Source organism: Streptomyces sp. NPDC096048 (genome assembly GCF_044763415.1).
Lineage (GTDB): Bacteria > Actinomycetota > Actinomycetes > Streptomycetales > Streptomycetaceae > Streptomyces.
Map to the genome: position 1 here is coordinate 1 of NZ_JBIWGG010000011.1, position 56,545 is coordinate 56,545.

At 72.5% G+C, this 56,545-nt stretch carries 48 protein-coding genes and 3 pseudogenes (1 of these 51 cut by a window edge); 26 read left to right on the top strand and 25 right to left on the bottom strand.

Annotated features, from left to right (window positions below):
• The 5 genes from ACIQ6R_RS28400 to ACIQ6R_RS28420 form a co-directional block, all read left to right on the top strand.
• The coding region (locus tag ACIQ6R_RS28400; protein WP_404224363.1) for a sulfate adenylyltransferase subunit 1 at positions 1–1,310 on the top strand (1,310 nt) is incomplete at its 5' end.
• 266 nt (positions 1,311–1,576) lie between these two features.
• Complete coding sequence (locus tag ACIQ6R_RS28405; protein ID WP_404224364.1) at positions 1,577–2,680, top strand: aliphatic sulfonate ABC transporter substrate-binding protein; 1,104 nt, start codon at positions 1,577–1,579, stop codon at positions 2,678–2,680.
• Positions 2,681–2,716: 36 nt separating this feature from the next.
• On the top strand, positions 2,717–3,511 hold the full coding sequence (locus ACIQ6R_RS28410) for an ABC transporter ATP-binding protein (RefSeq protein ID WP_404224366.1): 795 nt from the start codon (positions 2,717–2,719) through the stop codon (positions 3,509–3,511).
• Complete coding sequence (locus ACIQ6R_RS28415) at positions 3,498–4,409, top strand: ABC transporter permease (protein ID WP_404224367.1); 912 nt, start codon at positions 3,498–3,500, stop codon at positions 4,407–4,409. Before ACIQ6R_RS28410 ends, ACIQ6R_RS28415 begins: the two co-directional genes overlap by 14 nt.
• A gap of 5 nt (positions 4,410–4,414) precedes the next feature.
• Positions 4,415–5,158: a sirohydrochlorin chelatase gene (locus ACIQ6R_RS28420; protein ID WP_404182205.1), complete on the top strand. Its 744-nt coding sequence runs from the start codon at positions 4,415–4,417 to the stop codon at positions 5,156–5,158.
• 29 nt (positions 5,159–5,187) lie between these two features.
• Here ACIQ6R_RS28420 and ACIQ6R_RS28425 read toward each other — a convergent pair whose 3' ends face one another.
• Positions 5,188–5,736: a DUF1697 domain-containing protein gene (locus tag ACIQ6R_RS28425; RefSeq protein WP_404224368.1), complete on the bottom strand. Its 549-nt coding sequence runs from the start codon at positions 5,734–5,736 to the stop codon at positions 5,188–5,190.
• A gap of 358 nt (positions 5,737–6,094) precedes the next feature.
• On the opposite strand from ACIQ6R_RS28425, the gene ACIQ6R_RS28430 reads away from it, so the two are divergent.
• Positions 6,095–8,344, top strand: a complete 2,250-nt coding sequence (locus ACIQ6R_RS28430; protein WP_404182199.1) for an MMPL family transporter — start codon at positions 6,095–6,097, stop codon at positions 8,342–8,344.
• An 89-nt stretch (positions 8,345–8,433) separates the two neighbouring features.
• Here the strand turns inward: ACIQ6R_RS28430 and ACIQ6R_RS28435 are convergent, their stop codons facing one another.
• Complete coding sequence (locus ACIQ6R_RS28435; RefSeq protein WP_404224370.1) at positions 8,434–9,699, bottom strand: glycosyltransferase; 1,266 nt, start codon at positions 9,697–9,699, stop codon at positions 8,434–8,436.
• An 87-nt stretch (positions 9,700–9,786) separates the two neighbouring features.
• Here ACIQ6R_RS28435 and ACIQ6R_RS28440 point away from each other — a divergent pair.
• Positions 9,787–10,055: pseudogene (locus ACIQ6R_RS28440) on the top strand (ErmE/ErmH/ErmO/ErmR family 23S rRNA (adenine(2058)-N(6))-methyltransferase); the annotation flags it as partial.
• A gap of 194 nt (positions 10,056–10,249) precedes the next feature.
• Here the strand turns inward: ACIQ6R_RS28440 and ACIQ6R_RS28445 are convergent.
• The 3 genes from ACIQ6R_RS28445 to ACIQ6R_RS28455 are packed head-to-tail and all read right to left on the bottom strand — an operon-like array spanning position 10,250 to position 13,301.
• Complete coding sequence (locus ACIQ6R_RS28445; RefSeq protein ID WP_404224372.1) at positions 10,250–11,536, bottom strand: ABC transporter substrate-binding protein; 1,287 nt, start codon at positions 11,534–11,536, stop codon at positions 10,250–10,252.
• The gene (locus ACIQ6R_RS28450) at positions 11,536–12,369 is read right to left on the bottom strand and encodes a carbohydrate ABC transporter permease (protein ID WP_404224374.1); all 834 of its coding nucleotides are present in this window, start codon (positions 12,367–12,369) and stop codon (positions 11,536–11,538) included. Before ACIQ6R_RS28450 ends, ACIQ6R_RS28445 begins: the two co-directional genes overlap by 1 nt.
• Positions 12,366–13,301 carry a carbohydrate ABC transporter permease gene (locus tag ACIQ6R_RS28455; RefSeq protein WP_404224376.1) on the bottom strand — a complete coding sequence of 312 codons (936 nt, stop codon included), beginning with the start codon at positions 13,299–13,301 and terminating at the stop codon, positions 12,366–12,368. Before ACIQ6R_RS28455 ends, ACIQ6R_RS28450 begins: the two co-directional genes overlap by 4 nt.
• Before the next feature lie 196 nt (positions 13,302–13,497).
• Between ACIQ6R_RS28455 and ACIQ6R_RS28460 the strand changes: the two genes are divergently transcribed.
• Positions 13,498–14,361, top strand: coding sequence for a phosphotransferase enzyme family protein (locus tag ACIQ6R_RS28460; protein WP_404224377.1), 864 nt, complete (start codon positions 13,498–13,500; stop codon positions 14,359–14,361).
• A gap of 135 nt (positions 14,362–14,496) precedes the next feature.
• Here ACIQ6R_RS28460 and ACIQ6R_RS28465 read toward each other — a convergent pair whose 3' ends face one another.
• Positions 14,497–15,219: a 3'-5' exonuclease gene (locus ACIQ6R_RS28465; RefSeq protein WP_404182181.1), complete on the bottom strand. Its 723-nt coding sequence runs from the start codon at positions 15,217–15,219 to the stop codon at positions 14,497–14,499.
• Between the two features lie 115 nt (positions 15,220–15,334).
• Positions 15,335–16,582, bottom strand: a complete 1,248-nt coding sequence (locus ACIQ6R_RS28470) for an SAV2148 family HEPN domain-containing protein (protein ID WP_403557002.1) — start codon at positions 16,580–16,582, stop codon at positions 15,335–15,337.
• 367 nt (positions 16,583–16,949) lie between these two features.
• On the opposite strand from ACIQ6R_RS28470, the gene glgX reads away from it, so the two are divergent.
• From glgX to ACIQ6R_RS28485, 3 genes and pseudogenes are all read left to right on the top strand, one after another.
• On the top strand, positions 16,950–19,079 hold the full coding sequence (gene glgX, locus ACIQ6R_RS28475) for a glycogen debranching protein GlgX (protein WP_404182178.1): 2,130 nt from the start codon (positions 16,950–16,952) through the stop codon (positions 19,077–19,079).
• Positions 19,080–19,666: 587 nt separating this feature from the next.
• Positions 19,667–22,057, top strand: a complete 2,391-nt coding sequence (gene treY / locus ACIQ6R_RS28480; RefSeq protein ID WP_404224379.1) for a malto-oligosyltrehalose synthase — start codon at positions 19,667–19,669, stop codon at positions 22,055–22,057.
• 426 nt (positions 22,058–22,483) lie between these two features.
• Positions 22,484–22,594 (top strand): annotated as a pseudogene (locus ACIQ6R_RS28485) (FAD-binding protein); the annotation flags it as partial.
• A 66-nt stretch (positions 22,595–22,660) separates the two neighbouring features.
• Here ACIQ6R_RS28485 and ACIQ6R_RS28490 read toward each other — a convergent pair.
• The 3 genes from ACIQ6R_RS28490 to ACIQ6R_RS28500 all read right to left on the bottom strand — a co-directional run bounded on the left by ACIQ6R_RS28490 (position 22,661) and on the right by ACIQ6R_RS28500 (position 25,328).
• The gene (locus ACIQ6R_RS28490; RefSeq protein WP_404224381.1) at positions 22,661–23,170 is read right to left on the bottom strand and encodes an SSI family serine proteinase inhibitor; all 510 of its coding nucleotides are present in this window, start codon (positions 23,168–23,170) and stop codon (positions 22,661–22,663) included.
• Positions 23,167–24,492, bottom strand: a complete 1,326-nt coding sequence (locus ACIQ6R_RS28495; protein ID WP_404224382.1) for a M14 family zinc carboxypeptidase — start codon at positions 24,490–24,492, stop codon at positions 23,167–23,169. The genes ACIQ6R_RS28490 and ACIQ6R_RS28495 overlap by 4 nt, the downstream gene beginning before the upstream one ends.
• A 284-nt stretch (positions 24,493–24,776) precedes the next feature.
• The gene (locus tag ACIQ6R_RS28500; protein WP_404182164.1) at positions 24,777–25,328 is read right to left on the bottom strand and encodes an FHA domain-containing protein; all 552 of its coding nucleotides are present in this window, start codon (positions 25,326–25,328) and stop codon (positions 24,777–24,779) included.
• Positions 25,329–25,525: 197 nt separating this feature from the next.
• Here ACIQ6R_RS28500 and treZ point away from each other — a divergent pair, with 197 nt between their 5' ends.
• Positions 25,526–27,271, top strand: a complete 1,746-nt coding sequence (treZ, locus tag ACIQ6R_RS28505; RefSeq protein ID WP_404224384.1) for a malto-oligosyltrehalose trehalohydrolase — start codon at positions 25,526–25,528, stop codon at positions 27,269–27,271.
• Between the two features lie 7 nt (positions 27,272–27,278).
• Here the strand turns inward: treZ and ACIQ6R_RS28510 are convergent, their stop codons facing one another.
• Entirely contained in the window at positions 27,279–28,235 is a 957-nt protein-coding gene (locus ACIQ6R_RS28510) for a phosphotransferase family protein (protein WP_404224385.1), read from the bottom strand.
• Positions 28,236–28,287: 52 nt separating this feature from the next.
• Positions 28,288–29,418: an aminopeptidase P family protein gene (locus ACIQ6R_RS28515; RefSeq protein WP_404224387.1), complete on the bottom strand. Its 1,131-nt coding sequence runs from the start codon at positions 29,416–29,418 to the stop codon at positions 28,288–28,290.
• Positions 29,419–29,588: 170 nt separating this feature from the next.
• On the opposite strand from ACIQ6R_RS28515, the pseudogene ACIQ6R_RS28520 reads away from it, so the two are divergent.
• Positions 29,589–30,377, top strand: a pseudogene (locus ACIQ6R_RS28520) (phosphodiesterase).
• A gap of 79 nt (positions 30,378–30,456) precedes the next feature.
• On the opposite strand, the gene ACIQ6R_RS28525 reads toward ACIQ6R_RS28520, so the two are convergent.
• The 5 genes from ACIQ6R_RS28525 to ACIQ6R_RS28545 form a co-directional block, all read right to left on the bottom strand.
• Positions 30,457–31,053 carry a PDZ domain-containing protein gene (locus ACIQ6R_RS28525; RefSeq protein ID WP_404224388.1) on the bottom strand — a complete coding sequence of 199 codons (597 nt, stop codon included), beginning with the start codon at positions 31,051–31,053 and terminating at the stop codon, positions 30,457–30,459.
• A 75-nt stretch (positions 31,054–31,128) separates the two neighbouring features.
• The gene (cyc2, locus tag ACIQ6R_RS28530) at positions 31,129–33,312 is read right to left on the bottom strand and encodes a germacradienol/geosmin synthase Cyc2 (RefSeq protein WP_404182149.1); all 2,184 of its coding nucleotides are present in this window, start codon (positions 33,310–33,312) and stop codon (positions 31,129–31,131) included.
• A 122-nt stretch (positions 33,313–33,434) separates the two neighbouring features.
• A complete protein-coding gene (locus ACIQ6R_RS28535; RefSeq protein WP_404224390.1) occupies positions 33,435–34,640 on the bottom strand; it encodes a damage-control phosphatase ARMT1 family protein in 1,206 nt (401 codons plus the stop codon).
• Between the two features lie 336 nt (positions 34,641–34,976).
• Entirely contained in the window at positions 34,977–35,624 is a 648-nt protein-coding gene (locus ACIQ6R_RS28540) for a ScbR family autoregulator-binding transcription factor (protein WP_404182142.1), read from the bottom strand.
• A gap of 153 nt (positions 35,625–35,777) precedes the next feature.
• Positions 35,778–36,443, bottom strand: coding sequence for a Tat pathway signal sequence domain protein (locus ACIQ6R_RS28545; RefSeq protein WP_404224391.1), 666 nt, complete (start codon positions 36,441–36,443; stop codon positions 35,778–35,780).
• 612 nt (positions 36,444–37,055) lie between these two features.
• Between ACIQ6R_RS28545 and ACIQ6R_RS28550 the strand changes: the two genes are divergently transcribed.
• The 7 genes from ACIQ6R_RS28550 to ACIQ6R_RS28580 all read left to right on the top strand — a co-directional run bounded on the left by ACIQ6R_RS28550 (position 37,056) and on the right by ACIQ6R_RS28580 (position 43,481).
• A complete protein-coding gene (locus tag ACIQ6R_RS28550; protein ID WP_404224393.1) occupies positions 37,056–37,754 on the top strand; it encodes a DUF6230 family protein in 699 nt (232 codons plus the stop codon).
• Positions 37,754–38,212, top strand: a complete 459-nt coding sequence (locus ACIQ6R_RS28555) for a DUF6114 domain-containing protein (RefSeq protein ID WP_404224394.1) — start codon at positions 37,754–37,756, stop codon at positions 38,210–38,212. Before ACIQ6R_RS28550 ends, ACIQ6R_RS28555 begins: the two co-directional genes overlap by 1 nt.
• Positions 38,213–38,525: 313 nt before the next feature.
• Complete coding sequence (locus tag ACIQ6R_RS28560) at positions 38,526–39,539, top strand: substrate-binding domain-containing protein (protein ID WP_404224395.1); 1,014 nt, start codon at positions 38,526–38,528, stop codon at positions 39,537–39,539.
• A 68-nt stretch (positions 39,540–39,607) separates the two neighbouring features.
• The gene (locus ACIQ6R_RS28565; RefSeq protein WP_404224397.1) at positions 39,608–42,103 is read left to right on the top strand and encodes a nitrate- and nitrite sensing domain-containing protein; all 2,496 of its coding nucleotides are present in this window, start codon (positions 39,608–39,610) and stop codon (positions 42,101–42,103) included.
• Positions 42,100–42,519 carry a roadblock/LC7 domain-containing protein gene (locus ACIQ6R_RS28570; RefSeq protein WP_404182124.1) on the top strand — a complete coding sequence of 140 codons (420 nt, stop codon included), beginning with the start codon at positions 42,100–42,102 and terminating at the stop codon, positions 42,517–42,519. Before ACIQ6R_RS28565 ends, ACIQ6R_RS28570 begins: the two co-directional genes overlap by 4 nt.
• Position 42,520: 1 nt before the next feature.
• Positions 42,521–42,880 (top strand): DUF742 domain-containing protein, encoded by a 360-nt coding sequence (locus tag ACIQ6R_RS28575; protein WP_404182121.1) that lies wholly within the window; start codon positions 42,521–42,523, stop codon positions 42,878–42,880.
• The gene (locus ACIQ6R_RS28580; protein WP_386517692.1) at positions 42,867–43,481 is read left to right on the top strand and encodes an ATP/GTP-binding protein; all 615 of its coding nucleotides are present in this window, start codon (positions 42,867–42,869) and stop codon (positions 43,479–43,481) included. The genes ACIQ6R_RS28575 and ACIQ6R_RS28580 overlap by 14 nt, the downstream gene beginning before the upstream one ends.
• A 15-nt stretch (positions 43,482–43,496) precedes the next feature.
• Here ACIQ6R_RS28580 and ACIQ6R_RS28585 read toward each other — a convergent pair whose 3' ends face one another.
• The 4 genes from ACIQ6R_RS28585 to ACIQ6R_RS28600 all read right to left on the bottom strand — a co-directional run bounded on the left by ACIQ6R_RS28585 (position 43,497) and on the right by ACIQ6R_RS28600 (position 47,152).
• Positions 43,497–44,456: an ABC transporter substrate-binding protein gene (locus ACIQ6R_RS28585; RefSeq protein ID WP_404224399.1), complete on the bottom strand. Its 960-nt coding sequence runs from the start codon at positions 44,454–44,456 to the stop codon at positions 43,497–43,499.
• Positions 44,457–44,544: 88 nt separating this feature from the next.
• Positions 44,545–45,210, bottom strand: a complete 666-nt coding sequence (locus tag ACIQ6R_RS28590; protein ID WP_404224401.1) for an ABC transporter permease — start codon at positions 45,208–45,210, stop codon at positions 44,545–44,547.
• Positions 45,207–45,917 carry an ABC transporter permease gene (locus ACIQ6R_RS28595; RefSeq protein ID WP_404182111.1) on the bottom strand — a complete coding sequence of 237 codons (711 nt, stop codon included), beginning with the start codon at positions 45,915–45,917 and terminating at the stop codon, positions 45,207–45,209. Before ACIQ6R_RS28595 ends, ACIQ6R_RS28590 begins: the two co-directional genes overlap by 4 nt.
• Positions 45,914–47,152, bottom strand: a complete 1,239-nt coding sequence (locus tag ACIQ6R_RS28600; protein WP_404224403.1) for an ABC transporter ATP-binding protein — start codon at positions 47,150–47,152, stop codon at positions 45,914–45,916. Before ACIQ6R_RS28600 ends, ACIQ6R_RS28595 begins: the two co-directional genes overlap by 4 nt.
• A 221-nt stretch (positions 47,153–47,373) precedes the next feature.
• Between ACIQ6R_RS28600 and ACIQ6R_RS28605 the strand changes: the two genes are divergently transcribed.
• Positions 47,374–48,090, top strand: a complete 717-nt coding sequence (locus ACIQ6R_RS28605; RefSeq protein WP_404224405.1) for a response regulator transcription factor — start codon at positions 47,374–47,376, stop codon at positions 48,088–48,090.
• Positions 48,087–49,520 carry an ATP-binding protein gene (locus tag ACIQ6R_RS28610; RefSeq protein ID WP_404224406.1) on the top strand — a complete coding sequence of 478 codons (1,434 nt, stop codon included), beginning with the start codon at positions 48,087–48,089 and terminating at the stop codon, positions 49,518–49,520. The genes ACIQ6R_RS28605 and ACIQ6R_RS28610 overlap by 4 nt, the downstream gene beginning before the upstream one ends.
• Before the next feature lies 1 nt (position 49,521).
• Here the strand turns inward: ACIQ6R_RS28610 and msrB are convergent, their stop codons facing one another.
• The 4 genes from msrB to ACIQ6R_RS28630 form a co-directional block, all read right to left on the bottom strand.
• Positions 49,522–49,929 (bottom strand): peptide-methionine (R)-S-oxide reductase MsrB, encoded by a 408-nt coding sequence (gene msrB, locus ACIQ6R_RS28615; RefSeq protein WP_404182099.1) that lies wholly within the window; start codon positions 49,927–49,929, stop codon positions 49,522–49,524.
• A 14-nt stretch (positions 49,930–49,943) separates the two neighbouring features.
• Positions 49,944–51,341 (bottom strand): UDP-N-acetylmuramate--L-alanine ligase, encoded by a 1,398-nt coding sequence (gene murC, locus ACIQ6R_RS28620; RefSeq protein WP_404224409.1) that lies wholly within the window; start codon positions 51,339–51,341, stop codon positions 49,944–49,946.
• A gap of 124 nt (positions 51,342–51,465) precedes the next feature.
• Positions 51,466–51,939 (bottom strand): indole-3-glycerol phosphate synthase, encoded by a 474-nt coding sequence (locus ACIQ6R_RS28625; RefSeq protein WP_404182093.1) that lies wholly within the window; start codon positions 51,937–51,939, stop codon positions 51,466–51,468.
• A 156-nt stretch (positions 51,940–52,095) separates the two neighbouring features.
• Positions 52,096–52,890 (bottom strand): pyrimidine reductase family protein, encoded by a 795-nt coding sequence (locus tag ACIQ6R_RS28630; RefSeq protein WP_404224411.1) that lies wholly within the window; start codon positions 52,888–52,890, stop codon positions 52,096–52,098.
• A gap of 363 nt (positions 52,891–53,253) precedes the next feature.
• Between ACIQ6R_RS28630 and zapE the strand changes: the two genes are divergently transcribed.
• The 4 genes from zapE to ACIQ6R_RS28650 all read left to right on the top strand — a co-directional run.
• Positions 53,254–54,384, top strand: coding sequence for a cell division protein ZapE (gene zapE / locus ACIQ6R_RS28635; RefSeq protein WP_404224413.1), 1,131 nt, complete (start codon positions 53,254–53,256; stop codon positions 54,382–54,384).
• A gap of 359 nt (positions 54,385–54,743) precedes the next feature.
• Positions 54,744–54,992, top strand: a complete 249-nt coding sequence (locus ACIQ6R_RS28640) for a hypothetical protein (RefSeq protein ID WP_404224415.1) — start codon at positions 54,744–54,746, stop codon at positions 54,990–54,992.
• A 75-nt stretch (positions 54,993–55,067) separates the two neighbouring features.
• Positions 55,068–55,649 (top strand): carbonic anhydrase, encoded by a 582-nt coding sequence (locus ACIQ6R_RS28645; protein ID WP_404182081.1) that lies wholly within the window; start codon positions 55,068–55,070, stop codon positions 55,647–55,649.
• A gap of 8 nt (positions 55,650–55,657) precedes the next feature.
• A protein-coding gene (locus ACIQ6R_RS28650; protein ID WP_404224416.1) for a SulP family inorganic anion transporter crosses the window boundary here: on the top strand, positions 55,658–56,545 show its 5' portion. The gene runs 603 nt beyond the window's last position; the window shows 888 of its 1,491 coding nt (coding positions 1–888); it begins with the start codon at positions 55,658–55,660; the stop codon falls past the right edge of the window.

Sequence of the window (56,545 nt, forward strand, 5' to 3'; positions counted from 1 at the left end):
TGTCGGAGACCACCCTGCTGCGGTTCGCCACCGCCGGGTCCGTCGACGACGGCAAGTCCACCCTGGTCGGCCGTCTGCTGCACGACTCCAAGTCGATCCTCACCGATCAGCTGGAGGCGGTGGAGCGCGCCTCCGCGAGCCGCGGCCAGCAGGCCCCGGACCTCGCGCTGCTCACCGACGGCCTGCGGGCCGAACGCGAGCAGGGCATCACCATCGACGTGGCCTACCGCTACTTCGCCACCCCGCGCCGCCGGTTCATCCTGGCCGACACCCCCGGGCATGTGCAGTACACCCGGAACATGGTCACCGGCGCCTCCACGGCCGAGCTGACGGTGATCCTGGTCGACGCCCGCAACGGCGTCGTCGAGCAGACCCGCCGGCACGCCGCGATCGCCGCCCTGCTGCGGGTCCCGCACGTCGTCCTCGCCGTCAACAAGATGGACCTGGTCGACTACCGGGAGCCCGTGTTCGCCGCGATCGCCGAGGAGTTCACGGCGTACGCGACCGAGCTGGGCGTCCCGGAGGTCACCGCGATCCCGATCTCGGCGCTCGCCGGCGACAACGTGGTGGAACCGTCGGCGGTCATGGACTGGTACGGCGGACCGACCGTGCTCGAACACCTGGAGACCGTCCCGGTCAGCCACGACCTGGCACACTGCCACGCCCGGCTGCCCGTGCAGTACGTGATCCGGCCGCGCACCGCCGAGCACCCCGACTACCGCGGCTACGCGGGCCAGATCGCCGCCGGCACCTTCCGCGTCGGTGACGACGTCACCGTCCTGCCGTCGGGCCGCACCTCGAAGGTGTCCGGCATCGACCTGCTGGGCGAGCCCGTCGACGCGGCCTGGACACCGCAGTCGGTGACACTGCTCCTCGAGGACGACATCGACGTCTCACGCGGCGACCTGATCGTGCCCAGCAAGGACGCCCCGGCCACCACCCAGGACGTCGAGGCCACCGTCTGCCATGTCGCCGACGCGCCGCTCACCGTGGGCCACCGCGTGCTGCTCAAGCACGGCACGCGCACCGTCAAGGCGATCGTCAAGGACATCCCGGCCCGGCTCACGCTGGACGACCTGTCCCTGCACCCGCACCCCGGGCGGCTCGTCGCCAACGACATCGGCCGGGTGAAGATCCGGACGGCGGAACCGCTGCCCGCAGACTCCTACGCCGACTCCCGCCGCACCGGTTCGTTCATCCTGATCGACCCGAGCGACGGCACCACCCTCACCGCCGGCATGGCCGGCGAATCCTTCGCCACCCCGGAACCGGTCAAGGACGCGGCGGACAACGACGGGTGGGACTTCTAGGCATGGGCTCCCCCGACTCGTACTCCACGTTCGCGAAGGAGGGCGGCCGCGTCGGCTCGGGGTCCCCCCGGAGGAAGTCCGGAGGAGGCGCGACCGGCAGCGGGCAGGGCGGAGTGGCGCGATGTGCGTGCTGACGTACGCGCACCGCTCGCGCGCCCTCACCCCCCACCGCCGTAGACGCGAACCCGCCGATCCTCCGGCCACGACCTGACACCTCGGACCAACCGACAGGCGTGAGAGCCGGGCCGACGAGAGGAACACCTCCCGTGCCTGCCACCACCGCCCTGCGCCGCACTCTCGCGGCCCTGGCCGCCCTGCCGCTGCTCACCCTCGCCGGCTGCGGATACGGCTCCCAGGCCAAGGACGACGGAGGTGCCCGGATCGCCGCCGGGGCCGAGAAGATCGACGGTCTGGACTCCGTCCGGATCGGCTACTTCGGCAACGTCACCCACGCCACCGCGCTGGTCGGCAACCAGAAGGGCTTCTTCCAGAAGGAGCTGGGCGCCACCGAGGCCAAGTACGCGGCCTTCAACGCGGGCCCGTCCGAGATCGAGGCGCTGAACTCCGGCTCGATCGACATCGGCTGGATCGGCCCGTCCCCGGCGATCAACGGCTACGCCAAGTCGGAGGGCAGGAACCTGCGGATCATCGGCGGTTCGGCCTCCGGCGGGGTGAAGCTGGTGGTGAACCCCGACAAGATCAAGTCGTTGAAGGACGTCGAGGGCAAGCGCATCGCGACCCCGCAGCTGGGCAACACGCAGGACGTCGCCTTCCTCAACTGGGTCGCCGAGCAGGGCTGGAAGGTCGACGCGCAGAGCGGCAAGGGCGACGTGACGGTCGTCCGCAGCGACAACAAGGTGACTCCGGACGCCTTCGAGGCCGGTTCCGTCGACGGCGCGTGGGTGCCGGAGCCGACCGCGTCCCGGCTGGTCGCCCAGGGCGGCAAGGTGCTGCTGGACGAGTCGACGCTGTGGCCGGACGAGAAGTTCGTGATCACGAACATCATCGTGCGGCAGGAGTTCCTCGAACAGCATCCGAAGGTCGTCGAGGCGGTGCTGAAGGCCTCGGTGGACACCAACGAGTGGATCGAGGCCAACCCCGACGAGGCCAAGGCCGCGGCGAACAAGCAGCTGGAGAAGGACACCGGCAAGGCGCTGCCCGCCGACGTCCTGGACCCGGCGTGGGAGTCGATCCGGCTGACCGACGACCCGCTGGCCGCCACCCTCGACGCCCAGACGGACCACGCCGTCAAGGCGGGTCTGCTGGAACAGCCCGACCTCAAGGGCATCTACGACCTCACGCTGCTCAACAAGGTCCTCAAGGCCAAGGGCGAACCCGCGGTCGACGACGCCGGTCTCGGCGTCCAGTAGGCCCGGATCCCGACCATTTCCCAGGAGGTGACGACCATGGCCACGACCACGACCCTCGCCAAGGCCGACGAGGGCATCGAGGCGGCCTCGCACGCCGCGCGGATCGAGCACGTCTCGAAGTCGTTCGGGGGCCCCGCCGGACAGCAGCTCGTGCTGGACGACATCACCCTCGATGTCGCGCCCGGCGAGTTCGTCACCCTCCTGGGGGCATCCGGCTGCGGCAAGTCCACGCTGCTGAACCTGGTGGCGGGCCTGGACAAGCCGAGCGCCGGCGCGATCACCACGGACGGGCGGCCGGCCCTGATGTTCCAGGAGCACGCCCTGTTCCCGTGGCTGACCGCGGGCAAGAACATCGAACTCGCCCTGCGGCTGCGGGGCGTGCCCAAGTCCGAGCGCCGCGACAAGGCGGAGGAGCTGCTCGAACTCGTCCGGCTGAAGGGCGCGTACGGCAAGCGGGTGCACGAGCTGTCGGGCGGTATGCGCCAGCGGGTCGCGATGGCCCGTGCGCTCGCCCAGGAGAGCAGGCTGCTGCTGATGGACGAGCCGTTCGCGGCCCTGGACGCCATCACACGGGACGTACTGCACGACGAGCTGACCCGGATCTGGCGCGAGACGAAGCTGTCCGTCCTGTTCGTCACGCACAACGTCCGCGAGGCCGTCCGCCTCGCCGAGCGCGTGGTGCTGCTCTCCTCCCGCCCCGGACGCGTCGCCCGCCAGTGGACGGTCGGCATCCCGCATCCGCGCCGCATCGAGGACACCGCCGTGGCGGAACTGTCCGTCGAGATCACCGAAGAACTCCGTGGGGAGATCCGCCGCCATGGCCAGCACTGACACGACGCGTCCCGCCAAGGACGCGAGCGCCAAGGACGGCGGCGATCTCGCCGGACTGGAGGCGGGCCTGGACGCACTGGAGACGGTGCAGCAGGGCCGCACGCCCTTCCGGCAGACCTTCGTGGAGAAGATTCTGCCGCCGGCCGTCGCCGTCCTCCTGGTGATCGCGGTGTGGCAGGGACTCGTCTCCTTCGAGATCGTCGACGATCCGACCAAGCTGCCCGCCCCGTCCGACGTGTGGGACGTGGTGCACCAGGCCTGGCTCCAGGGCGAACTGCTCGGCTACATCTGGACCAGCGTCTCGCGCGGCCTGCTCGGCTTCTGCTTCGCCCTGCTGATCGGCACCCCGCTGGGGCTGCTGGTGGCGCGGGTGAAGTTCGTGCGCGCGGCGATCGGCCCGATCCTGTCCGGCCTCCAGTCGCTGCCGTCGGTGGCCTGGGTGCCGCCGGCCGTGATCTGGCTGGGCCTGAACAACTCGATGATGTACGCGGTCATCCTGCTCGGTGCGGTGCCGTCCATCGCCAACGGCCTGGTGTCCGGCGTCGACCAGGTGTCCCCGATCTTCCTGCGCGCGGGCCGCACGCTCGGTGCCACCGGGCTGAAGGGCACCTGGCACATCGTGCTGCCCGCCGCGCTGCCCGGCTACGTGGCGGGCCTCAAGCAGGGCTGGGCGTTCTCCTGGCGCTCGCTGATGGCCGCCGAGATCATCGCGTCCTTCCCCGACCTCGGGGTGGGCCTCGGCCAGTTGCTGGAGAACGGCCGCAACGCCAGCGACATGGCCATGGTCTTCGAGGCGATCCTCCTCATCCTGTTCGTCGGTATCGCCATCGATCTGCTGATCTTCAGCCCGCTGGAGCGGTGGGTGCTGCGCAGCCGCGGTCTGCTGGTGAGGAGCTGACGGCCATGACGTCCCCGCCGGTCCTGCTGGTCATCGCCCACGGCAGCCGCGACCCGCGGCACGCCGCGACCGTGCACGCGCTGGTCCGCCGGGTCAGGGCGGTGCGCCCGGACGTACGGGTGGAGACCGGCTTCCTGGACTTCAACGTGCCCTCGGTGCGGGGAGTGCTGGAGTCCCTGGAGACGGAGGGAGTGCGGGACGTGGTGGCGCTGCCGCTGCTGCTGACCCGCGCCTTCCACGCCAAGGCGGACATCCCGGCGGTCCTCGCGGACGCGCCGCCGCGGCTGAGGATCCGACAGGCCGAGGTGCTCGGCCCCTCGCCGTTGCTGCTGTCGGCGCTGGAGCGGCGCCTGTACGAGGCGGGCCTGACGCCCGCCGACAAGTCCTCGACCGGGGTCGTACTGGCCTCGGCGGGGTCCTCCGACCCGGAGGCGATCGCAGTGATCGCAGAAATCGCGCGGGAGTGGCGGCACACCGGTTGGTGCGCCGTGCGGCCTGCGTTCGCCTCCGCATCCCTTCCGCGCACCGAGGACGCGGTGCGCGAGCTGCGGGAGCTGGGCTGCGCGCGCGTGGCCGTGGCGCCGTACGTCCTGGCCCCCGGCTTCCTGCCGGACCGCATCGCGCGGGGCGCGGAGCGGGCGGACGTGCTGGCGGACGTCCTCGGCCCCTCGCCCGAGGTCGCGCGGGTGCTGCTGGAGCGCTACGACGAGGCGCGGGCGCCGGTGCTGGCGGCGGCGGTCGGGGCCTGACCGCCCGGCGTCGGGTCGGTCAGGCGCGGTCAGGGAGCGGTCAGCTCCACGAGTTTGACGACGGTGTTCCAGTTGCGGGTGGTGGCGACCAGGCCCTTGTTCACCCGGGGCCTGGCGAGGGCCTCGGCCAGCTTCGAGCGGCCGAGGCCGTCCGGCGCGTACAGGTACAGGACGCGGTCGCCGAGGCGGAACTCCTCGGGGAGGAAGGCCGGCCGGTCGATCGCCTCGAAGCGTTCCGCGTCGAGGGGCGCGGAGAAGTAGGTGACGTGCAGCTGCTTGGCCTCCAGGTCGGCGGCCGGGAACGGGCACGCCTCGGCGACCGCCTTCAGATAGGCGTGGTCGCGCACGATCACGTCCACCGCGAAGCCGAAGCGTTCCTCGATCGCCCGCGCCAACCCGGCGGCGAGGGAGTCCTCGTCCCCGTGGCCGGACGCGAACACGGCCTGCCCGCTCTGGAGATGAGTGCGTACGGCGTCATGGCCGAGACCCTCCAGGAGCGCCCGCAGTTCGGCCATCGGGAGCTTCTTCGCGCCGCCCACGTTGATCCCGCGCAGCAGTGCCGCGTACATCTTCGTCATGCGCACACCATAGGACGGCCGTCGTGCCCCGTGGGGGTGGGCACGACGGCCGACGTGCGCGCCACTCTCGCCGATGCGCGGGGCGCGGTTCAACCACTACACACTCCTGTGACTTATTCAACAACTCTGCGGAAAGCTCCCGTACCAGCGCCACACCCTGATCATGACTTTCGGGTAACCCCGGTAGGTGTAGGGGCCCGAGTCCTCCTCAGCGGTGAGGAACGGCGATACGGAGGGATGAGCCGACACCGTCGTACGTCACCGAAGAGGCCGACGAGATGGCTTTATGCGGGCCATACCTTCGAAGCGAGAGGTGGCGGCAGGGGGTCGTCACCGCTTCGGAGGGGGCAAGCCCGTCATGGGGAACGGAGACACACGGGTGCGGGGCATAGCCGCCCGGGCCGGCGGCTGGAGTGCCCGGCACCGATGGGCTGCCGTCGGGATCTGGGTACTGTTCGTCGTCCTGGCGATGGGGCTCGGCTCGGCGGCCGGCCGGGTCGACGTCAAGGACAGCGACCAGATGGGGGGCGAGACGCACACCGCCGCCACCATCGTCGAGGACGCCGGGATCGACGAGCCGGCCGGTGAGACCGTCCTGATCCAGGCGAAGGAGGGGTCCCTGAAGGCCACGGACGCCGAGTTCCGCGCCGCCGTCGCCGCAGTCGTCACGGCGGTGGAGGGGACCGGGAAGGTCACGGGGGTGACCACGCCGTACGAGGCCGGGACCATCTCCGAGGACGGGCACAGCGCGCTGGTGCAGTTCGACATGCGCGGCGAGGCGGACACCGCGGGCGAGCGGGTCGAGCCGGTGCTGAAGGCCGTCGAGGGCGTCCAGGAGAAGCACGAGTCGCTGCGGATCGAGGAGATCGGCGGCGCCAGCATGATGAAGACGTTCGACGACGCGTTCGGCGACGACTTCAAGAAGGCCGAGTACTCCGCGGTCCCGGTGGCCCTCGGCATCCTGCTCGTCGCGTTCGGCGCGCTGGTGGCGGCGCTGGTCCCGGTCGCGCTGGCGATCACCGCGATCATCGCGACGATGGGTCTGATGGCCCTGGTCAGCCACTTCCAGCCGATGAGCGAGACCGCCAACTCCGTGATGCTGCTGGTCGGTCTGGCCGTCGGCGTCGACTACTGCCTGTTCTATCTGCGCCGCGAGCGCGAGGAGCGGGCGGCCGGGCGGGACGCGCAGACGGCGCTCCGGATCGCCGCCGCCACCAGCGGCCGGGCGATCGTCGTCTCGGGTGTCACGGTGTGCGTGGCGATGGCGGGCATGCTGTTCACCGGCATCGCCGAGTTCGAGGCGATGGGCCTGGCCTCGCTGATGGTGGTCGCGGTCGCCATGGTCGGCTCGGTGACGGTCCTGCCCGCGCTGCTGTCCCTGCTGGGCGAGCGGGTCGAGAAGGGCCGTCTCCCGTTCCTGCGCCGGCGAGGGAGGAGCGGCGGCTCCGAGGGCAGCCGGTTCTGGACGGCCGTCCTTCGGCGCGTGCTCGCCAGGCCGCTGCTCGCCGCCGCGGTGGCGACCGGCGCGCTGCTGGCCGTAGCCGCGCCCGCCATCGGCATGAAGACGGAGAACCTCACGCTGGACCAGGAGTTCGGCGACTCGCTGCCGATCGTGCAGACGTACAACCGGGTCAACGAGGCGTTCCCGGGCGGGTCGGACCCGGCCGAGGTGGTCGTGAAGGCCGACGACATCAACGCCCCCGAGGTGCGGGCGGCGCTCGCCGACTTCCGGGAACTCGCGGTCAGTTCCGGTGCCTCGCGCGGGCCGGTCGACATCACGATGCACGACGAGCAGAACGTCGCCCTGGTCTACGTCCCGCTGGTCGGCGGCTCCGACCAGGACAAGGCGGGCGAGAGCCTGGACAAGCTGCGCGACGACGTACGGCCGGCGACGCTCGGCAAGGTCGACGGTGTCGAGGCCCCGATCACCGGGCAGGTCGCGGGGTCGAAGGACTTCAACGACCAGCTCGTCGGGTCGGTCCTCCCGGTCTTCGTGTTCGTGGTGGCCTTCGCCTTCCTGCTGATGCTGCTGTCGTTCCGCTCGCTGACGATCGCGCTCACCTCGATCGTGCTGAACCTGCTGTCGGTGGGTGCGGCGTACGGCATCCTGGTCGCCGTCTTCCAGCACGGGTGGGGTGCCTCGCTGGTGGGCGCCGAGGGCGTCGGCGCGATCATCACCTGGCTGCCGCTGTTCCTCTTCGTGATCCTGTTCGGCCTGTCGATGGACTACCACGTGTTCGTGGTCTCGCGGATCCGCGAGGCGCGGCTGCGGGGACGGACCACCAGGGACGCGATCCAGCACGGCGTGGTCACCACGGCGGGTGTCGTCACCAGCGCCGCCGTCATCATGGTCGCCGTGTTCGCCATCTTCGGCACGCTGTCCATGCAGTCCATGAAGCAGATGGGGGTGGGCCTGGCGGCGGCGGTGCTGATCGACGCGACGATCATCCGCGGTGTGCTGCTGCCGGCCGTGATGTCCCTGCTCGGCGAGCGCAACTGGTACCTGCCGAAGTGGCTGCACCGGCTCCCGGACCTGACCCACGACGAGTCGCCCGAGGCGATCGTGCCGGCGGCCCGGGACGACGAGGGCGAGCGGGTCGGGGTGTGAGCGACCGCCGCTGCGGCTGACAGGTGAAGGGCCCGTCGGTTTTGGGGAAGTCCCTGGAGCCGACGGCCCTTCGGCGTCCTCCGCCGCGGTCAGGCCCTCGCCGCCGCCAGCTCCGCCTCGATGAGGTCGGCGGCCCGCCGGGTGCCGCCCTCCTGGGCCATCTGCGCCTGGTACTCCTTCAGACGCCCGGCCACCTCCGGGTCGTCGACCAGGGCGAGGGCCGCGGTGCGCAGCGCCTCGGCGGTGGCCTCCTCGGTCGGAAGCGTGCGGGCGACGCCCAGGCCCTGGAGCATGTCGGCGTTGCCGAACTGGTCCGCGGCCTGCGGTACGGCGATCATCGGCGTGGCCGTCGCCAGGCCCTCCTGGCTGCCGCCCGCGCCCGCGTGGGTGACGAACAGGTCGGCCTGCTGGAGGATCGCCGGCTGCGGCACCCACGTGCGCACTTCCACGTTGTCCGGTACGCCACCCAGCTCGGCGGGGTCGACGTGACGGCCCACCTGGAGCACGGTGTGCCAGCCGGGCAGCTCGCCGAAGGCCCGGACGCACTCCCGGTAGAACGCGGGCCGCTTGGTGAAGGCGGACCCGAGGGAGACGAGGACGACCTTCTCGGCGCCCTCGGGACGGGTCCAGTCGCCCTCGGCGGTGCGGTCGCCCTGGCAGGCGCCGACGAAGGTGTACGTCTTCTCGTCGACCCGGTCCGCGTTGGGCTGGAGCGCCCTGGGGATCAGCACCAGGGAGCGGTCGGGGCGGCCGACGAACGGATCGGGGTGGTCGGGGATCCCGTTCTCCTCCAGCCAGGCGTGGAAGCGGGCGTAGTAGGCCTGCCCGCGCTCGGTCTTCAGCGGCTCCTCCCACATCGGCTCGCCGACCTCCTGCTCGTACCCCTCCCAGGCGACCATGCAGGGCGACAGGGAGATCACGGGCACGTCCCAACGGCGGCCCAGGACGCGGGCGGTGTAGGAGCCGATGTCGTGCAGGATCAGGTCCGGTTCGTCTCCCTCGTACGCCTCGACGAGCTGCGGGAGCGCCTGGATCGCGTCGTCGAGGAACGGCTCGACGTTGTCCAGCAGTGTGGTCCCCCACGCCTCCGGGTCGGCGTCGGGGCCGGGCAGCGTGCTGTTCCACAGCTTGGGTTCGGCCCCCGCCTCGGCGACCTTCTCCGCGAAGAGCGGCGGGATCGCGTACGTCACCCGGTGCCCTCGCGCGACGAGCTCGCGGATCACCTCCAGGCTGGGGTTCACGTGGCCGTGCGCGGCGATGGAGAACATGGCGATGTGGGCGGGAGTGGTCATGCGTCGAATGTACGCGAGACGAGACGTCTCGTGCAACATTTTTCCTCGTGCCTTCCCCCTCATGCCGACAGCTCCTCGTGCAGCCGCAGCCGGCGCGTCGGCGCGACCTCGCCGACCAGCAGACCGGGGTCGAGGCACGCGGCCCGGAACGGCCGCTGGAGCCAGCTGACGGTCCGGACCTGGCCCTGCCACGAATCGCGGCCGGCCGGCGGGCCGGACGGGTGGGCCGGTACGGCTTCCGGCCGGCGCCCCGCGTCGGCGCGGGAATCCCGCGCATCGAACGCCGCCGCACCCCGCTGCTCGCCGGCGCCGCCCACCGGAGCCGGCGGGACCTGGTCGAGCCGGGCTTCTCGGGAGTGGGCGGCTCCCCGCACGCGTCTCTGCGGCGCGCCCACCCCGGGCGCCGGGTGGACGCGGCCCTAGTCACCGGTGCGTGTGCGGGCGTACTCGAGCTGGGTGAGCAGCGTGGCGTCGGTGAGGCCGGGTGCGGTGAGGCACCGGTCGACGATGTCCGCGGTGCGCGAGAAGGGCACGTTCCCGGCGACGGAGAACGGCGTGCACGGGGGCCGGGCGGCGAGTTCCCGCCCGCCCGGCGCGAGCGCGGTCCGCGTCGTCAGCGCTGGTAGCGGGCGAGGACGAGGTTTCCGTCCTCCTCCAGGCGGTCGCGCAGTTCCGCGATGCCGATCGCTCCGCTGTAGTACTCCTGGAGTGCGGGGGTGGCCACCTTGTCCTTCCACTCGGGATAGCCACGGACGGACTGCGCGGGCGCCTGGCGCAGGTGGTCGGCGAGGGCGGTGCCCGTGGCCCAGCCGTGCTCGGCCGTGTGCAGGGCGGGGTCCTTCAGCGCCTCGGTGCCGGTGGGCAGCATCCAGTCGCCGAGGGCGAGGCGCACCATGTTGTCCGGCTGGAGGAGGAAGTCGACGAACGCGGCGGCTTCCTTCTTGTGCGGGCTGTCCTCGGCGATCGACAGGGTCTGCGGGCTGACGCCCTGGGTGAGTCCGTCGGTGCCGGCCGGGGCGGGCAGCACCTGCCAGTCGAAGCCCTCGGGTGCCTGCTGCTCGATCTGCTGGCGGTAGGAGAAGCCGAGCGGCACCATCGCGTATTTGCCCGCGAAGAAGCCGGGCAGGGTGTCGGAGCCGCCGCTGCCGAGGGTGCCGGCGGAGGCGCTGTGGTCGGTGTTGACCTGGTCGTGGATGGTGCGGGGCACCACCTGGTCGCCCTCGTCGAACCGGACGGTGACCTTCCCGTCCGCGCCGCGGTGGAACAGCCGCCCGCCGGCGGACAGGGACAGGTTGAGCGTGGCGGACACGGGTTCCTTCAGCGGCCAGGCCACGCCGTACTTCCCGTCGCCGCTCAGCCGCTTCGTCACCTGCCGGAACTCCGCCCAGGTCCAGGGGTCTTCGGGTGTCGGGATCCGGACGCCCGACTTCTTCAGCAGGTCGGCGTTGGCGATCAGGACGCGCGGTTCCTGGAGGAACGGCACGCCGTAGACGCCGTCGCCGAAAGTGACCGTCTCCCAACTGCGCTGCGGGATGTCCGACTTCAGCCGCTCGGGCAGCAGGCCGGTCAGGTCGGCCAGGTAGCCGCCGTAGGCGAAGTCCGCGAGGTCGTCGGAGGCGTCGTGGATGATGTCGGGTGCCTCGCCGCCCTCGAAGGAGGTGAGGAGCTGGTCGTGGACGCTGTCCCAGCTGCCCTGGACGTACTCGACGCGCACGTCCGGGTGGTCGGCGTTCCACTCCCGCACCAGTTCCCTGTTGGCCGCCACGGACTCGTCCTGCCAGGCAAGGGACTGGAAGCGCAGGGTGATCCGGCCGTCGTCCGCTCCGTCGCCGCCGCCCGCGCAGCCCGCGAGCAGCAGGGCGAGGGAGACGAGCAGGGTGCTGATTCTCGTAGGCGTCATCAGCTCTTCACCGCCCCGGCGAGCATGCCGCCCGTGATACGTCGCTGGATGAGGGCGAAGACCACCAGCGAGGGCAGCGTCGCGAGGAAGGCCGCCGCGGCGAGCGGGCCGAGGTCCGCGACGCCCTCGGCGCCGATGAAGTGGGTGAGGATCACCGGCAGGGTCTGTTTCTCCGGTGTCTTCAGCAGCACCAGCGCGAAGAAGAACTCGTTCCACGCGGTGATGAACGCGAACATCGCCGTCGCGACGATCCCCGGCGCGAGCAGTGGCGCGGTCACCGAGACCAGGATGCGCAGCCGTCCGGCGCCGTCGACCGCCGCCGCCTCCTCCAGTTCGGCCGGCACGGCCCGGACGTACCCGGCGAGCATCCACAGCGCGAACGGCAGCGACCACACGACGTAGACCATCACGAGTCCCGGCACGGAGTTGATCAGTTGGAGGTTCTTCAGGACCAGGAAGAGCGGGATGATCAGCAGGACGAAGGGGAAGGCCTGGCTGACCACGACCCACCCGGTGGCCGCCTTGGTGAGCCGGCCGCGGCGCCGGGCCATGACGTACGCCATCGGCGTCGCGATCACCACGGCGATCACCGCGGCTCCGAGCGCGGCGAGCAGGGAGTTGAGCGCGGCCCGCAGCAGCGGCTGCTCGTCGAAGGCCTGCCGGAAGTTGTCGAGGGTGGGGTTCTCGGGGATCCAGGTGGGGTGGAGGCTCGCGAGTTCCTGCGGCGGTTTGAACGCGGTGGAGATCAGCCAGAGGAACGGGAAGGCCAGGAAGACGAGGTACGCGAGCAGCGCGGCGTACTGGCCCACGCGGGCCCCGGTCCAGGTCCTCATGCCTCGTCACCTCCCCTGATCCGGCCGACGAGGAAGACGGCGAGCAGGATCGAGATCACGGCGACCATGACGCAGCCCATCGCCGCCGCGTAGCCGAACTGCCCGTACCGGAAGGCCTCCTCGTAGGCGAAGAGCATCGGCAGCCGGGTACGGCCGCCGGGGCCTCCGTTGGTCAGCACGTAGACCAGGGCGAAGGAGTTGAAGTTCCAGATGAGGTTGAGCGCGGTGATGGCGAGCGCGATCGGTCTGAGGGCGGGCCAGGTGACCGTGCGGAAGCGGCGCCATGCGCCGGCGCCGTCGACCGCGGCGGCCTCGTGCAGCTCGCGCGGGGTGTTCTGCAGCCCGGCGAGCAGGGCGACCGTCGTCTGCGGCATGCCGGCCCAGACGCCGACGACGATGACGGCGGGCAGAGCGGTGGCGAGGCCGCTGAGCCAGTCGCGTCCGTCGCCGAGGCCGAAGTCGCGCAGGGTCTCGTTGAGGATGCCCGCGTCCGGGTTGTAGACCAGCCGCCACATGATGCCGACGACGACCTCGGGCATCGCCCAGGGAATGATCGCCAGCGCGCGGGCCAGGAATCGCATCCGCAGGTTCTGGTTGAGCAGCAGGGCGAGGCCGAGTGCGAGCAGGAACTGCGGCACCGTCACCCCGACGGCCCACACCAGCCCGATCCTGAACGACTCCCAGAACAGCGTGTCGTGCACCAGGTCCTGGAAGTTCAGCGTGCCGACCCACTGGGTGGGCTCCGTCCGGCCCGACTGGGCGTCGGTGAACGCCAGCAGGATGCCGTAGAGCAGCGGCCCCACGCTGAGCAGCAGGATGGGGATGAGCGCGGGCAGCACGAGGAACCAGGCACCGTGGCCGGGGCCGCGCCGTGGCCGGTCCGTACCGGGCGCGCGGCGCGCCGGCTTCCGCGACTCGGTCACTGATGTCACGTAATCAGCCCCTTTGCACGGCTCGAACGGGCCTGGTCATGGTCGTGAAGGCGCCGTGCCCCGTCAAGAGCCCGCGCACACGCTCCCACCTGTGCGAATGCGACACTGGCCGACGGATGGCGGGAACCGGGCGGACATGACGGACACGACCGGACGACCGGCACCACGGACACGACCGACACGGAGGCAGGCGACGATGGACGAGGCACGGGCCCGGGAGGTGCTGGCCGCGGCAGGGGTGCTGCCCGGCCCGGCGCGGGAGGCGCGGCTGCTCGCCCTCGGCGAGAACGCGGTGTTCGCCGCCGGTGACCTGGCGGTCAAGGTGGGCCGCGACGCCGAACTCCTCGACCGGGCGCGCCGGGAACTGGCCGTCGCGGTGTGGCTGGAAGAGGCCGGCGTGCCGGCGGTGCGGGCGGCCGACCCGACGGCGCTGTTCGTCGACGGGCACCCGGTGACCGTATGGCGGCGGCTGCCCCACCCGGTGCGGCCCACCGAGCCCCGGGACGTGGCCGCGCTGCTCCGGCTGGTCCACGCGCTGCCGTCCCCCTCTTTCGAGCTGCCGCCCCGCGAACTGCTGGGCGGTGTGGAACGCTGGCTGCGGCTCGCGGGCGATGTGATCGACCCGGCGGACGCCGCGTATCTGCGCGAGCGCCGCGACGGCTTCGCGACGGCCGCCGCCGCGCTCACCCCCCACCTGACGCCCGGCCCGATCCACGGCGACGCGCTGCCCCGCAACGTGCACGTCGGCCCCGACGGGCCGGTCCTGATCGACCTGGAGACTTTCTCCGCCGACCTGCGCGAGCACGACCTGGTGGTGATGGCGCTCAGCCGGGACCGCTACGGGTTGCCCGCCGAGGCGCACGACGCCTTCACCGCGACCTACGGGTGGGACGTGCGCGAGTGGGACGGCTGTGCGGTACTGCGCGGCGCCCGGGAGACGGCCAGCTGCGCGTGGGTGGCCCAGCACGCGCCGAGCAATCCGAAGGCGCTGGCGGAGTTCGAACGCCGGGTGGCGTCGCTGCGGGACGGGGACCCGACGGTGCGGTGGTATCCGTTCTGACCGCGTGTCGCACGCCCCGGGCGGATGTTCGTGCTGACGACCGCTCGTCGCCGTTCCTTCCGACCGCGCGTCGCCATCCGGTCCGAAGGCTCGTCGCCGTCCGGTCCGAAAGGCTCGTCGCCGTCCGGTGCCCGGTCAGACCCGTTCGTCGGCCGGTTCGCGCACCGGCCACGTCCCGTCGACGACGGCCGTGGCGTCGCCCTTGCGGCGCAGGAAGCTCTGGAAGTCCGCCGCCCACTCGGCGTACCACTCGATCTGGCGCTGGTGCAGATCCGCCGGACCGAGGGACGCCACCTTGGGGTGGCGGCCGGCTATCGCGCAGGCCAGCCGGGCCGCGGCGAGGGCGTCGGCCGTGGCGTCGTGGGCGGCGTCGAGCGGCACGCCGTACTCCCGGCAGACCGCTTCGAGGTTGCGCTTGCCGCGGCGGTAGCGGTCGACGGAACGGTCGATGGTGTACGGGTCGATGACCGGGGCGGGGGCCGGGCCGCCGAGGCGGTCGCGCAGGGACGGCAGTCCGTAGCGCCGCAGTTCGGCGGAGAGGAGGGTGAGGTCGAAGGCCGCGTTGTAGGCGACGACCGGGACGCCCGTCTTCCAGTAGGCCGCGAGCACACCGGCGATGGCGTCGGCGACCTGGTCGGCGGGGCGGCCCTCGGTGGCCGCCCGCTCGTTGGTGATGCCGTGCACCGCCACCGCGTCCGCCGGGATCTCCACGCCGGGGTCGGCCAGCCACTCCCGGCGTCCTCGCGGCTCGCCGCCCATGACCTCGATCACGGCCCCCGTGACGATGCGCGCCTCGCGCGGATCGGTGCCCGTCGTCTCCAGGTCGAAGCCGATCAGCAGCTCCCGGTGCCAGCCCATGGGCGGTCCCCCTTCTTGGTGGTGCGTTCCCCCAGTGGTCTTCACCTTCCCATGGACCACTGACAATCAGAGGATCGCATTCCGCTTACGCCCGCGTCCGGCCCGGCGCCGACGCTCACGACACCGGCCGCGAATCCGCCCACATCAGCTCGAACTCCTCGCGATAGGTCGGGAATAGTCCACCTTCGTCGAGCTGGTCCGACTTCACCACCTTGCCGCCGTTACGTCCGTTCCGCAGGACGAGCACCGGCGCTTCCATCCCCCGCGTCCGGCGCAGATAGGACTGCACGACCGCGATGCCGTCGGCGCCGTCCCCGTCGACGAGGTAGGCCGTGAAGCGGGGCGTCTCGTCGAAGACCTGGATCTCGAAGGCGCCCGGGTCGCGCAGCCGGGAACGCACCCGGCGCATGTGCAGGATGTTCATCTCCACCGCGCGGCTCAGCTCGCCGCGCTTGATGCCGAGTTCGCGCTCGCGGCGCTTGATCGCGCTGGAGGCCGGGTTCAGGAAGAGCAGCCGCACCCGGCCACCGGACTCGGCCAGCCGCAGCAGGCGGCGGCCGGAGAAGTTCTGCACGAGCAGGTTGAGGCCGATACCGAGGGCGTCCACCCGCCGCGCGCCGCCGAAGAGGTCCTCCGCCGGGAACTGGCGCAGCAGCCGTACCCGGTCCGAGTGCACGGCGACCACGTCGGCGTACCGGTCGCCGACCAGGTCCTCTACCGCGTCGACCGGCAGCCGGCGCGTGGACGGCACGTCGCCGCCCGCGCCGAGCACCTCCAGCAGCCGCGCCGAGGCCCGCTCCGCCTGGTTGAGGACCGCCTCGGACAGCGCCCGGTTGCGGGAGACGACGTTGCGGGTGACCTCCAGCTCGTCCAGGGCCAGTTCCACGTCACGGCGCTCGTCCACGTACGGCTCGAAGCAGGGCCAGTGCTGCACCATCAGCTCGCGCAGCTGCGGCAGCGTGAGGAAGCTGAGGACGTTGTCGTCGGCCGGGTCCAGCAGGTAGCCCTTGCGGCGGCTGACCTCGCGGACGGCGACGGCGCGCTGCACCCACTCCTGGCCGGCGGGCCCGGCCGCGGCGACCACCCACTCGTCGCCGTGGACGGGTTCGTAGACCGGCCGCAGGACGGCGGCCACGACCGCGCGCAGCCGCTGTTCCACGAGGTTGAGCCAGATGTAGGCCCGGCCCGCCCGCTGCGCACGGGTGCGCACCTCGTGCCAGGCGTCGGTGTCCCAGTCCAGTTCCGGACCGATCGCGCCCGCGCTCATCGGCCGCGCCAGGGACACCGCACCGGGCGGGACGTCCGCGGAGTTCCCCTGGTGACCGTCGTCACCAGGAGGCAGCTCCAGCCCTCCCGAGCCCACCCGCGCACCGCCTTCCGCTCCCCCGGAGCACTACCGGGGAGTCCCCGTCCCAACGATCAAGGAAGGGTACTCCGCGAGCGGTCCGCGGTGCAGCCCGATGGACGGGCCGGTTTTCCCAACATCCTTGATCCACAAGCCCGTTCCGGTCGGCCTTACACCCGGGAGTGAGCGGATTCATAGCGGTGACACGGCCGGGTACGGGGAAGGATCCCTCGCGCCCCGCAGCGGGGCGCAAGCGGAACAGAACGCCGAAGGGTGGGTAGGAGGACGTACGTGCTAGGTGGTCACCTCACTTTCGGGGAGACTTCCCGGAGACTCGGAGCCAAGGCGTCCGCACCGGCGCCGCACACCTGAAAGAGTCGTGTCCATGCAGGTCTGGCCTGGAGAGGCGTATCCACTCGGTGCCACGTACGACGGCGCCGGCACCAACTTCGCGGTCTTCACGGAGGCCGCCGACCGAGTAGAGCTGTGTCTGCTGCACGACGACGGCTCGGAAGCCGCGGTCGAGCTGCGGGAGAGCGACGCGTTCGTCCGGCACGCGTACGTGCCGGGCGTGATGCCCGGGCAGCGGTACGGCTACCGCGTGCACGGTCCGTACGCCCCGGAGCGGGGGCTGCGCTGCAACAGCGCCAAGCTGCTCCTCGATCCGTACGCGCGTGCGATCAGCGGCTCGATCCAGTGGGGCGAGGAGGTGTACGGCTACCACTTCGGCGACCCCGACCGGCGCAACGACCTGGACTCGGCTCCGCACATGATGTCCTCGGTCGTGGTCAACCCCTACTTCGACTGGGGCGACGACCGGCGCCCCCGGACGGAGTACCACCACACGGTGCTCTACGAGGCGCATGTGAAGGGCCTGACCATGCGGCACCCGGGCCTCCCCGAGGAACTGCGCGGCACCTACGCGGCCCTCGCGCACCCGGCGCTCATCGAGCACCTCACCGAGCTGGGGGTGACCGCGCTGGAGCTGATGCCGGTGCACCAGTTCGTCAACGACCACCGCCTGGTGGACATGGGCCTGAACAACTACTGGGGCTACAACACGATCGGCTTCTTCGCCCCGCACAACGCGTACGCCTCCTGGGGCGACCGCGGCCAGCAGGTGCTGGAGTTCAAGTCGGCGGTGAAGGCGCTGCACGAGGCCGGGATCGAGGTCATCCTCGACGTGGTCTACAACCACACCGCCGAGGGCAACCACCTGGGCCCGACGCTTTCCTTCAAGGGCCTCGACAATCCCTCCTACTACCGGCTGACCGACGATCCCCGCTACTACATGGACACCACGGGCACCGGGAACTCCCTGCTCATGCGGTCCCCGCACGTCCTCCAGATGATCATGGACTCGCTGCGGTACTGGGTCACCGAGATGCACGTCGACGGGTTCCGCTTCGACCTCGCCGCCACCCTGGCCCGGCAGTTCCACGAGGTGGACCGGCTGTCGTCGTTCTTCGACCTGGTGCAGCAGGATCCCGTGGTCTCGCAGGTGAAGCTGATCGCCGAGCCGTGGGACGTGGGCGAGGGCGGCTACCAGGTGGGCAACTTCCCGCCGCTGTGGACCGAGTGGAACGGCAAGTACCGGGACACGGTGCGGGACCTGTGGCGCGGCGAGCAGCGCACGCTGGCGGAGTTCGCGTCCCGGCTGACGGGCTCGTCCGATCTCTACCAGGACGACGGCCGCCGCCCGCTGGCCTCGATCAACTTCGTCACCTGCCACGACGGCTTCACCCTGCACGACATGGTGGCGTACAACGAGAAGCGCAACCACGCCAACGGCGAGGACAACCGGGACGGCGAGAGCCACAACCGGTCCTGGAACTGCGGAGTCGAGGGCGACACCGACGACCCGGCGGTGCTGGAGCTGCGGGCCCGGCAGATGCGGAACTTCACCGCCACCCTGCTGCTCTCCCAGGGCGTGCCGATGATCAGCCACGGTGACGAGTTCGCCCGCACCCAGCGCGGCAACAACAACGCCTACTGCCAGGACAACGAGCTGGCGTGGGTGGCGTGGCCGGACGGCGACGGTGACGTCACCGGTGCGGGGGCCGGGCTGCTGGAGTTCACCCGCGCGATGGTGTGGCTGCGCAGGAACCACCCGGTCTTCCGCAGGCGGCGCTTCTTCCACGGGCGTCCGGTGGAGGGGACCCACGACGAGCTGTCGGACATCGCCTGGTTCACCCCCGAGGGTGCGGAGATGACCCAGCGGGACTGGAACTCGGCGCGGGCGTCGGCCCTCACGGTGTTCCTGAACGGGAACGCGATCTCCGAGCCCGGCGCGCGCGGGGAACGCATCTTCGACGACTCGTTCCTGCTGATGTTCAACGCCTCGCCCAAGCCGCTGGACTTCGTGGTGCCGGTCGACCACGGCCGCCAGTGGGAGGTGATCGTCGACACCGCCCGCACGGAGGGGGTCCCCTCCGACACGGGCCGCAAGGTGCAGGCCGGGGACCGGCTGACCCTCGTGGACCGGAGCATGACGGTGCTGCAGCGGCCGGTCTAGGCCGCGCTGTGTTGCCAAAGCGGCCCCTCACGCGCGCGTGAGGGGCCGCTCCGGCGTCCGGGCCCGGACGCGCCGCCAGGGCGATCACGCAGGCGAGCGCGGCGGTCAGGCTCGCCACCGCGAACGCCGCGACCGGGTCGTGGGACTCGGCGAGGCGGCCGGTGACGGCGACCGCGAGGGCCTGGCCGCCGACGATCGCGCTGGTCGCGAAGGCCATCGCCTCGGCGAGCCGGGCCCGCGGCACCCTCATCTCGGTCAACGCGGACACGGTGCCTGGCAGGCCCCGGACATCGCCCCCTGGAGGGCGAGCGAGGCCAGCAGGGCGTGCACCGCGCGGGGCATGCGGGGGCGGGCGCGGGGGCCGGCCGGAGGGCCCTTCGCCTCGGCGGCCGGGGGCGCCGACGCGCGGGCCGTCGGTGCAGGGCGAAGGCGGTGCCGCACCCGGCGACGAGGACGGCGGCGCCGGTCAGCGCGCCCCGCCGCCCGGTGCCTCCGCCGCTTCCCATCGCTCGAAGCCGGCCACGCGCGCGTACGCCCGTGGAGGGGCCGATGACACGAAACGCGGCGAGGCGGGTACGTAGGTTTGCATGACACCTGAGCGACCCGACCCGGTGCTGTCCCCGACGTCCCAGACCCCCACGGCCACCTACCGGCTGCAGCTGCAGCCCGCGTTCCCCTTCGCCGCCGCGGCGGCGGCCGTCCCGTACCTGGCCTCGCTCGGCGTGTCCCACCTGCACCTGTCCCCCGTGCTGGCGGCGGTCCCGGGTTCGCTGCACGGCTACGACGTCGTGGACCACGCGCGCGTGCGCGAGGAACTGGGCGGCGAGGAGGGACTGCGGGCGCTGGCGCGCACCGCGCGAGAGCACGGTCTCGGTCTGGTGGTGGACATCGTGCCGAACCACATGGCGATGTCGCCCCGCCACAACCGCGCCCTGTGGGAGGTGCTGCGGGAGGGCCCGAAGTCGCCGTACGCGCGGTGGTTCGACATCGACTGGGAGGCTCAGGGCGGCCAGGTGCTGATGCCGGTGCTCGGCGCCCCGGTCGGCGAGGTGCTGGACGAGCTCCGGGTCGACGGCGACGTACTGCGCTACCACGACCACGCGTTCCCCCTGCGGGACGGCACCGGTGACCTGCCGCTGCCGCAGTTGCTGGACGCGCAGTGGTACCGCCCGGTGTGGTGGCGGCTCGCCCGCACCGACCTGAACTACCGGCGCTTCTTCAGCATCTCCGAGCTCATCGGCGTACGCGTGGAGGACCCGGAGGTGTTCGAGGCGACGCACGCCACGATTCTGCGGCTGCTGCACGAGGGCGTGATCGACGGCCTGCGCGTCGACCACCCCGACGGCCTCGCCGACCCCGACACCTACCTCCGACGGCTGCACGAGGCGAGCGGCGGCCGGTGGACGGTGGTGGAGAAGATCCTGGCGGACGGCGAGCGGCTGCCCGCCGCCTGGCCCGTCGCGGGCACGACCGGCTATGACGCGCTGCGGCACATCGACGGGCTCTTCACGGACCCGGCCGGCTACGGGGAACTCCTCGGCCGGTACCGCGGGTTCGCCGCCCCGCAGACGGACCGGGGCGGCGACTGGGCGGCGACGGTGCGGCGGGCGGCGTACAAGGTGCTCACGCACGAGCTGGCCACCGAGATGGACCGGCTGACCCGGGTGGCCCACCGCCTGTGCGTCGCGTCGCCGGACCCCGTCCTGCGTGACCGGGCGCCGTGGGCACTGCGCACGGCCTTGCTGGAGTTGCTGGTCCGGCTGGAGGTGTACCGGCCGTACGCGTCGGTGGACGCGGCGTCGGTCGTCACCGAGGAGGCGGCGGCCGAGGCACGGCTCGCCTTCGCGGTGCCCGAGGAGGGCGGCACGGTGGAGGTCGTACGGGACCTGGTGCTGGGGCGGTTCGGGGACGGGCCGGAGCACGTGGAGTTCCGTACGCGGTTCGCGCAGACCGCGTCGGCGCTGCGCGCCAAGTCGGTGGAGGACACGGCGTTCTACCGCTACGTGCCGCTGCTCTCGGCGACCGAGGTGGGCGGGAACCCTGGCCGCCCCGCCCTGTCGCCGGAGGAGTTCCACGCATACTGCGCGCGCGTGCAGCGCGACTGGCCCGCGACGGGCACGGTCGTCTCGACCCACGACACCAAGCGCAGCGCCGACGTGCGCGCCGCGCTGGCGGTGCTCACGGAGTGCCCCGAGCGGTGGGCGGACGTCCTGACGGAGGTCACCCGCACGGGTGAGGGCGCGCCGGACGCGCAGCTGGCGTGGGCGGCCTGGCAGACGGTGTTCGGGCTGGGTCCAGCGGAGGGCGAGCGGGTGCGGGAGGCGCTGCTGAAGCATGTGCGCGAGGCGGGGATGTACACCAGCTGGACCGAGCAGGAGCCGCCGTACGAGGACGCGGTGGCCCGGTTCGTGGCGGCGGGGCCGTGCGGTGCGCCGGGCGAGCGGGTGACGGCCTTCCGCGACTCCCTTGAACCGCACATCCGGGCCAATGTCCTCGGCACGGCCCTGACGCATCTGACGATGCCGGGGGTGCCGGACCTCTACCAGGGCACCGAGGGCGAGTACCTGGCCCTGGTGGACCCGGACAACCGCCGTCCCGTGCGCTTCGGGGAGAGCGGTGAGGGCGGTGAGAAGGGAGCGGTGACCCGGGCCGCGCTCGCCCTGCGGGCGCGGCGGCCCGACGCCTTCGGCGACGCGGCGACGTACGAGCCGCTGCCCGCCGAGGGCCACGCGGCGGCGCACTGCGTGGCGTTCGTCCGCTCCGGGGACGTCGTGACGGCCGTGACCCGGCTGTCGCTGCGGCTGGCCGAGGCGGGCGGCTGGCAGGACACGACACTGCCCCTGCCGCCGGGCCGGTGGGCCGACGCGCTGACGCCCGGACGCGAGTTCACCGGGCACGCGCGCGTGGAGGATCTTTTCGCGGGCGTACCGGTGGCGCTGCTGGAGCGGGTGGGGGCGGAGGAGGGAGCCGGGGGCTGAACGGCGGGACGGGGCCGCCTTCGCCTCCGGGCCCCTGCCCGCGCGGGCGCTCGTGAGACGCGCCGGGACTCATCGCGGGCCGGCCCGGCGTCCGACGCACACTCGCTGGGGCGGCGCCCGGAGACACAGGCGGCTGTGGCACCGGGCCGCTCCGCCGCCGCTGTGTCGCCCCGTGCAGCGCCCGCCCCGGCGGCGTGGAAAGCGGTGCGTCAGCCCAGTGCCGGAGCCGGGGTGCCGCAGATGTCGGCCGGGCGGGGCGGTGAGGTGGGCGGGGCGGCCGGTGCCCGGCTCGGCCACGTCAGGCGCAGGAGGTCGACGAAGGCCTCGGCGGCGCCGGTCGGCGGTACCCGCGCGAAGACCGTCAGGGCGCGCCGCCAGGGCGGGTTGCCTTGGACTCATGACAAGGGCCGGGCGGACGCTGAGGGCATGAACCCACACGACGTGATCGTCATCGGCGGCGGCACCGGCGGCTACAGCACCACGCTGCGTGCCGCGGCCCTGGGTCTCGACGTCGCCCTCGTCGAACGCGACAAGGTCGAGTGACGCGGCCACAGGCCGGTGCGGCGTCACGCCACCGCACCGGCCTGCCGGCCCGGTCCGCGCTCACCCCTGCGTGTCCCACGCGAACACCGAGCCCGTCCGTGCCGCCATCACGCACGGGTTGGCGAAGGTCCGCGTGTACTCCACCGGCTGTCCCCGCCACTGCCCGTGCGCGTGGGCGGTGACCGGGGCGTAGATCATCGGGCAGTGGGTGTCCCGCAGCGGGATGTCGGCGATGCGACCGTCCGTCGCGTCGAGTTCCGCGCAGGCGCGGGCCGCGCGCGCGTGGCCCCGGGGCGGGTCGCACAGCAGGAGGGCGGCGCGGGTGTCGCCGGACTGGACACCCGACGGGGCTCCGGACTGGACACCCGTCTGGGCTCCGGACTGGACACCCGACGGAGCGCCGGGCCGGACACCCGACTGGGCATCGCCCCGGATGACCGTGAGCAGGAGCCAGTCGTTCGCCGGTTCCCGCTCCGCTGTGGCCTGTGCCGGGGCGGCGCAGGTGAGGAGGAGCGCCGCGGCTGCCAGGAGGCCGGCCCGTGCCGCTCGGGCCGTGATGATGTGCGTCATTCCCGGTGCATCGGCACCGCGGCCTCGGAACCCCAGCCCGGCTCACCCGAACGGGAGCCCGCGGTGGGGCGCCGCCCGGCCAGTTCGAACGCGGCGAGTACGACCCGCGTCTGGTACTCCACCTGGCGTGCGACCGGGATCCAGCGGGCCGTGCAGCCGTCGCGGTAGTCGGCGCAGCCTTCGTCGACCAGCCGGTCCAGCTCGGGCAGGACGCCCGCCGGATCGCCTCCGGTACGGGTCACCAGCTGATGCAGCAGCCCCGCGGTCCGCAGGGCCAGGCGCCGTCCGGCGAGGCGCAGGGCGACCAGGTGGGCGGTGCTCATCGGCGGGAGGGAGCGGCCCGATCCGTCGTCGGTGTCGGGGTCCCACGCGTCGGCGAGCCTGGGGCAGACCAGCAGGTAGTCGTCGACCGGCGCGAGGAGGTGCGCCGCCTCCGGCACGGTGGCGAGGTGCGGGCGGATCCGGGCGAGCACGCGGTGCAGGCGCCGGGTGTCCTGTCGCAGGGTGCGGCTCACGGAGCGCAGTATCCCGTCCTGGTCCACCGGGGGCGAGCCGTCCGCCACGGCGGCCACGCCCCACATGGGCGCCTCGACGACCGCGGTGACGGTGCCGTACCGCCGCGGGTGGCACCACGTCGACTCGACGGCCGCCTCGGTGATGGCCGCGGTGAGGTCGCCGCGGCGGGGCGGCGGGATGCGGTACACGGCGGGGCCGAGGTCGGGCCAGTACAGGGTGTCGTAGGCGCCGAGTTCGCGGGGGATGCCGAGCCGGGCCGCGGTGTGGGCGATGCGCTGGGCGATGCCCGGCAGGTCGTGGGTCAGCTCGACGAAGCCGCCGCCGACGTCGACGCCGTGCAGGGAACACTGGAGGAAGGGCCGCAGTTCGTCCTGGAGCGCGAGCAGGACGCGGGTCTCCGGCAGGGCGGCCTGGTCCGGGCCGTGCGGCAGCCACTCGGGCTGTTCCAGGAAGCCGGGCCGGAAGAAGTTCCGGGCGTAGCGGCCGAGGGTGTACGGGCCGGACAGCCAGCCCTCGTTGCGGCGCAGGCCGTCGGGGTCGACGCACAGCAGCAGGTTCCAGGTGGCGTCGGCGCCCTCGGTGAGCCGGGGGTCGGCCAGGGCGCGCTCGGCCAGCCGCAGGACGGTGGCGCCGCCCACGGGCTCGTTGGCGTGCGGCCCCGCGACGACGAGGGCCTGGCGGCTGCCGTGGCCGACGGAGAGCAGCCACAGCGGGGTGCCCGCGCGGGACGTGCCGACGCGGCGCAGGCGGGCTTGTCCGGGATGACGGGCGACGAGGGCGGCGGCCCGGGCGCCCAGCTCGTCCACGGTCGGATAGCGAAGGAGGGGCGGCAGGGCACACCTCCACGATGCGGGCTGTCGGTTCACCTGGCGTGCGCGGTGTACGCACAGTCAGTCACGACTTGACGGGTACGTCAACACCATGAAAAGCAAAGGGGTTTGCCTCACCCGTACCGAACCGAACACCCCACCGATTACCGCATCGACCACCGCACCGGTCACCCCAGTGATCACCCCGGCGATCACCCCACCGAGACGCACAACCCCGAGTGAAGCCCAGGCCAGAGCTGTGCTCCGTCCCCTCCTCCGGCTCAGTTCACCGCGAGGCGGAAGGCCATCTGGCCGAAGCCGATCTGGTCACCCTCGCGGACGACGGCCGCGCCGATGACCCGCCGGCCGTTGACGGTGGTGCCGTTGGTGGAACCGAGGTCGCGCAGCACCCACATGCCGCCCTGGCGGCTCAGTTCGGCGTGCACGCGGGAGACCGTCTCGTGGGTCAGGCGCAGCCCGTTCGCCGGGTCGCGTCCTATGCGCAGCGGATGACCGGCGCCGGGGTGCGGCAGCAGCAGCTTGGGCAGCCGCTCGGCCTGCCAGGCCCTGCGCAGCCGTACGCCGAACCCGGACACCGCCTCGACGGTGCCGAACACCAGCCGCGACACCCGGCCCTCGGTGGGCAGGTCGGCGGTGAGCAGGGCGAGATCCTCCAGGCGGCGGGCGGCGAGCGCCAGCTCCATCCTGCGGATGAACGTGTCGTGCGACAGCCGACCCATGGCGACACCGTCCCGGAGCACCTTCAGCGCCTTGTCGCGCTCCGCGTCGGACAACCGCGCGGGGTACGTGTTGAACTCGAAGGACGACGTCACGCTGGTGATTGTCGGTCAGCCGGGCCGGAGTGTCCAGAAAACGGGAAAACGGCGGCCACGCGCGCGCCGTGCCCGCCGTCCCACGCGGAGCGCGGCACGACACCCGCCGCAATCGGGGACTTTGAGCAGCGCGGAGATCACTTTTGCAGGACCATGGACGGGCTACATCACGGTGAGCAGACGAAGGGGAACCGTCCGTGCAGTTCGAGGTGTGGGCACCGCAGGCCGGCCGAGTGGCGTTGCGGTGCGACGGCGTCACGCGCGCGTTGGAACGCGATCCGGAGCGGCCGGGGTGGTGGTGCGGTCAGGCCGAGGCGCGCGACGGCTCGCGGTACGGCTTCGCGGTGGACGACGGGCCGGTGCTGCCGGATCCGCGTTCGCGCAGGCAGCCGGACGGGCCGGACGGGCTCAGCGCGGTCGTCGACCACGGACGGTACGCGTGGCGAGCCGAGTGGGGCGGGCGGCCGCTGCCCGGCGGCGTCCTGTACGAGCTGCACGTGGGTACGTACACCCGCGAGGGCACGCTCGACGCCGCCGCCGAGCGGCTCGACCATCTGGCCGGACTGGGCGTCACCCACGTCGAGCTGATGCCGTTGTGCCCCTTCCCGGGCCGGCACGGCTGGGGGTACGAGGGTGTCTCGCTGTGGGCGGTGCACGAGCCGTACGGCGGGCCCGAGGCGCTGAAACGGTTTGTCGACCGGGCCCACGAACTGGGTCTGGGCGTGGTCCTCGACGTGGTGCACAACCACCTGGGCCCGTCCGGCAACTACCTGCCCGTCTTCGGCCCGTACTTCACCGACACCCACCACACGCCCTGGGGCGTCGCCGTCAACCTGGACGCACCCGGCTCGGACGAGGTGCGGGCCTATCTGGTGGACAGCGCGCTGGCGTGGCTGCGGGACTACCGGGTCGACGGGCTGCGCCTGGACGCGGTGCACGCCCTGGTGGACACGCGCGCGTGCCACTTCCTGGAGGAGCTGTCGACGGCGGTGGACGACCTCGCCGCCGACCTGGAACGTCCGCTGTTCCTGATCGCCGAGTCCGACCTCAACGATCCGCGGATCATCACCCCGCGCGCGGAGGGCGGCCTGGGCGTGCACGCGCAGTGGAACGACGACTTCCACCACGCCCTGCACGCCGCGCTGACCGGGGAGTCGCAGGGCTACTACGCCGACTTCGCGCGGGCTCCGCTGGCGGCACTCGCCAAGACCCTGACGCGGGGCTACTTCCACGACGGCACCTACTCCAGTTTCCGGGGCCGCGCCCACGGCCGCCCGCTGGACCGCGGCCGGGTGGCCGCACACCGGCTGACCGGCTACAGCCAGACCCACGACCAGGTCGGCAACCGCGCCCAGGGGGACCGCCTGGCCGCACTGGTCTCCCCCGGTCTGGCGGCCTGCGCCGCGACGCTGACGCTGACCGCGCCGTTCACGCCGATGCTGTTCATGGGCGAGGAGTGGGCGGCGGGCACGCCGTGGCAGTTCTTCACCGACCACACCGACCCGGAACTCGCTCAGGCGGTACGGAGCGGCAGGCGGCGTGAGTTCGCCGCGCACGGCTGGAAGGAGGAGGACGTGCCCGACCCGCAGGACCCGGCGACCCGCGAACGGTCCTGCCTCGACTGGTCCGAGCCGGAGCGCGAGCCGCACGCGCGCGTACTGGACTGGTACCGGCGGCTGATCGCCCTGCGGAGCGAACAGCCGGACCTGACCGATCCGGACCTCGCCGACACCAGGGTGGCGTACGACGCCGAGGCGCACTGGCTCGCGTTCCGGCGCGGCGACATCCGGGTGGCCGTCAACCTGGGCGCCGAACCGGCGGAGATCCCGCTGGGTACCCGCCCCGCGCGTGTGCTCGCCGCGTGGGAGCCGGTCCAGGCGCCGGGGTCGGACGGGGTGCTGCGGGTACCGGGCGAGTCGAGCGTCGTGCTCGTCCAGGAGTGACGGGCGCTCAGGAGGGCGCGTCGTCCGTGCCGTCCCCGCGCAGCTCCGTCACGCGTTCGAGCATGATCGGCTCCCAGGCGCGTCGCAGCCGGGTCCTGAGCAGGGGCAGGGACGCGAGGGACGCGGCCGTCGGCGCGGGCGTCCGGCCGGAGAGGGCCGCGGCGAGGTGGACGAGGGTGTCGCAGCGGGCCAGCCACAGGCCGCGCAGGCACGGCCGGGCGCCGTAACCGGCGAGGGTGGCGGCGCGGACCGCGGCGGGCGAGCCCACGGAGACCGCGAGCCCGGCGATGTCCTCGGCGGGGTCGCCGAGGACCGCGTCGGTCCAGCCGAGGACACCGCGCACCCGGCCGTCGGCGCTGACCACGAGGTGCTCACCGGCCAGTCCGTGATGGACGAGGACCGGCGCACCAGGCTGGGCGCCGAGCTGGACCGACGCCGAGCGGGTGAGCCGCTCGGGCCGCGCGGCGTCGAACTCGTCGGCCTCGGCGAGGCGCCGCCCGGCGCGCTCGGCGGCCTCCCGCAGGGTCTCCAGGGAACGCGGGGCGGCCCGGGGCACACCGAGGGTCTCGGCCTGGCGGACCGGCGCCTCGCGCAGCCCGGTGAGCAGCGCCGCGAGGTCCGCCTCGCCCAGGGCCGACACGTCGTGGTCCTCGCCCGACCCGCCGGGCACCTTGGCGTCCAGCGTGTAGGTCAGGCCCGGCGCCCATTCGCCGTGGGCCACACTCGTCGGCACCGCGACGGGGAGGTACGGCCGGACCAGCTCGCGCAGGCGCAGTTCGCGCCGCTGCCGTACCGCGGCCTCGCGGTCCGGGGCCAGGCGCAGCACATGCCGGGCGCCGACCCACCAGGTGGCGGGCCCGGCGCCCTCGGCGACGGGCCGCACGTCGGGTTCCGCGCTCTCCCCCAGCAGGGAACGGACCAGTCGGCGGACGGTGTCCGCGGTGGGTGTCGGTGCCTGGGTCATGGTCGCGCAGTCGTCCTCCGGGTCTGCCGGGGCGGGGGGTCCGTCTTGCCGGTCACTCCACTATGACCAGCTCCCGGGTGGTGTCGTTGAGGCGCCGGCCGCCGTCCTCGGTGACCGTGACGATGTCCTCGATGCGTACCCCGAACCGGCCGGGCAGATAGACGCCGGGCTCGACGGAGAAGCACATGCCGGGCACGAGGTGCCGCTCCTCGCCCTCGATCATGTACGGCGGCTCGTGCGTGGTGACGCCGATGCCGTGCCCGGTGCGGTGGATGAAGTACTCGCCGTACCCGGCACCGTCGATGACCGCACGGGCGGCCCGGTCGATCTCCTGGCAGGCGACGCCGGGCCGCACCGCCCGGAAGCCCGCCTCCTGCGCCTCGCGGACGAGGTCGTGCACCCGGCGCTCCTCGTCGGTGGGCGCGCCGACGTGGACGGTGCGCGAGGTGTCGGAGCCGTACCCGTTCTTCAGACCGCCGAAGTCGAGGACGATCATGTCGCCGTCCTCGATGACGCGGTCGCCGACCTCGTGGTGCGGGTTGGCGCCGTTCGGGCCGGAGGCGACGATCGTGAAGTCGACCTGGGAGTGCCCGAACCGCCGCAGCATACCGTCGAGGTCGGCGGCGACGTCGGACTCGCGTCGTCCGCCGAAGCGCACCTTCCGGATCTCCTCGAACGCGGCGTCCGCGGCCGCTCCCGCCGCCGCCAGCAGGTCCAGCTCCGCCGCGTCCTTGACGGCGCGCAGCATGGGCAGCGCCTCGGTGAGCGAGGCGTACGAGGTGCCGGGCAGCGCCCGCTGGAGGGCCAGCAGGTGCATCGCCCAGGCGTTGTCGCTGATGCCGAACCGTCCGGAGCCGTCGAGGAGGGCGGCGGTGGCGGCGTACGGGTCCTTGCCGTCGGTCCAGTCGCGCAGGGTCAGGGCGGGCGCGCCGGCGGCCTTCTCGGCGTCGGGGGCCTCCAGTGTCGGGACGACGAGGACGGGGGCGCGGTCGGCGGCGAGGACGAGCAGGGTGAGCCGTTCGGTGGCCGCGGTGGGCGCGTAGCCCGTGAGCCATACGAGGTCGGGTCCCGGCGCCACCAGGAGCCCGGCCAGTCCGGCGTCGGCGGCCGCCCGCGCGGCACGCTCCATCCGGGCCCGGTAGTCGTCGGCGGTGAAGGAAGCAGCGTGCGCGCTGCCGGTCATCCGGGCCTCCCAGGGCGACAAGAGTGAAGGGACTACGGGCAGCATCCTGCCCCCGGCGAGGAAGCGACGCGAGCCGATTGCCATTGATCGGCCACTGCACCTAATGGTTGGATGCGTCACAGACGTTAGCCACGAGGCGTGCCCCTCGGCACCCGGAGGAGGACTGCACCGTGCTCGTACTCGCGCACATCAGCGATCTGCACCTGGACGGGAGCGCTCGGGCGACCGGGCGCGCCGAGCGGGTGGGCGACCGGCTCCGGGAACTGCCGGGGCGGGTGGACGCCCTGCTGGTGACCGGGGACATCGCGGACCACGGCACCGAGGCGGAGTACGAGGAGGCCGCGCGCATCCTGGGGCTGCGCGACGGCACGGCACCGTTTCCCGTGCTCGCCTGCCCCGGCAACCACGACAGCCGCGCCCCCTACCGCAAGGCCCTGCTGGGCCGGCCCGCCGCGGACGGGCCGGTCAACGACGTGCGGGTCTTCGACGGCGGCGCGGTTTTGATGTGCGACTCCAGCATCCCGGGGAGCGACGAGGGGGAGCTGGACGAGGAGACGTACGGCTGGATCGAGGCGACCCTCGACGAACTCGGCGGCGACCGCCCGGTCCTCCTCGCCTTCCACCACCCGCCGACGGCCCTGCACCACCCTCCCCCACTGCCTTGAGGGCGTGGGAGGTACCCCCAGCCCGACTCCTACCGCCTGCGGCGGCCGGAACGCCTCGCCGCGCTGCTGGAGCGCCGGCCCGAGATCGCCGGGCTGATCACGGGACACGCGCACACGCCCGCCTCCACGGTGTTCGCCGGACGGCCCCTGGTGGCCGGCCCCGGGGTGACGTGGACCCTGCGGCTCCCCTGGGAGGGAGAGCAGGTCGCGGACCGGGAAGCCCCGGTCGGGCTGGCCTACCACGTACTGGACGACACCGGACGGCTCACGAGCCACTTCCGTACGGTCACGTGACGGCGGGCCCGAACGCGACGGCCGGATGACGCGGGTCAGACAGCCGGATGACATGGGTCAGGCGGCCGGATGACGCGGGTCAGGTGACGACCCCCGGTACGGCCGTCAGCTGCTGGTAGCCGCCGCTCTCGTGGCGCACGGTCACCTTGACCGCCTTGCCCGGCCGGGCGCGGGCCACGGCGTCGGCGAGGTCGGCGGCCGAGTCGACCCGGGTCCTGCCGAACGCCAGAAGCACGTCGCCCCTGACCAGGCCCGCCGCATACCCGGGACCGGGCACGTGGACGCCCACCACCAGGGCCCCGGGCTTCTCGTCGTCCACGGCCTCCACGCCGAGAGTCGCGGCGGCCGGTGCCGAGGACGCGGGCGGACCGGCCGACGGGTGCGCCGGGGCGGCCCGGCTGCCTGTCCGCGTTTCCGCCCCCGTTCCCGAGGCGCCCGCCTGGCGTTGCAGTTCGGCGAGTTTGCTCATGCCGATCACCGTGGCGCCCATCGTGCCGAGTCCCACGCCCGTCAGCAGCAGGACCGTCGCGGCGAACACCCCGAGCAGCAGAGTGGTGAGCCGCCGGCGGCGACGGCGCCCGGGGTGCGGGTGCCGGACGCCGTCGGGATCGGGCACGGTGCCGCCTCCCGGTTCCTGACCGGGCATCGGCTTGGGTCGCAACGCTGTGTGTTCCATGGATCGCCTCCGGCAGGTGCTCTACCCGGCGCACCGGCGCGTGACGAGCCACGAACGAGTGAGACTGACCGGTGGTCAGCCGAGCACGGGCAGAGCGGAGCACCTCGGGACGGGCACGGCCGGGATCCGGTCCGGGAGGAAGCCGTGCGTGCGCCCGGCCAGGTACTCGGCCTTGTACCGCGGGACCTCCCGGTGCCAGTTGAGGATGCCCGCCATCCAGTTCTGCAGGTCGGTCACATAGCCCTGCATGACGGCCCGCGCCTCGTCCGACAGCTGGAAGTCGTCGTAGACGATGGGCAGCTCGTGCGCGACGACGTGCTCGAACTGGCGCATCCGCTGGTTCATGAGGTCCTGGACGACGCCGAGGGCGGCCGGGTAGTCGACGCCGAAGAAGTTCTGCACGACGAGGATCGCGTTGTGGATCTCGCCCTCGTACTCGATCTCTTTCTGGTAGGAGAAGACGTCGTTGAGGAGGCACGCGTAGTCGATCGCCGCGTTCTCCAGGGAGCGGACCGGACCGCTGCGGTAGACCTCGGGCGGCACGGCCGGGCCGTGTCCGGCGCGGCACAGGCCCAGGGTGAGGTCGGAGCCGAAGGTGGCGCGCCGCATCTCCAGGTAGTCCACCGGGTCGGGGACACGGTTCTGGATCTGGTTGGCCAGCTCCCACACCCAGGCCTCGGTCATCTTGTCGACGGCCGACTTCAGCGGGCGCCGTTCCTCGGGCGTCATGCCGGCCGTCGTACGGGCCCACAGGTCGATCAGGGAGCGTTCCATGGCGTTGGCGGGCGGCGGGACCGGCTCGGCGTCGAGCGGCATGCAGGCCGACAGCCGGGCCGTGGTCAGCCGGGCGGCGGCCAGGTCGCGCCGGTGGCCGTAGACGAGCGGGTAGTAGTCGTCGCCGTAGGTGCCGAAGGCCAGCCAGTCGGAGGCGAGGTTCAGCTGCTCCTGGGTGGCGTCCGGGTCGAGGCCCGCGGCGCACAGGGGAAGGTCGCAGCTCGCGAGCTTGTCCTCGTCCCAGACACCCTCACTGAGGAACCCGATCGCGTGCGACCACTCGAACAGGTGCCGTCGCGCTCCGTCGAGGGCGGGGCTCAGCTCCAGCGGGAACGGCATGTGGATGTCGGGGATGATCGACGGCCCGACCTTCTGGAAGGGCACGTACCTGTAGGGGCGCGTCCGCTCGGCGGCGGCCGCGGCGAGCAGCGCGCCGACGTCCGCGGCGGAGGTGCCGGGGCCGGTCAGCGCCTGCCAGCCGGCGGCGGGGCGGGCGCCCTTGTTCATGTACCGGCTGGAGCGCATGTGCCATTCGTGGCCGCCCGACTGCCAGTCCTGCAAGCCCTTGGCGTACAGCCCGACCGCGGTGACCTCGGCCGGGGTCAGACCGTTCTCCAGGGCCACCGCGGGCACTTCGGTGAACGCGGTGTGCTCGAACTGGTGCAGCCGGGAGGTGAGGACGTCGTTGACCAGTTCGGCGGCCTCCTGGGTGGTGCAGCCGAAGAAGGTCTCCAGGACCAGCACCCCGTTGCTCAGCTCGCCCTCGTCCTCGACCTCCCGCTGGTAGGAGAAGAGGTCGTTGCGCAGGTGCACGGCGTCGGAGAAGGTCTCCATCAGCACCCTGAGCGGCCGGGACCCGGCGACGGCGGCGGGCACCTCTGCGGTCGCGTACTCCACCAGCCCCGCCGACCAGGGGGCACCGCCCACCTTCCGGCGCATCTCGATGTACTCGACGGGGTTGGCGATCCGCCCCTCGTTGATGTTGGACAGCTCCCACAGGGACTCGTTGAGCAGGTGCTCGGTGGCGACGGCGAAGCGGTGGCGCCAGTCGGCCGACATGGCCGGCACCGTGCGCTTCCAGAGGTCGGCGAGGCCGGCCTCGACCGGGTTCTCCGGCTCGGGCATGTCGGTGGTGAGGTCGAGCGGCATGAACAGGGGGAGCCGGTCCAGGTGGGCCTTGCCGCCGACGCGGTCCTGGCTGCGTTTGAACTTCTCCAGGAAGTGGTCGTCGAAGAAGAAGACCCACACGTACCAGTCGGTGATGAGGGAGAGCGCCGGCCCGTCGCAGTCGGGGTGGGTGTAGGCGCAGAGCAGACCGTAGTCGTGTGCGTCGAGGTCGGCCTGGTCCCAGACCCCGGAGCCCTCCAGCATGCCCATCTCGCGCGCCCATGTCGTCGAGTGGGCGCGGGCCTCGTCGAGATGCGGGTTGAGCCGCGCGGGGTGCGGCATGTAGAAGTGCGGCAGTTCGAAGGGCTGTTGCGTCATGGCCGGGCACTACCCATGGCCCTCCGGGGGCATCCTCGGGTTGGGACATGATCACACCATCGCGTGAATCGGGGCGGAACGCGGGAACTTTCGCCGGTCCGTCCTCTCGGGGACGCGGGCGCTCAGCGCCTGACCTGGATCAGCGCGTGCGTCCCGCTCGTCCGCCAGCGCTGCTCCCCGCTCGCCACCAGCGCCGCTTCCGTGTCCGCGGACAGGCCGGTGACGACGTCGGACTTCAGGGTGCGCAGCGCGGCGACGGGGCCCGGGAAGTAGGCGGTGGCGTCCGCGAAGGACGTGGTCGGGGGGTACCACCGGTCACCCACCAGGCGGCGGTAGTTCAGGTCTCCCTTGAGGACGGTGACCGTGGCCGCCGCGAACTCCCCGCGCAGGTCGTCGGGCATGTCCGCGTACGGCAGCGGGGCGCAGGAGAAGGGGTGGGCGCGGACGGTGACGCGGCCGTCGGTCAGCGCGGTCCACAGCCGCTCACCGTGGGCGGCCGCCGTGCCACCCGCCGCGACGAGCCGCCGCAGCGCGTCGAGCAGGTCGGCGGGCGTGGCGTCGGAGACGTAGTACGGATACGGCTTGAGGTGCAGGACCGCCCGGTCGACGCGGCCCTCGTCGAGGAGGTGCGAGACGAGGAGCAGGTCGGGTACGAGTTCGCGGCCGGCGTTGTCGGCGACCAGGCACAGGGTCTTCGGGCCGGGCGCGCCCTGACCGGGGGGCGGGAGCAGCGACCAGAGCGTCTCGCTGTCGTCGACGACCAGGGCCGGAACCCGGTCCTCGGTGTCGGTACCGCTGTCGGAGAGGCGGAAGCCGAGGTCCGCGCGGTTGCCCCAGAGCGAGCCGTGCAGCAGGGCCCGCGTGCGGTCGTCGGAGGACAGGTCGGCGAGGTCGTCGAGCGCGGCGAGTTCCTCGGCCGTCTCCGGCGCGTCGAGTTCGGCGAGTTTGGCGGGCCGGAAGGGGTCGACGCCCTGCCAGGCGCCGGGGCCGAAGTAGCCGACGGCGTCGAGGAGCCGGCGGTAGAAGTGGCTCTCGGCCCACAGCCAGGGCACGTCGAACCAGGAGCGGCCGGCGTACGCGTCCATCCCCCAGTCCACCCAGCGGCCCCGGTCGCGGGCGTCGGCGCCCGCGGGCAGCGGCTCGACCACGCCGTCGGCACAGCTCGTGAGCAGCTCGTCGAGCGCCCGTCGCCGTTCGGGGCCGAAGGGGAACGCCTCGCGCACCTGCCGGACGATGGCGGGGTGCCGCTCGGCCAGCACGCCGTGGGGGAAGGACCCGGGCTCGTCGCCGACGATGACGGGGGCGGGCTCGGACGGGGTGTCGGGCATGCGCCTCACCGTACCGCGCGACCTGGGGCGAAGAGGCGGAGCCGGCCGTGTCCTGGGCGGGGCCGGGCCGCATCCCGGCCGGATCACATGCGGACCGGACCGCATGCCGGCCGGACCGGGTCCGGGCAGGACCACATCCCGGCGGACCGCGTCCGACCGCGCCACGTCCGAACCGGGCCACACGCGGGCCCGCGCGGCGCGGTCGTGGAGATCGCGACGGAAGGCGAGGCGGTCGCCCGACCGCGCCACATCCGGGCCGGCCCACCTCCGGCCGCGCCGCATCCCGACCAGGCCACGCCCGACCAGGCCACGCCCGGCCAGGCCACTACGGCCGGATCAGACCCCGCCCAGTTCCCGCTCCAGGCGCGCCGCGAGGGTGAGGTAGCGCGCGCGTCGGGTCACCGGCACCATGCCGCGGATCAGGAGGTGCCACATTCCGGCCAGGCGGCGGGGCTGTCGCGCGGCCGGTTCGAGGGTGCCGCCCACGACGCGGGTGCCGACGATGGAGCAGACGAGGGTGTGGGCGACGGAGTCGACGTCGATGTCCGGATGCAGGTCGGACTGGCGGACGGCGTCCACGAGGCGGGACGAGGCGATCTCCCGCCACTCGGTGAAGGGGTGCGGCAGCGGCGGCCGCACCGGCACTCCCCCGGTCGCGAGCCGCAGCCCGGCCCGCAGGACCGGCCCCTCCTCGCACAGCCTGGCCATGCCGAACGTGAGGCGCATCAGCGCCTCCAGAGCGGTGTAGCCCCGGCCGTCCAGCTCCGTCGCCAGTCGGCGCGAGGTTCGGGACTGGAGCTCCATGATGGCGTGGGCGAGGTCCTCCTTCGCCGCGAAGTGGAAGTACAGGGCGCCCTTGGTGACTCCGGCGTGGGCCACGATCTCACTCAGGCTGGTCGACTCGTAGCCGTAACGGTCGAACAGGTCGGCGGCGGCCCCGAGGATCGTCGCGCGGGTCTGTTCGGCGCGTAGCTGCCTCGCCATCGGCTGGACTCTCCTGGGCTGGAACTCAACAGGCCGTGCCGCCTGTCTTAACCCCCTGTACACGATAACTCACCGTCAGATCCGCCTCTTTACGACCCCGCGGACAGCGGCCCGGGCGGCCCTGTCGGGGCGCGTCCGGGCCGCCGTACGGGCTCAGTTGACGTACACCGTCGCGTTCCCGTCGGTCACGGGGGCGTAGGTGGCGGTGAAGTACCCGTTGGCGAAGCAGAGCCCCGAGCCGGAGACCTTGGTGAAGTGCTGGTCCGCGAAGGCGATCGAGTTGGTGTCGTTGCTCGCCGTGCCGGTGAGGCCGGGAGCCTCGTAGACGCAGTTGATGCTGCCGAGGAGGGTGCGCAGGGCGACCGTGGTCCGGACGGTGGACCCGCTCGGCGGGGTGACGACGACGGCTCCGTCGGAGGAGACGGTGGTGGTGTACGGCAGGTTGTGGACCGTGATGCCGTTGACGCCGAGGACGCCGGTGACGTTGCTGGTGCAGCTGCCGCTGTCGAAGGTGTGGGCGGTGAGCGACTCGGTGGCCGTGCCGGGGGCCGTCGGGTTGTCGGTGACGTCGACGGTGAACTGCGAGGACGTGCACGAGACGCCGCTGGTGCCGGTCGCGCTGGAGTGGAACGTGGCGCTGGTGCCGCTCGCCAGGGAGGCGGTGAGCGTGTCCCCCACCGCGACGGGGGTACCGCCCGCGGCGCCGGTGGTGAGGACGGGGGTGTCGGCCGCGCCGGTGCCCGCGGCGGCGGGGACCGCCGCGGGGAGGGTCAGCGCGGCGACGGCTGCGGTGAGGGTGAGGAGAGTACGAGTACGCATGCGGCTACCTCTTCCGGAAGTGGGGTTCGGTGAAGCAGGGGTGGCCGGCCGCGGAGGTGCGGTCGGGCCGATGCGATGAGGTCCGGGCCGCACCCGGGTCGGACGTCGGGCGCGGGCCGGGCCCGGTGGGCGCGGGCAGGCCGTGCCCGGTGAGTGCGGGCCCTGCCCAGGAGGTGCGGCGTGCCCCGTTGGGGGGCGGGGCCGGGCCCTGTCCGCAGGACGGGTCCCGGAGCCGGGAACGCGGACGGTGCCGCGGAAACGGATCCGGCGCCACGGATCCGGGGAAACAGGCAAAGTTGTAGACCTGACGTTCAGTCAACGTCAACCGGTCGCGCACGAGTTGGCGAATAATCGCGGATCCCCAGAAGCGCCGGGCCGGAAAAGCGGCAGGTGGCACACAATCCCCACTCTTTACTCACACCTTGCTTGACCCTGCGGTGTAACCACCGGTAACTTCCGATTGGCTACTGGTGCGTAACGTGAAAGCCCCTGCACCCGCCGGGAGTTGCCGGGAGGCGTGCGCACCAGCCGCTGTCCGCGCCAGGACAACGTGCCGCTCAAGAACGTGCCACTGAAACCCGATCCGCATTCACTATGCCTCTGGGAGCAGCCATGGCCTCGTCCTCGGACGCCACCCCGTCCGCCGGCAACACCCCCGAACCCGAGACCGGCCCCGAAGGCGTCTCCGCGCCGGAAACCGCCGGGGCCCCCACGAGACGCGGCCGGGTCAGGCTGCGCCGGGCCGCGGTACTGGCCGTGCCGGCCGCCGCGGTCACCGCGGGACTGGCGATCCTCACCGCCCACGGCGCCCTGGGCGTCCAGTTCGCGATCTCCGGCATGCCCTTCACCGTCACCGCCACGGAACTCGACGGCACCGGGTTCGCCCAGTTCGGCGGCCTCGACAACATGGCCGAGGGCAGCCCGAACGCGGGGGACACCGGCGGGCAGGTACTGGTCGTCACCTCCGTGATCAAGGAGGCGAAGCTCACCAAGCTGTGCCAGAGCGTCGACCTGGGCGGCACCAACCTGCTCATCACCGCGGGCGAGGGTGACACCAGGGTGTCCGCGAGCGACCTGACCACCGACTCGACGTTCCTGTCGGGTGACGCCTCCTTCAACAACATCGAGATCGGCAACGACGCCAGCACGCTGGACAAGGCCGGTCCGAAGGGCCGCGGGCCGATCGGCGTCTTCAGCCAGCAGGCCGACACCGTGCACATCAAGAACCTGCGGCAGACCAACTACGCGACCACGGCGGCGGTGTTCAAGCTGCCCGGTCTGAAGCTGCGCTTCAGCGGGTCGGGCTGCTGATGCCCCGCGACAGACGGGAGGGGTTCAGGGCCGGCTTCCGCCGCTGGCGCTCCGGGCGGCCGTTCTGGGGCGGGTTGCTGCTCACTCTGGCGGGGGCCGAGGTCCTCTTCACCATGAAGGCGTCCTTCAAGGTCGTCCTGCACGTCGGCATGCAGGGCGTGGCCGGCTACCTTCTGCCGGTCGTGATGCTGCTGTGCGGCCTGCTGGCCCTGGTGAACCCCTCCCAGCGGCTCTTCTACTCGCTCATCGGCGTTCTGGCCTCCCTGGGCACATGGGTCACCTCCAACCTGGGCGGGTTCCTGGTCGGGCTGCTCCTCGGCGTCGTCGGCAGCTGCCTGGTCTTCGGCTGGCTGCCCGACCAGGAGTCGCGCCGCGACCGCCGGCTCCGCAGGAAGAAGGCCCGGGCCGCACGTACGGCCCCGCGGCCTCTGGAACAGCGAGCGGGCGGACCCGCCTGACACCGGGCCACCGGCGTCCGCGCCCCGGCACGCACCCGGAGCCGGACGCCGGACGGACACCGACCGGACGCCGGACGCCGGACTTCCGTGCGCACTCGCGCCTCGGTCACGCTTCGCCGGTGTTTCACCCGCCCCGTTCATCACGATGCGGCACCGACAACTCACACCTGGTCGCTGGTCACTTGACTACCGGCCGTCACTCACGGTTTGCTCCGGCCAGGCGAGATTCACCCGGTTGGCGTACCGACACACGGCTCCGGTCCACCTCGCCCCGTTCCTCTGCTCGGCCGCACAGCGAGGTGCCCCAACCCCCATGAGTACATCTCCCCCGCCCACCCACTCCCCCGGACGCCTCCGTGCCGCGGCCCTCGCCGCGGCCGTCTGCCTGCTGGCGGCCGGCTGCTCCGCGCTCGGCGGGGAGGAGGACGGCTCGGCCGCGGACACCGCGGGCGGGTCCGGCGCCGACCGGATGAAGATCGTCATGGTCACCCACGGCGGTGAGGGCGACGCCTTCTGGGACCGGGTGCGCAAGGGCGCCGAGGCCGCGGCCGACAAGGACGGCGTCGACCTGACGTACGCCGGCGACGCCGACACCGCCGACCAGGCCGACCTGGTGCGGGACGCGATCCGCGACAAGGCCGACGGCATCGCCGTGACCCTGGCCAAACCGCAGGCGATGAAGGGACCCGTCGCCGAGGCCAAGGCGGCCGGCATTCCCGTGGTCGGCCTCAACTCCGGCATCGACGCCTGGCGGTCCACCGGGCTGTTGGAGTACTTCGGGCAGGACGAGAGCGTCGCGGGCCGGGCCGTCGGCGACAAGCTGAACGACCTCAAGGCCCGGCACGCCCTGTGCGTCATCCACGAGCGGGGCAACGTCGCCCTGGAGGCCCGCTGCGCCGGCGTGAAGAAGACCTTCGAGGGCGAGACCGAGATGCTCTACGTCGAGGGCACCGACATGAAGGCGGTCGGCGCGGCCGTCACCGCACGGCTGCGGCAGGACTCCAGCATCGACGAGGTCGTCATGAACGGCGCGGCGTTCGCCCTGACCGCGGTCGAGTCGGTCGACGAGGCGGGCAGCAGCGCCCACGTCGCCACCTTCGACCTCGACGAGGACCTGGTCGCCGCGGTCAAGCGCGGGGACGTGCAGTTCGCGGTGGACCAACAGCCGTACCTCCAGGGGTATCTCGCGGTGGACGCGCTCTGGCTGTACCGCACCAACGGCAACGTCAGCGGTGGCGGAGTGGCACCCGTACTGACCGGCCCCGCGTTCGTGACCCGGACGAACGCCGACGCGGTCGCCAAGTTCGCCGCGGGCGGCACCAGGTGACCGGGCACCGCGGCCGCCCGCGCCCGCGCACGACCGCCACCCTCCCCCACTGATCGCCTAGGACGACGATGTCTGCACGGACAGGTGCCCGGCGCCGCCTCGGCTCCATACGTCTCTCCCTGATCCTCCTGGCCCTCGTCCCCGGCGTCACCCTCGCCGCCGTGTGGGGGGTGACGACGATCCAGATGTTCTCGGAGGGCCTGCGGCTGCGCGCGCAGACGGAACTGAGCCGCGACACCGGCGCCATGGGCACGGAGGCGGCGCTCGCGCTGCAGAAGGAGCGCGGTCTGTCGGCCGCCTATCTGGCCGAGCCCGGCGGCGACCGGGCGGAGCTGGACGCCCAGCGGAGGAAGACGGACGAGGCGGTCGCCCAGCTCGTCGGCCAGTCCGACGCGATCGAGCGCGCGCCCGCCCGCGTCTCGGACCGGCTCTACTCGGTGCTCGGCTCGGTCGGCAGCCTGGAGTACTACCGCGACCAGGTGGACGACCCCAGCGACATCACCTCCGACCAGGCACTCGACCAGTACACCTCGATCATCGACGAGCAGATCCACGCCTTCCAGGAGCTCTCCCAGGTCGACGACGGCGACCTCACCTCGCAGGCCGGGCCGCTGGTCGCCCTGGAGCACGCGGCGGAACTGGTCTCCCAGGAGGACGCGCGGCTCACCCTGGCCTGGCCGTCCGGCCGGATGGACGAGAAGGAGTGGGCGCGGTTCGCCCAGCTGGTCCACACCCGGCGCTGGCTCGTCCAGGACCAGATCGTCCCCTCCCTGCGCGGCAGCGCGAAGGCGCAGACCGAGCGGATCCTCGCGAGCCCCGAGTGGCAGACCCTCGGGGCCGTCGAGGACCAGGTGCTGGCGGCCCGCGCGGCGGACGGTGACGACCGGATCGACCTGCCGGACGCACGGCAGCGCTGGACCACCGCCCTGGACAAGGTCTCCGACCAGTACGCGGCGCTGATCCGGCAGCAGACGGACGGGCTGCTCGACCGCAGCGCCGACGAGGCACGCGGGCTGCTGATCACGGCCGCTTCGCTCAGCGCGGGTGGTCTGATCGCCCTGGTGCTGTGCGTCGCCATGTCCTGGCGCATCACCCGCTCGCTGTCCCGCCGGCTGCGCGGTCTGCGGCTGGCCACTCTGAGCCTGGCCGAGGAACGGCTGCCCGACGTGGTGGCCCGGCTCGAGCGGGGCGAGAAGGTGGACGTGGAGTCGGCGACCCCGCCGCTGGACTACGGGCGGGACGAACTCGGGCAGGTCGCCCAGGCGTTCAACACGGCACAGCGCACCGCCGTGCACACCGCCGTCGAACTCGCCGACACCCGGCGCGGCTTCCAGAAGGTCATCCTCGGCATCGCCCGCCAGAGCCAGAACCTCGTCAACATGCAGCTCGGCAAGCTGGACGCGCTGGAGCGCGAGCACACCGACCCGGAGATCCTCAAGGGCCTGTACGAACTGGACTCCACGGCCAGTCAGTTGCGCCGCTACGAGGAGAACCTCGTCATCATCAGCGGTGAGCAGCCCCGGCGCACCTGGCGCGAGCCCGTCGCGCTGGTCGACATCCTGCGCAGTGCCGTCGGCGAGGTGGCCGAGTACCAGCGGGTGGAGCTGCACACCGACGAGGAGGTGGCCCTCGCACCGCCCGCGGTGGCCGACGTGATCCACCTGCTCGCCGAACTCATCGACAACGCGACCGCCTACTCCCCAGCCCCTCATCCGGTCGGCGTGCGGGCGGCGCTGGTGGCCAAGGGCCTGGCCGTCGAGATCGAGGACCGCGGGCTCGGCCTGTCGGAGGAGGACTACGCCTCGTTCAACGCCCAGCTGGCGGTGGTCCCGCAGTTCGACGTGGTCGCGCTCGCCGACGACCTGCGGCTCGGCATGTTCGTCGTCGCCCGGCTCGCACACCGGCACGGCATCACCGTCACGCTGCGCTCCTCCCCGTACGGCGGGACCACGGCGATCGTGCTGATCCCGCACGACATCGTGGTGCGCGAGCCGGTCGACGCGGCCCACGGCCCCGACCGCACGGCGTCTCCCGAGACACCCGAAGCCCCAGCGTCCGGCGGGCCCGGGGCGTCCTCCGTGTATGGGGCGTCCTCCGTGTCCGAGGCGGACCCCGCTCCCGAGAAGCGGACCGTACGGACGGCACGGCCCGTACGTCCCGTTCCAGCGAACCGGCCCGGCGCTACCGCCCCCTCCGCGTCCTCCGCGCCGTCCGCGTCCGAGCGGAACGGCCTGACCCCGCTGCCCCGCCGGGTACCGCAGACCAGCCTCGCCGCCGAGCTGCGCGACGAGGACGCCGGGACCGGCCGGGACGACGGGCCGGAGCGCGCGTCCGGCGACCACGACGACTTCACCGCGGAGCGCGCCGCATCGTCCCTCGCCGGTTTCCGGAGCGGCACCCTGCGGGCCCAGGCCGCTGCCGCCGAGCCCGACGCCACCGACACGCCGCCGGGGGCCGACGTCGACACCGACGCCGAAGCCGAAGCCGACGAGCAGATCCTCTCCTCCGCCGCCCCCTCGACTCCGACCGCCGACCGCCGACCGCCGACGAAGGACACGCCATGACCCGACCCTCCCCCGCCACGCACACCGAGCTGGACCAACTGCTCACCGGACTCGTGGAGCGGGTCGCCGACGTGAACCAGGCGGTGGTGCTCTCCGAGGACGGTCTGGTCGTCAGCAAGTCCACCGGCTTCCCGCGCGACGACGCCGAGCGGCTGGCGGCGACCGCCTCGGGCCTGATGAGCCTCAGCAAGGGCGTCAGCCTGGACTTCCGCGGCGGCCCCGTGCGCCAGGCACTGATCGAGATGGCCAACAGCTACCTGATACTCACCTCCGCCGGCGCCGGCGCCCACCTCGTCGTGCTCACCGGCCCGAACGCCGACGTCGGCGTGGTGGCGTACCAGATGAACATGCTGGTGAAGAAGATCGGCGAGCACCTGAGCGCGGCACCGCGGGCCACCGCCGGCCCCGGCGAGTGACGTGACGGGAGGCGACGCGGGCGGCCGGCTCGTACGGCCGTTCACCCTGACCGGCGGCCGGACCCGGCCCAGCCGCGCCGACTTCACCCTCATCACCACGGTGACCGCGATCGACCCGCAGCCCACGCGGGCCGCGCGACCGCAGCCCGAGCACCTGCGGATCCTGCGGCTGTGCGCCGAGCCTGTCGCCGTGGCGGAGGTCGCGGCCCGCCTGGACCTGCCGGTGAGCGTGGTCGTCATCCTGCTCTGCGACCTGCTGGAGGCCGGCCGGATCACCGCCCGGCCCCCGCACCCGGTCTCCCGAACCACCCCGGACCTGGACCTGCTGCAGAAAGTGAGGGACGGCCTTGGCCGGCTCTGACCGCGCCGCTGAGGCGCCCACGGCACCCGCACCCCCGGCTGCCGCCCCCGAAGCCGTGAAGATCCTGATCGCCGGTGGTTTCGGCGTCGGCAAGACCACCATGGTCGGCTCGGTCAGCGAGATCGCCCCGCTGCGCACCGAGGAGCCGCTGACCGCGGCGGGACTGGACGTCGACGACCTCGCCGGCATCGAGGAGAAGCGGGCCACGACCGTGGCCCTGGACTTCGGGCGGATCGGCATCGGCCGGGAACTGGTGCTGTACCTCTTCGGTACGCCCGGTCAGCAGCGGTTCTGGTTCATGTGGAACGACCTGGCGATCGGTGCCCTCGGCGCCGTGGTGCTGATCGACGTGCGCAGGCCCGAGTCGAGCTTCGCGGCCATCGACTTCTTCGAGCGGCGGGGCATTCCGTTCGTCGTCGGAGTCAACGGCTTCCACGGACGGCATCCGTACCCGGCCGAGGAGATCAGGGAGGCCCTGGCGCTGCCGGAGCACGTGCAGGTGCTGCTGTGCGACGCGCGGGAGCGGACCTCCTGCCGGGACGTCCTCATCGCCCTGATCGACCAGCTGATCGACGCCGCGGCCGGGGCCGCGGCGTCGTGACCGGCGTACGGCGGGTCAGACCAGGCCCGCCGACTCGAGCCACTCCTTGGCGACGTCCAGCGGGTCCTTCTTGTCCAGCTGCACCTGCGCGTCCAGGTCGAGGAGGGTCTTCGTGTCCAGCTTGGCGGAGACCGCGTTGAGCGTGTCGACGCCCTCCTGGGACAGGCTCTCCTTGTGGACGAGCGGCGTCACGTTCGCGTACCCGAAGAGGTTCTCCGGGTCCGCCAGGACGACGAACTTCTCCTTGATGATGGTCGGGTCGGTGGTGAAGATGTCCGCCGCCTGCACGGTGTTCTTGGTCAGCGCCGACTGGGTCAGCGGGCCGCCCGCGTCGAGCGCCTTGAAGGACTTGAACTTCAGTCCGTACACGGACTCCAGGCCCTTCAGACCCTGCTGCCGGGTCTGGAACTCGGGCGAACCGCCGATCACCAGGTCCGGCGCGATGTCCTTCAGGTCGGCGAGGGTCGACTCGGCGGTGAGGCCGTGCTTCTTCGCGGTCTCGGCGTTGACGCTGACCGAGTCCTTGTTCTCGGCCGGTGACGACTCCAGCAGCGTCAGCTCCTTGTCGAGCTTGGCCTTGGCCGCGGTGTTGACCGCCTCGGTGGACTTCTGCTCGGCCGCGGAGTCGAGGTAGGCCAGCAGCGCGCCGTTGTACTCCGGCAGCACCGTGACCGAGCCGTTCTTCATCAGGCCGTACGTCGTCTCCCGGCTGCCGATGTTGTGCTTGTAAGTGACCTTGAGGCCCTTGGCCTTGAGCGCCTCGCCGTAGATGTCGGCGAGCAGGGTGCTCTCGGCGAAGTTGTTCGAGCCGACGACGACGGTGCCTGCCTTCGCCTTCTCCCCGGCGAGGGGGTTGTCGGAGGTGTCGTCGGAGGAGGAACAGCCCGCGAGCAGCGCCGCCGCGGCGGTGAGCGCGACGGCCGCCGCGCCGGTGTGCCTAGCCCTGGACCTGCTGCTCTTCGCGGTAGAAGTCATCCACCGATCCAAACGAGGCACTTGTCGGCCAGTCAAGAACGGCCTGGTCACGATTTCTTTCACAACTGTGTCGAGGTCATGCTCCGGCTCAGCGCCTGCGCACCCCCGGTGACACGGCCAGCCGTCCCGCCGCCCAGAACACGGCGAGCGTGACGAGCGCCAGGAGCGCCACCAGGGTGGCGCCGCCGACCACCTTCTCGTAGTCGCGCTGGTAGAGCCCGTCGATGATGTACCGGCCGATTCCGCCGAGACTGACGTACGCGGCGATGGTCGCCGTCGACACGACCTGGATGGCCGCCGAGCGCAGTCCGCTGAGCACCAGCGGCAGGGCCACGGGCAGTTCGACCCGCAAGAGGATGCTCGACTCGTGCATGCCCATGCCGCGCGCGGCGTCCACCGGGGAGGGGTCGACCGAGCGGACCGCCTCGTAGGTGGTCACCAGGATCGGCGGGATCGCGAGTACGACCAGCGGGATCATCACGGGCAGCAGGCCGATGCCGACCACGACGGCGATCAGCACCAGCAGACCGAAACTGGGCAGCGCGCGGGCGGCGGTGGCGACGAAGGCGACGGCGTTGCCGCCGCGTCCGGTGTGCCCGGTGAGCAGTCCGACGGGCAGGCCGATCGCGGCGGCGAGACCGAGGGCCATCAGCGTGTACTGGACGTGTTCCAGCAGGCGCCGCGGGATGCCGTCGTAGCCGTGCCAGTGGGCGCTGTCGCTGAAGAAGGCGTTGACGAAGTCGAGTACGTTCACCGCGTGGCCGCCTTCTCCGGTTCGGTCCGCTCCTGCCGCGCGGCGGACTCCTTGGGACGCTTGCCCTTGCCGCGCGGCATCCAGGGCGTCAGCAGGTTCCGGACCAGGACGAGCGCCGCGTCGCACAGGACCGCCAGTACGGCGGTGGTGAGGACGGAGTTCACCGCGAGTTCGGGACGGCCGTACTTCTGGGCGGCCGCGAGCAGGTTGCCGAGGGCGCCCTGGTTGCCGATGAGGGCGCCGACGCTGACCAGGGAGATGCTGGCGGACACGGCCACCCGGAGCCCGGCGAGGATCGCGGGCACGGCGATCGGCAACTGCACCTGCAGATACCGCCGTACCGGTCCGAAGCCCATGGCGGTGGACGCGGCCAGGGTCTCCTCGGGCACCGACCGCACGCCGTCGACGATCGCCGGGACGAGCACCACCAGGCTGTACACGGCCAGCGGGATCATCACGGTCAGCTCGGTCTGGCCGGTGTAGTCGATGAGGACGACGAAGACGGCCAGCGACGGAACGGCGTAGAACACGGTGGTCACGCCGAGCACGGGCGGGTACAGCCAGCGGAACCGCACACAGAGCTGGGCGACGGGCAGCGCGAGCAGCAGCCCGGCCAGGACCGGCAGCAGCGCCTCGCGCAGGTGCAGCCAGATCAGGCCGAAGTAGGTGTTGCCGAGGTCGCTCGGGATGTCGAAGAAGCCGTTCACGGGCCGACCTTCGTGACACCGGCGGGCCCCGCCTGCGCCGCGTCGCCGGCCTGTGCGTCGTCCGCCGGTACATCCTGTGCGTCCTGTGCGTCCTCCGCCGGTACGTCCTGTGCCCCGTCCGCCGGTGCGTCACCGGTGTTCGCCGCACCGTGGGCGGTGCGGATCGCCTCGCCGATGGTCCGCTGGGAGACGACACCGGTCACCCGGCCGTCGGCGTCCACGGCGACGGCCCAGCCGGTGGGCGAGAGCACGGCGCAGTCGAGCGCGGCCCGCAGCGAGTCGGCGCCGGGCACGAACGGCCGCCCGTACGGCAGCAGTCCCTCCACCGCGATCTCCCCGGCGGTCAGGTCCCGCGGTTCGGCCCAGCCCAGCGGCCTGCTCTCCCCGTCGGTCACCAGCAGGTAGGGGGCGTCGGGCGCGGCGAGCTGTTCGGCCGTGGCGTCCACGCGTACCACCGGGCCGCTCGTCAACTCCAGGTCCGCGGAGGGGAAGAAGGACAGCCGCCGGATGCCGCGGTCGGCGCCGAGGAAGTCCTCGACGAAGTCGTCCGCGGGATTCGACAGCAGTTCGGCGGGCGGCGCGAACTGGGCGAGCCGGCCGCCGGTGCGCATCACCGCGACCATGGTGCCCAGCTTGATGGCCTCGTCGATGTCGTGCGTGACGAAGACGATGGTCTTGCCGAGCTCCTCCTGGATGCGCAGGAGTTCGTCCTGGAGTCCCTTGCGCACCACGGGGTCGACGGCGGAGAACGGCTCGTCCATGAGCAGCACGGGCGGGTCGGCGGCGAGCGCCCGCGCCACGCCGACGCGCTGCTGCTGGCCGCCGGAGAGCTGGTACGGGTACCGCTTGCCGAGAGAGGCGTCGAGCCCCACCCGCTCCATCAGCTCCACCGCCCGCTCGCGGGACGCCTGTTTGCCCCAGCCGATCATGCGGGGCACGGTGGCGATGTTGTCGATGATCGTCCGGTGCTGGAAGAGCCCGGCGTTCTGGATGACGTATCCCATCGACCGGCGCAGCGTGGTGACCGGCTGCCGCTGGAGGTCCGCGCCGTCGAGGAGGATGGCTCCCTCGGTGGGCTCGACCATTCGGTTGATCATCCGCAGGGTCGTCGTCTTGCCGCAGCCGGACGGCCCGACGAGGACCGTGATCGAGCGGTCCGGTATCTCCAGCGACAGCCTGTCGACCGCCACGGTGCCGTCCGGGTACCGCTTGGTGACTGATTCCATCCGTATCAAAGCGCCGAATACCCTTCGGGTGGGGCGGAAGTTCTGGCCAGGTCGCTACAGGTCGTTGCCGGAAGAGTCTAGACGTCCCATGTCGCGGACCCGTGGTGGCTGTATGAGGCCCCCGCCGGCCCTGTCGTTTTCCTGTCGGGCGACTTTCGAGTACCTGTCGATCGCGGCACGGCGGTCCCCGTCCTCTGGGGTGCGAGCGGCCGGTGGCGCAGTATGAGCGGGTGGAAAAAGTACGGCTCCTCGTGGTGGACGACGACCCGCCCATCGCCGACCTCGTGGCCACCGTCGCCCGCTACGAGGGCTGGGAGGCGGTCACCGCCGACTCCGGCGAACAGGCGCTGCGGCTGGCCGCCGACTTCCGCCCGGACATCGTGGTGCTCGACCTGATGCTGCCGGACGTCGACGGCTTCGGCGTCCTGGACCGGCTGCGCCGCTCGGGGACGATGGTGCCGGTGGTGTTCCTGACCGCGCGCGACGGGGTGGCCGACCGGGTGGCGGGGCTGACCCGGGGCGGTGACGACTACCTGGTCAAGCCGTTCGCCGTGGAGGAGTTGATGGCCCGGCTGCGGACCGTGCTGCGGCGCAGCGCCGGGCCCGGTTTCCAGCGGTCGGTGCTGCGGGTGGCGGACCTGACGATGGACGAGGACACCCGTGAGGTGCGCCGGGGCGAGCGGCGGGTGTCGCTGACGCCGACCGAGTACGAGGTGCTGCGCTATCTGATGCGCAAGTCGCCGACGGTGTTGACCAAGGCTCAGATTCTCGACCACGTGTGGGAGTACGGCTTCGGCGGCCGGTCCAACGTCGTGGAGCTGGTCGTCAGCCGGCTGCGCCGCAAGCTCGACGCCCCCGACGACCCCGCGGCCACCGACGGCACCGCTGAGCCGCTGATCCGGACGGTGCGGGGCTTCGGGTACGTGATCCGGCAGGCGGCCCGGTGATACGACGGTGGTGGCGCGCCTACCGCGGGCTGCGGCTCGGGACCCGGCTGGCGCTGGGCCTCGGCGTGCTCTCGCTGGTGGTGTTCGCCGTGGTCGGCACGGTGCTGACCGCGTACATGCGGGACTATCTGGAGCGGCAGCTCGCCGACCAGATGAAGCTGGTGCAGATCGTGCAGTCCAAGGACGCGGCTGCGCACGGCACCGTGCGGCGCAAGCCGTACTACGGCTGGTACACGGCCGTGTACGACGTCTCCGGCGACTCGGCGGACCTGCGCACGCCCGCGGAGGTGCCGGCGGACAGCCGGGCCCTGACCGCCCTGGCGCAGACCATGGCCCGCTCCGACGAGGACCTCACCCGCACCGTGCGCATCGACGGGCACGGCCCCTATCTGCTGCGGGCCTGCGAGGTCGAGCCCGGGGTGGTGCTGGTCAGCGCCGCGCCCATGGGGGACGTCGAGGACACCGTGGAACAGCTGATCACGGTGCAGGTCGTCGCCTTCGGTCTCGCGCTGCTGGCGCTGGTGGTGTTCGGACGGCGGACGCTGCGGCGCGGTCTCAAGCCGCTGAGCGACATGGCGAGCACGGCACACGGCATCGCCTCGCACGACCTGACCGAGTCGGCCGCCCGGCTGCCGCTGCGCGTGGACGGCAGGGACGGCGGCCGGGAGGTGGCGGAGCTGCGGACCGCGTTCAACACGATGCTGGAGCACATCGACGACTCGCTCGCGGTGCGCGCCGAGGCCGAGCGGCGGCTGCGCCGGTTCGTCGCGGACGCCTCGCACGAGCTGCGCACCCCGCTGATGTCCGTACGGGGCTACGCCGACCTCTTCCAGTACGCGGCGGCCAACGAGCCCGGGGAACGCGATCGGCATCTGGCCCGGCTGCGCGCCGAGGCGGCCCGGATGGGTGTGCTCCTGGACGACCTGCTGCTGCTCGCCCGGCTGGACGCGGCCGAGGCGGAGGCGCCGCTGCGCTGGGAGGACGCGGATCTGACGGAGCTGGTACGGCAGGCGGGCGACGCCTTCCGCGCCGGTCACCCGGAGCATCCGCTGACGGTGACGACCGGCCCCGCGGTGGTGAAGGTGCGCATGGACCCGCAGCGCATCCGGCAGGTGCTCGACAACCTGCTGACCAACGCGGCCGTGCACACCCCGCCGGGCTCCAAGGTCTCGGTCGCCGTCACCGTGACGCCCGACGCGGTCCGGGTGGCGGTCGCCGACACGGGGCCGGGCATCCCGGCCGCCGACCGGGAACGGGTCTTCGACCGCTTCTACCGGGTCGACAAGGCCCGCAGCCGCGACCGCGGCGGCAGCGGACTGGGCCTCGCCGTGGCCGGTTCGCTGGTGCGGGCGCACGGCGGGACGATCGAGCTGGGCGGCGAGCCGGGCGTGACGGTGTTCACCGTGACGCTCCCGGCCGCCGCCCGCTGACTCAGCCCTCCGTGGGCGCCAGCCGCAGCGCGACGCTGTTGATGCAGTACCGCTGGTCGGTGGGGGTCGGATACCCCTCGCCCTTGAACACGTGCCCGAGGTGCGATCCGCACCGGGCACACCGCACCTCGGTGCGCACCATGCCGTGGGACCGGTCCTCGATCAGTTCGACCGCGTCGGTGTCCTTCGGGTCGAAGAAGGACGGCCAGCCGCAGTGCGACTCGAACTTGGTGGTGGAGGTGAACAGGTCCGCGCCGCAGGCGCGGCAGGAGTAGACGCCCTCGGTCTTGGTGTCGGTGTACTCACCGGTGAAGGCGGGTTCCGTGGCGGCCTGGCGCAGGACGGCGTACTCGGCCGGCGCCAGTTCCGCGCGCCACTGCTCGTCCGGCTTCTCGACGTCGTACGACATGAGTCCTCAGCCCCTTACTTACCCGTGCTCGACAGCTGGTCCAGGATGCGCGGTCCGAGGTCGGTGACGTCGCCCGCGCCCATGGTGAGAACGAGATCACCGGCCTTCGCCATTCCCGCGACCACCGCGGGCGCCCCGTCCTTGTCGTGGACCGGAGTGACGTCCGCGCCCGCTGCCCGGGCCGCCTCGATGATCAGCTCGCTGGTGATGCCCGGGATCGGGTCCTCGCGGGCGGGATAGATGTCGAGGACGACCGACGCGTCCGCCAGCGCGAGGGCCTGGCCCATCTCCTTGCCCAGCTCCTGGGTGCGGGAGAACAGGTGCGGCTGGAAGAGGACCAGGATGCGGGCGTCGCCGACCGCGGCGCGCATGGCCTCCAGGTCCGCCGTCATCTCGGTGGGGTGGTGCGCGTAGGAGTCGACGACCTGGACGCCGGCCGTCTCGCCCTTGAGCTGGAGGCGCCGCTTGACGCCCGTGTAGGCGGCCAGGGCGGGGGCCAGCTCGGCGGCGGGGATGCCGAGTGCCGCGCCGGCGGCGAGGGCGGCGACCGCGTTGTGGGCGTAGTGACGACCCGGGACGGAGACCGCGAAGGTCAGCTCCGCGCCGTCCATCACCACGGTGACCTCGCTCTTCAGGCCCTGCGGGACGACCGACAGGATGCGGACGTCGGCGTCCTCGGACTCCCCGTACGTCACCGTCCGCACCGATCCGGCCAGTCGCCGCGTCAGCTCCCGGGCGCCGTCCTGGTCGGCCGCGATCACCAGGGTGCCACCGGGGACGATCTTGCCGGCGAAGGTCTCGAAGGACTCGTAGATCTCGTCCATCGACGCGTAGTTGGCGTGGTGGTCGAGTTCGACGTTGAGGACGATGGCGACCTCGGGGGCGTACTTGTGGAAGCTGCGGTCGCTCTCGTCCGCCTCGGCGACGAAGATCTCGCCGTCGCCGTGCAGGGCGTTGGAGCCGGGCGCGTCCAGGTCGCCGCCGATCGCGTACGACGGGTCCAGGCCCAGCTCGGACAGGGAGACCGCCAGCATGGAGGTGGTGGTCGTCTTGCCGTGCGTGCCGGCCACCGCGATCGGACGCAGCCCGTTCATCAGGGCGGCGAGGGCGTCGGAGCGGTGGACGACCGGGACGCCGCGTTCGGCCGCGCGGAGGAGTTCCGGGTTGTCCTCGCGGATCGCCGACGACACGACCACGCAGCTGGCGTCGTCGGCGAGGTGCTCCGCCGCGTGCCCGATGTGCACGGTCGCGCCGAGCGCGCGCAGGGCGTCGGCGGTCGCGGACTCCTTGGCGTCGCTGCCCGCCACCTCGGCGCCGCGCTGGGCGAGGATCTTGGCGATGCCCGACATCCCGGCGCCGCCGATGCCGATGAAGTGCGGTCGGTCCATGGCGGTAGGAAGGCCGGGTGCCATGCGCTGTTCTCCCCAGAGGTGCGACAGGTGGTACGAGAGGTGGTGCTCGCGGGCGTGCTGCCGGCGAGCGGTGGTCGTGCTGGTGGCGCGCCCCCGGCGCGGGGTCCCGGAGCGCGGCCCCAGCCTATGCCTTGCTGTGGGAGAACAGTTTCAGGACCGGCACGCCGACCTTGTGCCGGGCCCGCGAGGCCCAGTCCCGGTGGAAGAACTCCTCCACGTAGTGCGGATCGGTCAGGACGATCACCTCGTCGGCCCCGATCTCCAGGACCAGGGACTTGAGCTCGTCGAGCGGGTGGTCCTCGATCAGGCGCCCCTCGGCCTCGGCCCCGGACGCGCGCAGGGCGGTGAGGGACACCTCCAGTGCCCGCTGCCCGACGCTCTGCGCCTCCTGGCCCTCGGGCGTCTCGCCCTCGCGTACGGCCTCGTCCAGTTCGCCGAGGGCGACGTCGTCGATGGCTCTCAGCAGCCTGTCCGCCTGATCGCCGCGCGGCTGGAGCAGCACGTGGAAGGCGACCGCCTCCTCCCCGTGCAAGGTGGTGACGAACTCCACGTCGGCGGACGTCAGGGCCTTCTCGATCATCAAAACGCTTGTGAACACTCGGGCGCCCCTTCTCCTTCGAGGGACCGTCGGGCCCACCCTCCGTAGGCCGTACCGGTTCCTGCGGAAACCATCCTGCCCCGTGATCGCACGGGTACTGCCGGATTCAGTGTGCCCGGCCCGAACTAAGCGGAACGGTAGATTCCACCGATTCCCTCAGTCACGCCGGTAGCGGCTGAAGAGAAACCCTTCCTCCTCGAGCAGGGACGCGAGCGCGAACCGCCGCGGAACCTCGACCGAGGGCCCGCCCGCGATGCGCTGCGCGGCGCCCGCGGTGAGCATCGGCGAGACGGTCAGGCACAGCTCGTCGAGCACCCCGGCCGTGACGAACTGCCCCAGCAGCCGCGGGCCGCCCTCGGTCAGCAGCCGGGTGTGACCGAGCCCGACGAGCGCGTCGACGGCACGGGCGGGGTCCACGCCGACGCCGTCACCGGCGATCACCACCCGGGCGCCGGCCTTCTCGGCGGCCGCGATCCGGTCCGGGGCCGCGGCCGCGCCGGTCAGGACCAGGGTGGGCACCAGCGGCGAGGTGAACAACGGCAGGGAGAAGTCCAGCTCCAGACTCGCGCTGACCACCGCGATCGCCGGCGCGGGGCCCTGCCCGGCCGCCCGCCGCAGCTCCACGAACTCCGCACGCGAGCGTGCCGGGCGGTACCCCTCCTGGCGTACGGTCTCGGCGCCGGCCACCACCACGTCCGCCAGGGCGCGCAGCGTGCCGAAGATGCGCATGTCGGCCGCGCTGGAGATGGGCTGGGAGCGGCCGTCGTGCTGGGCGGCACCGTCGAGGGTGGAGACCATGTTCGCCCGCAGCCACGCCGTCGGCCGCCCGTCCTGCTCGGGATAGGCGTAGGCGGCGGCCAGCTCGGCGAGGCTCCACTCCCGATCGGTCCCGTCGAGGTCCGGGCCGGCTGTCTGATCGGTCACAGGGGTCACGGGGAACAGGCGTCGCATGCCGTGCAGTGTTCCACGCACCGCCCGACCGAACCGCGCCCGCGCCCGCGCCCGCACAGCCGCAGCCGCGCGACCGCGGTAAGTCGTGCCGCCAAGCACGGCGCGGGTGGCCGCGGCGGCACCCCGCGACGCCGGGCCACGCACCCCACCCCGCCCAGCCCCCACACCGGGCAACCGGAACAACGCACGGTCCGGGTACACGCAACCCCGCTCCCCACGCGCCCACACCCCCAGCACCCGAACCCGCACGCCCCCCCACTCGCACCCGCACCCGCACCCGCACCCGCACCCGCACCCGCACCGACCCACGTCACACCCCCACGCCGACCGGCACCCCCCGGACAGGCCCTACCATGGACCCCCGTGTCGTCCTCCTCCCCCGCCCCCGGTTCCGCCCCCTCCGGTCGCCCCCCGATAGCCGGGACGGAGTCCGCCTCCGCCCCGCTGTCCCTGTGCGCCCGCGAGCCGCACGTCCCCGCGGACCGCCTGGTCGCCGAGATGGTGCCCCCGCCGCGCTTCGACTCGGTGCGCTTCAGCACCTACATCCCGGACCCGAACCAGCCGAGCCAGAGCGAGGCCGTACGGGTCCTGGAGGACTTCGCTACCGGACTGGACGGCGCCCCGGCCGCCACGGGCAGGCGCGGCCTCTTCGGCCTCGGCCGGAGCAGGGCCCCGAAGCCCCCCGCCGGCCCCCGGGGCGTCTACCTCGACGGCGGCTACGGCGTCGGCAAGACCCACCTGCTGGCCTCCCTGTGGCACGCCACCCCCGCCGAACCCTCCCGCAAGGCGTTCGGCACCTTCGTGGAGCTGACCAACCTCGTCGGCGCCCTCGGCTTCCAGCAGACCGTGCGGACCCTCTCCGGGCACCGTCTCCTCTGCATCGACGAGTTCGAGCTCGACGACCCCGGCGACACCGTCCTCGTCTCCAGCCTGCTCGCCCGGCTGGTCGAGGCGGGCGTGGCGCTGGCCGCCACCTCCAACACACTGCCGGGCAAGCTCGGCGAGGGCCGCTTCGCGGCGGCCGACTTCCTGCGCGAGATCCAGGGCCTGTCCGCCCACTTCCGCGCCCTGCGCATCGACGGCGAGGACTACCGCCACCGCGGCCTGCCCGAGGCACCGGCGCCGTACTCCGACGAGCAGGTGACCCGCGCGGCGCGGGCCGCCGAGGGCGCCTCCCTGGACGCCTTCCCCGCGCTCCTCGACCACCTCGCCCGCGTCCACCCCAGCCGGTACGGCGCCCTGACCGACGGCCTCACGGCCGTGTGCCTCACCGGAGTGCGCCCGGTGCCGGACCAGTCGACGGCACTGCGCCTCGTGGTGCTCGCGGACCGGCTCTACGACCGTGAGGTGCCCGTGCTGGCCTCCGGGCTGCCGTTCGACCGGCTCTTCAGCGAGGAGATGCTGAAGGGCGGATACCGCAAGAAGTACTTCCGGGCGATCTCCCGGCTCACCGCGCTGGCCCGGGACGCGGCACGCCTGGTCGACACCGCCTGAGCGCGGCCGGAACGGCCTGTTCCCGCCAACTCACCCGCGACTTTCAGGCTCTCTTCAGCTCGCAACGCTACGTTAACCCTGCAAAGCCCTTTGCAGGGTTAACGTGTTTCTTGACCGCGCATTGACCATGCGTTGGCAGTGCATTGACCTTGCCTCGGCCACGGGTCGGCACATGCCACTGGCGAGAACTGCCTGGAGGGGGGCGTACGTTGCGAGCCACGACGGCCCGGACCGCGGTTGCGTTCCTCGCCGCCGTCCTGATCGCCCTGGTGGCCTTCGCTCCCGGCGCACCCTTCGCATCCGCGCATACGAGCCGTGATGCCGTGGCCAATGCCCATTCCGGAACCACCCTTCCCGGCATGGCATCGCACGACGAGATCGTCACCTGCCACGACCCCGGCCGGTCCGGGCACCCGAGCAGTTCCCCGCGCGTCCGCGACCGGCACCGCGCCACCGCCGCGCCCCAGCCCGAGGCTCCCGAACGCCCGTGTCTGCGGCAGCGCGGCCCGGCGGCGCCCGAACCCGTCATGTCCGGCCGTGCGACGGAACACCGGCCGAGATCCGCGCCGGACCACTCCCCGGCGGCACTTCAGGTCTTCCGCTGCTGAGGGACCGGAACATCCCCACCTCTGTCCTGCCCATCCGACGCGCCCCCACTGCGCGCCAGGAGGAATCACCACATCATGCAGCCCCTCATCGACAACGCCCGCTCGTACGGACAGCGCCCTGAGGAGTTCGCCGGGCTCGCCGAAGGCCAGTCGCCCGAAGTCCTGTTCATCACCTGCTCCGACTCCCGGGTCGTACCCGCCCTGATCACGGGCGCCGGGCCCGGCCGGCTCTTCGAGCTGCGCACCGCGGGCAACATCGTCCCGCCGTACGGCGCCGAGCGCCCGACCGGCGAGGCGGCCACCATCGAGTACGCCGTGGAAGTGCTCGGCGTCACCGACATCGTGGTCTGCGGCCACTCGCACTGCGGCGCCGTCGGCGCCCTGGTGCGCGGCGACGACCTGTCCGCCGTACCCGCCGTGCGCGACTGGCTGACGCACGCCGCGGACGAGCCGAAGCCGTGCGACCCCGCCGACCCGACGGTCGCCGAGGCCGTACAGCACCACGTCCTGGCCCAGCTGCTGCGGCTGCGTTCGTACCCCTGTGTCGAGCGGCGGCTGACGGACGGCCGGCTGCGGATGCACGGTTGGTACTACGAGGTCCACACCGGGATCGTGCGCGAACACCACGCGGACACCGACACGTTCGAGACGCTGTGAGCGCCGGCGTGAACGCCATATCCAAGGGCTCCGCGAGGTTCCCCCATCTGCGGCAGGACTTCACCGCCTCGCTGGTCGTGTTCCTGGTCGCCCTCCCGCTGTGTGTGGGCGTCGCCGTCGCCTCCGGTGTCCCGGCCGAACTCGGCCTGGTCACCGGCATCGTGGGCGGCATCGTCACCGGCCTCCTGCCGGGCAGCAGCCTTCAGGTGTCCGGTCCGGCCGCCGGCCTGACGGTGCTGGTCTTCGGCGCGGTCGACGAGTACGGGCTGCCCGCGCTCGGCGTGATCGTGCTGGCCGCCGGTCTCCTCCAGCTCGCGATGGGCGCCCTGAAGCTGGGGGGCTGGTTCCGGGCGATCTCCCTGTCGGTCGTCGAGGGCATGCTGGCCGGCATCGGCCTCGTGCTCATCGCCGGCCAGCTGTACTCGGCGGCCGGTATCGAGGCGCCCGCCTCCGGCATCGACAAGATCACCGGGCTGCCCGGGGCCGCCGTCGACGCGCTGGGCAGCACCGAGGCGCTCACCTCGCTCGCCCTCGGCGCCGGCACCGTCGCGGTGCTGGTGCTGTGGCGGCGGCTGCCGAAGCGGGTGCGGACCGTGCCGGGCGCGCTGGCCGCGGTCGGCCTGGCCACGGCGGTCACGGCGGTCTTCGGACTGTCGGTGGCGACCGTCGAGGTGAACGGCCTGCTGGACTCCGTCCAGCCGCCCGGCGCCGACGCCTTCGGCGAGCTGGCGAGCGTGGGCATTCTCGGCACCATCGTCGCCTTCACGCTGATCGCCTCGGCGGAGAGCCTGTTCAGCGCCGCCGCGGTGGACCGGCTGCACAACGGCCCGCGCACCGAGTACAACAAGGAGCTGATGGCACAGGGCGCGGGCAACACGGTGTGCGGTCTGCTCGGC

Excerpts from the sequence above, each read along its gene's own strand:
- ACIQ6R_RS28410 (WP_404224366.1), top strand. The coding sequence starts at position 2,717 with ATGGCCACGACCACGACCCTCGCCAAGGCCGACGAGGGCATCGAGGCG.
- ACIQ6R_RS28415 (WP_404224367.1), top strand. The coding sequence starts at position 3,498 with ATGGCCAGCACTGACACGACGCGTCCCGCCAAGGACGCGAGCGCCAAG.
- ACIQ6R_RS28420 (WP_404182205.1), top strand. The coding sequence starts at position 4,415 with ATGACGTCCCCGCCGGTCCTGCTGGTCATCGCCCACGGCAGCCGCGAC.
- ACIQ6R_RS28425 (WP_404224368.1), bottom strand. The coding sequence starts at position 5,736 with ATGACGAAGATGTACGCGGCACTGCTGCGCGGGATCAACGTGGGCGGC.
- ACIQ6R_RS28430 (WP_404182199.1), top strand. The coding sequence starts at position 6,095 with ATGGGGAACGGAGACACACGGGTGCGGGGCATAGCCGCCCGGGCCGGC.
- ACIQ6R_RS28435 (WP_404224370.1), bottom strand. The coding sequence starts at position 9,699 with ATGAGGGGGAAGGCACGAGGAAAAATGTTGCACGAGACGTCTCGTCTC.
- ACIQ6R_RS28445 (WP_404224372.1), bottom strand. The coding sequence starts at position 11,536 with ATGACGCCTACGAGAATCAGCACCCTGCTCGTCTCCCTCGCCCTGCTG.
- ACIQ6R_RS28450 (WP_404224374.1), bottom strand. The coding sequence starts at position 12,369 with ATGAGGACCTGGACCGGGGCCCGCGTGGGCCAGTACGCCGCGCTGCTC.
- ACIQ6R_RS28460 (WP_404224377.1), top strand. The coding sequence starts at position 13,498 with ATGGACGAGGCACGGGCCCGGGAGGTGCTGGCCGCGGCAGGGGTGCTG.
- ACIQ6R_RS28465 (WP_404182181.1), bottom strand. The coding sequence starts at position 15,219 with ATGGGCTGGCACCGGGAGCTGCTGATCGGCTTCGACCTGGAGACGACG.
- glgX (WP_404182178.1), top strand. The coding sequence starts at position 16,950 with ATGCAGGTCTGGCCTGGAGAGGCGTATCCACTCGGTGCCACGTACGAC.
- treY (WP_404224379.1), top strand. The coding sequence starts at position 19,667 with ATGACACCTGAGCGACCCGACCCGGTGCTGTCCCCGACGTCCCAGACC.
- ACIQ6R_RS28490 (WP_404224381.1), bottom strand. The coding sequence starts at position 23,170 with ATGACGCACATCATCACGGCCCGAGCGGCACGGGCCGGCCTCCTGGCA.
- ACIQ6R_RS28510 (WP_404224385.1), bottom strand. The coding sequence starts at position 28,235 with ATGACCCAGGCACCGACACCCACCGCGGACACCGTCCGCCGACTGGTC.
- ACIQ6R_RS28515 (WP_404224387.1), bottom strand. The coding sequence starts at position 29,418 with ATGACCGGCAGCGCGCACGCTGCTTCCTTCACCGCCGACGACTACCGG.
- ACIQ6R_RS28525 (WP_404224388.1), bottom strand. The coding sequence starts at position 31,053 with ATGGAACACACAGCGTTGCGACCCAAGCCGATGCCCGGTCAGGAACCG.
- cyc2 (WP_404182149.1), bottom strand. The coding sequence starts at position 33,312 with ATGACGCAACAGCCCTTCGAACTGCCGCACTTCTACATGCCGCACCCC.
- ACIQ6R_RS28535 (WP_404224390.1), bottom strand. The coding sequence starts at position 34,640 with ATGCCCGACACCCCGTCCGAGCCCGCCCCCGTCATCGTCGGCGACGAG.
- ACIQ6R_RS28540 (WP_404182142.1), bottom strand. The coding sequence starts at position 35,624 with ATGGCGAGGCAGCTACGCGCCGAACAGACCCGCGCGACGATCCTCGGG.
- ACIQ6R_RS28545 (WP_404224391.1), bottom strand. The coding sequence starts at position 36,443 with ATGCGTACTCGTACTCTCCTCACCCTCACCGCAGCCGTCGCCGCGCTG.
- ACIQ6R_RS28550 (WP_404224393.1), top strand. The coding sequence starts at position 37,056 with ATGGCCTCGTCCTCGGACGCCACCCCGTCCGCCGGCAACACCCCCGAA.
- ACIQ6R_RS28555 (WP_404224394.1), top strand. The coding sequence starts at position 37,754 with ATGCCCCGCGACAGACGGGAGGGGTTCAGGGCCGGCTTCCGCCGCTGG.
- ACIQ6R_RS28560 (WP_404224395.1), top strand. The coding sequence starts at position 38,526 with ATGAGTACATCTCCCCCGCCCACCCACTCCCCCGGACGCCTCCGTGCC.
- ACIQ6R_RS28565 (WP_404224397.1), top strand. The coding sequence starts at position 39,608 with ATGTCTGCACGGACAGGTGCCCGGCGCCGCCTCGGCTCCATACGTCTC.
- ACIQ6R_RS28570 (WP_404182124.1), top strand. The coding sequence starts at position 42,100 with ATGACCCGACCCTCCCCCGCCACGCACACCGAGCTGGACCAACTGCTC.
- ACIQ6R_RS28585 (WP_404224399.1), bottom strand. The coding sequence starts at position 44,456 with ATGACTTCTACCGCGAAGAGCAGCAGGTCCAGGGCTAGGCACACCGGC.
- msrB (WP_404182099.1), bottom strand. The coding sequence starts at position 49,929 with ATGTCGTACGACGTCGAGAAGCCGGACGAGCAGTGGCGCGCGGAACTG.
- murC (WP_404224409.1), bottom strand. The coding sequence starts at position 51,341 with ATGGCACCCGGCCTTCCTACCGCCATGGACCGACCGCACTTCATCGGC.
- ACIQ6R_RS28630 (WP_404224411.1), bottom strand. The coding sequence starts at position 52,890 with ATGCGACGCCTGTTCCCCGTGACCCCTGTGACCGATCAGACAGCCGGC.
- ACIQ6R_RS28640 (WP_404224415.1), top strand. The coding sequence starts at position 54,744 with ATGGCATCGCACGACGAGATCGTCACCTGCCACGACCCCGGCCGGTCC.
- ACIQ6R_RS28645 (WP_404182081.1), top strand. The coding sequence starts at position 55,068 with ATGCAGCCCCTCATCGACAACGCCCGCTCGTACGGACAGCGCCCTGAG.